Source organism: uncultured Duncaniella sp., from assembly GCF_910577345.1.
Classification (GTDB): Bacteria; Bacteroidota; Bacteroidia; order Bacteroidales; family Muribaculaceae; genus Duncaniella.
The window spans coordinates 1-57671 of record NZ_CAJTMT010000005.1 but is presented as its reverse complement, the minus strand read 5'-3'; the positions used below and the strand labels follow the sequence as shown (position 1 = coordinate 57671).

At 53.1% G+C, this 57671-nt stretch carries 56 protein-coding genes, 2 tRNA genes and 1 pseudogene (1 of these 59 running past the window's edge); 34 read left to right on the top strand and 25 right to left on the bottom strand.

The window, feature by feature from the left end; translation table 11 throughout:
• The 14 genes from QZ310_RS03770 to QZ310_RS03705 form a co-directional block, all read right to left on the bottom strand.
• Positions 1-761: the 5' portion of a cysteine desulfurase gene (locus QZ310_RS03770; protein WP_297070523.1), read on the bottom strand. It extends 457 nt beyond the left edge of the window; only the first 761 of its 1218 coding nucleotides appear in the window; it begins with the start codon at positions 759-761; its stop codon lies off the left edge, out of view.
• Between the two features lie 77 nt (positions 762-838).
• On the bottom strand, positions 839-2188 hold the full coding sequence (gene sufD / locus QZ310_RS03765) for a Fe-S cluster assembly protein SufD (protein WP_297070521.1): 1350 nt from the start codon (positions 2186-2188) through the stop codon (positions 839-841).
• Positions 2185-2949: a Fe-S cluster assembly ATPase SufC gene (gene sufC, locus QZ310_RS03760; protein ID WP_297070519.1), complete on the bottom strand. Its 765-nt coding sequence runs from the start codon at positions 2947-2949 to the stop codon at positions 2185-2187. Before sufC ends, sufD begins: the two co-directional genes overlap by 4 nt.
• A 609-nt stretch (positions 2950-3558) precedes the next feature.
• Positions 3559-3632 (bottom strand) — tRNA-Asp (locus QZ310_RS03755).
• A gap of 205 nt (positions 3633-3837) precedes the next feature.
• Positions 3838-4383 (bottom strand): 2-oxoacid:acceptor oxidoreductase family protein, encoded by a 546-nt coding sequence (locus QZ310_RS03750; RefSeq protein ID WP_297070517.1) that lies wholly within the window; start codon positions 4381-4383, stop codon positions 3838-3840.
• Between the two features lie 39 nt (positions 4384-4422).
• A complete protein-coding gene (locus QZ310_RS03745) occupies positions 4423-5199 on the bottom strand; it encodes a thiamine pyrophosphate-dependent enzyme (protein ID WP_297070515.1) in 777 nt (258 codons plus the stop codon).
• A gap of 2 nt (positions 5200-5201) precedes the next feature.
• The gene (locus tag QZ310_RS03740) at positions 5202-6284 is read right to left on the bottom strand and encodes a 3-methyl-2-oxobutanoate dehydrogenase subunit VorB (protein WP_297070513.1); all 1083 of its coding nucleotides are present in this window, start codon (positions 6282-6284) and stop codon (positions 5202-5204) included.
• A gap of 86 nt (positions 6285-6370) precedes the next feature.
• Positions 6371-6601 (bottom strand): 4Fe-4S binding protein, encoded by a 231-nt coding sequence (locus QZ310_RS03735; protein WP_297070511.1) that lies wholly within the window; start codon positions 6599-6601, stop codon positions 6371-6373.
• A 206-nt stretch (positions 6602-6807) separates the two neighbouring features.
• Positions 6808-7491, bottom strand: coding sequence for a NigD-like C-terminal domain-containing protein (locus tag QZ310_RS03730; protein WP_297070509.1), 684 nt, complete (start codon positions 7489-7491; stop codon positions 6808-6810).
• Between the two features lie 44 nt (positions 7492-7535).
• Positions 7536-8186 (bottom strand): ABC transporter ATP-binding protein, encoded by a 651-nt coding sequence (locus QZ310_RS03725; protein ID WP_297070507.1) that lies wholly within the window; start codon positions 8184-8186, stop codon positions 7536-7538.
• A 45-nt stretch (positions 8187-8231) separates the two neighbouring features.
• Positions 8232-9212 (bottom strand): 6-phosphofructokinase, encoded by a 981-nt coding sequence (pfkA, locus tag QZ310_RS03720; RefSeq protein WP_297070505.1) that lies wholly within the window; start codon positions 9210-9212, stop codon positions 8232-8234.
• Between the two features lie 264 nt (positions 9213-9476).
• Entirely contained in the window at positions 9477-10370 is an 894-nt protein-coding gene (locus QZ310_RS03715; RefSeq protein WP_297070503.1) for a peptidylprolyl isomerase, read from the bottom strand.
• 84 nt (positions 10371-10454) lie between these two features.
• Positions 10455-11546, bottom strand: coding sequence for a glycosyltransferase family 4 protein (locus tag QZ310_RS03710; RefSeq protein WP_297070501.1), 1092 nt, complete (start codon positions 11544-11546; stop codon positions 10455-10457).
• Positions 11547-11577: 31 nt separating this feature from the next.
• Positions 11578-11955 carry a hypothetical protein gene (locus QZ310_RS03705; RefSeq protein ID WP_297070499.1) on the bottom strand — a complete coding sequence of 126 codons (378 nt, stop codon included), beginning with the start codon at positions 11953-11955 and terminating at the stop codon, positions 11578-11580.
• Between the two features lie 195 nt (positions 11956-12150).
• Between QZ310_RS03705 and QZ310_RS03700 the strand changes: the two genes are divergently transcribed.
• Both QZ310_RS03700 and QZ310_RS03695 read left to right on the top strand, forming a co-directional pair.
• Positions 12151-13062, top strand: coding sequence for an AraC family transcriptional regulator (locus QZ310_RS03700; protein WP_297070497.1), 912 nt, complete (start codon positions 12151-12153; stop codon positions 13060-13062).
• A gap of 72 nt (positions 13063-13134) precedes the next feature.
• The gene (locus QZ310_RS03695; protein WP_297070494.1) at positions 13135-14748 is read left to right on the top strand and encodes a DUF4435 domain-containing protein; all 1614 of its coding nucleotides are present in this window, start codon (positions 13135-13137) and stop codon (positions 14746-14748) included.
• A gap of 227 nt (positions 14749-14975) precedes the next feature.
• Here QZ310_RS03695 and QZ310_RS03690 read toward each other — a convergent pair whose 3' ends face one another.
• Positions 14976-16430, bottom strand: a complete 1455-nt coding sequence (locus QZ310_RS03690; RefSeq protein ID WP_297070492.1) for a mechanosensitive ion channel domain-containing protein — start codon at positions 16428-16430, stop codon at positions 14976-14978.
• A gap of 269 nt (positions 16431-16699) precedes the next feature.
• Here QZ310_RS03690 and QZ310_RS03685 point away from each other — a divergent pair, with 269 nt between their 5' ends.
• The 4 genes from QZ310_RS03685 (at position 16700) to QZ310_RS03670 (ending at position 20420) form a co-directional block, all read left to right on the top strand.
• Positions 16700-17167: a hypothetical protein gene (locus tag QZ310_RS03685; RefSeq protein ID WP_297070490.1), complete on the top strand. Its 468-nt coding sequence runs from the start codon at positions 16700-16702 to the stop codon at positions 17165-17167.
• Positions 17168-17247: 80 nt separating this feature from the next.
• Positions 17248-19125 carry a hypothetical protein gene (locus QZ310_RS03680; protein ID WP_297070488.1) on the top strand — a complete coding sequence of 626 codons (1878 nt, stop codon included), beginning with the start codon at positions 17248-17250 and terminating at the stop codon, positions 19123-19125.
• A gap of 334 nt (positions 19126-19459) precedes the next feature.
• A complete protein-coding gene (locus QZ310_RS03675) occupies positions 19460-19855 on the top strand; it encodes a hypothetical protein (protein WP_297070486.1) in 396 nt (131 codons plus the stop codon).
• A 319-nt stretch (positions 19856-20174) separates the two neighbouring features.
• Positions 20175-20420: a hypothetical protein gene (locus QZ310_RS03670; RefSeq protein WP_297070484.1), complete on the top strand. Its 246-nt coding sequence runs from the start codon at positions 20175-20177 to the stop codon at positions 20418-20420.
• A 430-nt stretch (positions 20421-20850) separates the two neighbouring features.
• Here the strand turns inward: QZ310_RS03670 and QZ310_RS03665 are convergent, their stop codons facing one another.
• Positions 20851-21324: a hypothetical protein gene (locus QZ310_RS03665; protein ID WP_297070482.1), complete on the bottom strand. Its 474-nt coding sequence runs from the start codon at positions 21322-21324 to the stop codon at positions 20851-20853.
• A 122-nt stretch (positions 21325-21446) separates the two neighbouring features.
• Here QZ310_RS03665 and QZ310_RS03660 point away from each other — a divergent pair, with 122 nt between their 5' ends.
• From QZ310_RS03660 to QZ310_RS03650, 3 genes are all read left to right on the top strand, one after another.
• On the top strand, positions 21447-21692 hold the full coding sequence (locus tag QZ310_RS03660; RefSeq protein ID WP_297070480.1) for a hypothetical protein: 246 nt from the start codon (positions 21447-21449) through the stop codon (positions 21690-21692).
• A gap of 16 nt (positions 21693-21708) precedes the next feature.
• Positions 21709-21873: a hypothetical protein gene (locus QZ310_RS03655; RefSeq protein WP_297070478.1), complete on the top strand. Its 165-nt coding sequence runs from the start codon at positions 21709-21711 to the stop codon at positions 21871-21873.
• Positions 21874-21965: 92 nt separating this feature from the next.
• Positions 21966-22043 (top strand) — tRNA-OTHER (locus tag QZ310_RS03650).
• Between the two features lie 65 nt (positions 22044-22108).
• On the opposite strand, the gene QZ310_RS03645 is transcribed toward QZ310_RS03650, so the two are convergent.
• Positions 22109-22267 (bottom strand): hypothetical protein, encoded by a 159-nt coding sequence (locus tag QZ310_RS03645; protein ID WP_297070476.1) that lies wholly within the window; start codon positions 22265-22267, stop codon positions 22109-22111.
• Between the two features lie 474 nt (positions 22268-22741).
• Between QZ310_RS03645 and QZ310_RS03640 the strand changes: the two genes are divergently transcribed.
• The 10 genes from QZ310_RS03640 to QZ310_RS03595 all read left to right on the top strand — a co-directional run bounded on the left by QZ310_RS03640 (position 22742) and on the right by QZ310_RS03595 (position 30238).
• Positions 22742-23128, top strand: a complete 387-nt coding sequence (locus tag QZ310_RS03640) for a hypothetical protein (RefSeq protein ID WP_297070474.1) — start codon at positions 22742-22744, stop codon at positions 23126-23128.
• A gap of 125 nt (positions 23129-23253) precedes the next feature.
• Positions 23254-25146: a hypothetical protein gene (locus QZ310_RS03635; RefSeq protein ID WP_297070472.1), complete on the top strand. Its 1893-nt coding sequence runs from the start codon at positions 23254-23256 to the stop codon at positions 25144-25146.
• Positions 25147-25169: 23 nt separating this feature from the next.
• Positions 25170-26042: an ATP-binding protein gene (locus QZ310_RS03630; RefSeq protein ID WP_297070471.1), complete on the top strand. Its 873-nt coding sequence runs from the start codon at positions 25170-25172 to the stop codon at positions 26040-26042.
• Positions 26043-26046: 4 nt separating this feature from the next.
• The gene (locus QZ310_RS03625; RefSeq protein WP_297070469.1) at positions 26047-26673 is read left to right on the top strand and encodes an AAA family ATPase; all 627 of its coding nucleotides are present in this window, start codon (positions 26047-26049) and stop codon (positions 26671-26673) included.
• A 389-nt stretch (positions 26674-27062) separates the two neighbouring features.
• Positions 27063-27341, top strand: a complete 279-nt coding sequence (locus tag QZ310_RS03620) for a hypothetical protein (RefSeq protein WP_297070467.1) — start codon at positions 27063-27065, stop codon at positions 27339-27341.
• Positions 27322-27801, top strand: a complete 480-nt coding sequence (locus QZ310_RS03615) for a hypothetical protein (protein ID WP_297070465.1) — start codon at positions 27322-27324, stop codon at positions 27799-27801. The genes QZ310_RS03620 and QZ310_RS03615 overlap by 20 nt, the downstream gene beginning before the upstream one ends.
• 25 nt (positions 27802-27826) lie before the next feature.
• Complete coding sequence (locus QZ310_RS03610; protein ID WP_297070463.1) at positions 27827-28498, top strand: DUF3164 family protein; 672 nt, start codon at positions 27827-27829, stop codon at positions 28496-28498.
• 195 nt (positions 28499-28693) lie between these two features.
• Positions 28694-28951, top strand: coding sequence for a hypothetical protein (locus QZ310_RS03605; protein WP_297070461.1), 258 nt, complete (start codon positions 28694-28696; stop codon positions 28949-28951).
• Positions 28948-29514, top strand: coding sequence for a phage virion morphogenesis protein (locus tag QZ310_RS03600; protein WP_297070459.1), 567 nt, complete (start codon positions 28948-28950; stop codon positions 29512-29514). The genes QZ310_RS03605 and QZ310_RS03600 overlap by 4 nt, the downstream gene beginning before the upstream one ends.
• Positions 29515-29761: 247 nt before the next feature.
• Positions 29762-30238 carry a hypothetical protein gene (locus tag QZ310_RS03595; protein ID WP_297070458.1) on the top strand — a complete coding sequence of 159 codons (477 nt, stop codon included), beginning with the start codon at positions 29762-29764 and terminating at the stop codon, positions 30236-30238.
• Positions 30239-30327: 89 nt separating this feature from the next.
• Here the strand turns inward: QZ310_RS03595 and QZ310_RS03590 are convergent, their stop codons facing one another.
• From QZ310_RS03590 to QZ310_RS03555, 8 genes are all read right to left on the bottom strand, one after another.
• A complete protein-coding gene (locus QZ310_RS03590) occupies positions 30328-31188 on the bottom strand; it encodes a DNA adenine methylase (protein ID WP_297070456.1) in 861 nt (286 codons plus the stop codon).
• Positions 31185-31823: a thymidylate synthase gene (locus QZ310_RS03585; protein WP_297070454.1), complete on the bottom strand. Its 639-nt coding sequence runs from the start codon at positions 31821-31823 to the stop codon at positions 31185-31187. Before QZ310_RS03585 ends, QZ310_RS03590 begins: the two co-directional genes overlap by 4 nt.
• Positions 31824-31902: 79 nt before the next feature.
• Positions 31903-32136 carry a hypothetical protein gene (locus tag QZ310_RS03580; protein WP_297070452.1) on the bottom strand — a complete coding sequence of 78 codons (234 nt, stop codon included), beginning with the start codon at positions 32134-32136 and terminating at the stop codon, positions 31903-31905.
• 287 nt (positions 32137-32423) lie between these two features.
• Positions 32424-33722: a phage minor head protein gene (locus QZ310_RS03575; RefSeq protein ID WP_297070679.1), complete on the bottom strand. Its 1299-nt coding sequence runs from the start codon at positions 33720-33722 to the stop codon at positions 32424-32426.
• Between the two features lie 92 nt (positions 33723-33814).
• Positions 33815-35011, bottom strand: coding sequence for a DUF935 family protein (locus QZ310_RS03570; RefSeq protein ID WP_297070450.1), 1197 nt, complete (start codon positions 35009-35011; stop codon positions 33815-33817).
• 74 nt (positions 35012-35085) lie between these two features.
• Complete coding sequence (locus QZ310_RS03565; protein ID WP_297070447.1) at positions 35086-35505, bottom strand: phage protein Gp36 family protein; 420 nt, start codon at positions 35503-35505, stop codon at positions 35086-35088.
• Positions 35505-37067 carry a hypothetical protein gene (locus QZ310_RS03560; RefSeq protein ID WP_297070445.1) on the bottom strand — a complete coding sequence of 521 codons (1563 nt, stop codon included), beginning with the start codon at positions 37065-37067 and terminating at the stop codon, positions 35505-35507. The genes QZ310_RS03565 and QZ310_RS03560 overlap by 1 nt, the downstream gene beginning before the upstream one ends.
• A gap of 1 nt (position 37068) precedes the next feature.
• Entirely contained in the window at positions 37069-37542 is a 474-nt protein-coding gene (locus tag QZ310_RS03555; RefSeq protein ID WP_297070443.1) for a terminase, read from the bottom strand.
• A gap of 171 nt (positions 37543-37713) precedes the next feature.
• Here QZ310_RS03555 and QZ310_RS03550 point away from each other — a divergent pair, with 171 nt between their 5' ends.
• The 15 genes and pseudogenes from QZ310_RS03550 (at position 37714) to QZ310_RS03480 (ending at position 57457) form a co-directional block, all read left to right on the top strand.
• On the top strand, positions 37714-38589 hold the full coding sequence (locus tag QZ310_RS03550) for an HK97 family phage prohead protease (RefSeq protein WP_297070441.1): 876 nt from the start codon (positions 37714-37716) through the stop codon (positions 38587-38589).
• A 24-nt stretch (positions 38590-38613) separates the two neighbouring features.
• Positions 38614-39552: pseudogene (locus QZ310_RS03545) on the top strand (hypothetical protein); the annotation flags it as partial.
• Positions 39553-39602: 50 nt separating this feature from the next.
• Entirely contained in the window at positions 39603-40064 is a 462-nt protein-coding gene (locus QZ310_RS03540; protein WP_297070437.1) for an N-acetylmuramoyl-L-alanine amidase, read from the top strand.
• Between the two features lie 20 nt (positions 40065-40084).
• A complete protein-coding gene (locus tag QZ310_RS03535; protein WP_297070435.1) occupies positions 40085-40585 on the top strand; it encodes a hypothetical protein in 501 nt (166 codons plus the stop codon).
• Positions 40557-40883: a hypothetical protein gene (locus QZ310_RS03530; RefSeq protein WP_297070433.1), complete on the top strand. Its 327-nt coding sequence runs from the start codon at positions 40557-40559 to the stop codon at positions 40881-40883. Before QZ310_RS03535 ends, QZ310_RS03530 begins: the two co-directional genes overlap by 29 nt.
• On the top strand, positions 40880-41440 hold the full coding sequence (locus QZ310_RS03525) for a hypothetical protein (RefSeq protein ID WP_297070431.1): 561 nt from the start codon (positions 40880-40882) through the stop codon (positions 41438-41440). Before QZ310_RS03530 ends, QZ310_RS03525 begins: the two co-directional genes overlap by 4 nt.
• Before the next feature lie 3 nt (positions 41441-41443).
• Positions 41444-41953 (top strand): hypothetical protein, encoded by a 510-nt coding sequence (locus QZ310_RS03520; RefSeq protein WP_297070429.1) that lies wholly within the window; start codon positions 41444-41446, stop codon positions 41951-41953.
• A 47-nt stretch (positions 41954-42000) separates the two neighbouring features.
• Positions 42001-42189, top strand: coding sequence for a hypothetical protein (locus QZ310_RS03515; RefSeq protein WP_297070428.1), 189 nt, complete (start codon positions 42001-42003; stop codon positions 42187-42189).
• The gene (locus tag QZ310_RS03510; RefSeq protein WP_297070426.1) at positions 42186-46676 is read left to right on the top strand and encodes a tape measure protein; all 4491 of its coding nucleotides are present in this window, start codon (positions 42186-42188) and stop codon (positions 46674-46676) included. The genes QZ310_RS03515 and QZ310_RS03510 overlap by 4 nt, the downstream gene beginning before the upstream one ends.
• Position 46677: 1 nt before the next feature.
• On the top strand, positions 46678-47139 hold the full coding sequence (locus tag QZ310_RS03505; protein ID WP_297070424.1) for a hypothetical protein: 462 nt from the start codon (positions 46678-46680) through the stop codon (positions 47137-47139).
• Between the two features lie 23 nt (positions 47140-47162).
• Positions 47163-51182, top strand: coding sequence for a hypothetical protein (locus QZ310_RS03500; RefSeq protein WP_297070422.1), 4020 nt, complete (start codon positions 47163-47165; stop codon positions 51180-51182).
• Between the two features lie 34 nt (positions 51183-51216).
• On the top strand, positions 51217-51474 hold the full coding sequence (locus QZ310_RS03495) for a hypothetical protein (RefSeq protein ID WP_297070420.1): 258 nt from the start codon (positions 51217-51219) through the stop codon (positions 51472-51474).
• Between the two features lie 2 nt (positions 51475-51476).
• Positions 51477-51656, top strand: coding sequence for a hypothetical protein (locus tag QZ310_RS03490; RefSeq protein ID WP_297070418.1), 180 nt, complete (start codon positions 51477-51479; stop codon positions 51654-51656).
• Positions 51657-51689: 33 nt separating this feature from the next.
• Positions 51690-54824, top strand: a complete 3135-nt coding sequence (locus QZ310_RS03485) for a hypothetical protein (protein ID WP_297070416.1) — start codon at positions 51690-51692, stop codon at positions 54822-54824.
• A 5-nt stretch (positions 54825-54829) separates the two neighbouring features.
• Positions 54830-57457: a hypothetical protein gene (locus tag QZ310_RS03480; protein WP_297070414.1), complete on the top strand. Its 2628-nt coding sequence runs from the start codon at positions 54830-54832 to the stop codon at positions 57455-57457.
• The last annotated feature ends 214 nt before the right edge of the window (positions 57458-57671 follow it).

Genomic DNA, 57671 nt, shown 5'->3' with positions numbered 1-57671 from the left:
ATCATCTCTCCGCCGCCTTGATAAGGGGGCATCATCTCGAGATATTTGCGCTTTCCGAACAACACACCCACTCCTGCCGGACCATACATCTTGTGAGCGGAGAAGGCATAGAAGTCCGCGTCGAGATCCTGCACGTCGATTTTGAGGTGGGGAGCTGCCTGTGCGCCGTCGATAAGCACCGGGACTCCGTGGCTGTGGGCTTCGGCTATGATTTCCTTGACAGGATTGACAGTGCCGAGCACGTTGGAGGCATGGCAGACGGTGACGAAGCGCGTATGCTCGTTGAAAAGCGATCGGTAGGCATCCATGTCGAGCGATCCGTCCTCGCGGATGGGGATGACACGCAGGCGGATGTCGGCACGACGTTGGAGAAGCTGCCATGGGACAATGTTGGAGTGGTGTTCCATGACGGAAAGGATGATTTCGTCGCCGTCATGGAGGAAGGTACCCCCGTAGGACGCGGCCACGAGGTTGATGGCCTCAGTGGTTCCGCGTGTGAAGATTATTTCATCGGTCGAGGGTGCGTTGATGAACTCCTTGACCTTCCGGCGGGCTCCCTCCTGCAACTCCGTGGCTTCCATCGAGAGGGTATGGACTCCGCGATGCACGTTTGCCTTGGTGCTTGTGTAGCCCGACACGATTGAATCGACCACTTCGCGCGGGGTCTGCGAGGTGGCGGTGTTGTCAAGATAGACCAAGGGTCGGCCATAGATCTTACGGTCGAGGATGGGATAGTCTTCGCGTATTTTGGTCAAGTCCATTCTGCTTAAGTATCTTAAGTATAGAGTATAGAGTATAGAGGGCCGGGGCGTTGTGGTGCTCCGGTCCCTATGATTTGTCAGCAATCCTTGCCTTGACAGCCGGAGCAGTCGCCGAGAGTGCCTGAGAAACGGCGGTCAACGAGGTGGAGGAGGCGTTCACGCAGTCCGTTGATGTGGACACTGTCAATCACATCGACCATGAATGCCTGCATGAGCATGGTGCGTCCCTCGGCTTCGGGGATGCCGCGCGAACGCATGTAGAACAGCGCTTCGTTGTCGAGCTGACCTGTGGTTGCACCGTGTGAGCACTTCACGTCGTCATTGTAGATTTCAAGCTGAGGCTTGCAGTGCATACGCGCTTCGGTCGATGCAAGGATGTTGCGGTTGCTCTGATATGCCTCTGTGAACTGTGCTCCGTCAGCCACAAGGATGCTTCCCTCGAAAGCTCCGGTAGCTTTGTCGTCGAGCACATATTTGAAGAGTTGGTTGCTGTGGCAGCGGGGTTTGAGATGGCGGATGGCCGAATCGTTGTCGATGTGCATCGAGTCAGAGCCGATGACCATGCCTGCGAGATGGGTTTCGGCATGTTCGCCGTTGAGGTCGATTTCAAACTCGTTGCGTGTGGTGCCACAGGTGAGCGTGGTGGAGTTGAACGAGAAATGGGAATGGGCTTCCTGACTGACAAACATGCGTGAGTAGCGCGATGTGTTGGCCGAAGATTCCTCGATAGAGCAAGCCTCGAAGCGCGCTCCATCTCCCACATAGACTTCCACAATCTGTGAGGCCAGATAGTTGTTGGCGCGTTCCTGAGTGTGGTCACATACAAGCATCTGGGCTTCTGCACCATCTTCAAGCACGATAAGCACACGGCGGAAAGCCGCGATGGAAACGGGCGACGAGAAGATGTTGACGAGCTGCAGCGGACGCTGGAGCTTCACTCCACGGGGCACATAGATGAGGACACCGTCCTGCGCAAGCATTGTGTTGAGAGCTACGGATGCCTCTCCCATAGGGGCAATTTCGGCATAGTAGCGGTTGACAACTTCCGGAAGCACTTCGGCTCCGCGTTTGAGCGAACCGAAGAACACTCCTTCGGGGAGTTTTGATTCGAGAAGCGAGGTGGGGACGAAAGAATCGTTGACCACTATTCCGAGAAGTGTCGACAATGCGGGGACGTCGCACTTGAAACTTGCGGCCACATCTACCGGGATATTGACACGCGAGATATTGACACCGAAGTCGGGGGCAAACATATCCTGGATGGATGTCTTCTCGAAGCCTTCGCTGTTCTTGTCGGGGAGACGGGCATCGCGCAGCTCACCGAGTGCCTCCTCGCGGACGGCGTTGAGCTTTCCGGCCGATTTGGAGTTGATGAGTTCGCGGTTTTCCTCGAAAAGATTGATATATTGTGTCAGGGAGTTGCTCATAGGTCATTCTCCTCCTTAATCCAGTCATAGCCCTTCTCTTCGAGTTCAAGGGCGAGTTCGGGCCCTCCGGTCTTGACGATGCGTCCCTTGTAGAGAATGTGGACGAAATCAGGACGGATATAGTCGAGAAGTCGCTGATAGTGGGTGATGACGATTGTGGCGTTCTTGTCGGTCTTGAGTTTGTTGACACCGCCGGCCACTACGCGAAGCGCGTCGATGTCAAGACCGGAGTCGGTTTCATCGAGGATGGCCACACGGGGTTCGAGGACGGCCATCTGGAAGATTTCGTTGCGCTTCTTCTCGCCGCCCGAGAAGCCTTCGTTGACAGAACGTGAGGCAAGCTTGTTGTCAAGCTCCACGATCGCACGTTTCTGGCGCATCATTTTCAGGAAGTCGCTTGCGCTGAGTGGCGCTTCGTCGAAATATTTGCGCTTGGCGTTGACAGCAGCGCGCATGAAGTTGACCATCGACACTCCCGGTATCTCGACCGGATACTGGAACGAAAGGAAGAGTCCTTCGTGGCTGCGGTCCTCCGGCGAGAGGTCGAGAAGGTTGACTCCGTGAAGGAAGGCTTCGCCTTCGGTCACTGTATAGGCAGGATTTCCTGCGAGCACTCCTGAAAGGGTACTCTTTCCGGATCCGTTGGGACCCATGATGGCATGTACCTCACCTTCGTTTACGCTGAGGTTGACACCGCGTAGAATTTCCTTCCCCTCGACAGAGGCGTGGAGGTTGCGCACTTCAAGTAGTTTTTTGCTCATCCTGATATGTTATGTATGCTATATTATAATCCGTTAAATTGTTTGATGTCGCGAAATTACTCAATTTCTCGCACCTACCCAAACATTTTTGCGGAGAGTTTGGTTTATGGTGGTCAGGGCAAGCCCGCTATGCCATGAGTTAAACTTTGTGAGAAGTGTGAAAAAGTCTCGCTATCGCATGAAATATACTCAAAAAACCGCTTCTGATGTGAAATTTTGTTAAAATAGAAGCGTGTAACAGCAATGTGTTGCGATTGTAACAAGTCTGTAATAACTACGCCGTACTTTTGTGACGTGAAAGAAATCAAGCCTCTTCACAAGATGAAGAGTCGCTGACAAAGATATAGAATCAATACCTAAACACGAAAATTTACGGTTGCAAAATAGTTTTTTAGTAGACAAAACCAAAGATTTATCACATTTTTTACGAAAAGGCTGTCGAGAACGACAGCCTTTATCGTTTTATATAATCCCCGGTTGAGTCCCCGCGATTCCGGTTGCGTGGCGTCCGGTCGGTGGAGGCGTGGTTGGATGTTTGGGTATATGCAAAAAAAAGAATGAGTAACGAAACCCGAAGGTTATCAATTACTCATTCTCCTCTCTCCTCAGCGGTATGGACGGGACTCGAACCCGCGACCCCCTGCGTGACAGGCAGGTATTCTAACCAGCTGAACTACCACACCAAGGTTTTTTGAGGTGCATCGTGCAGTCTCCTTTTCGTCGCTTTTGGCGTTGCGGTTACTGCCGTTTTGCGAGTGCAAAGTTAAGACGCTTTTCCGAACTGTGCAAATATTTTGGAAGAAAATTTTGATAAATTCTCAAAATGGCCAACTTTTGCATGTTTTTGGAGTTTTTCGGAATAGAAATCCGGTGTTCCTCCGCTTTTCATCATGCCTCAGTCTTGGGCAGGCTCATGCCTTTAAGGATGGCCTCCTTGTTGACCGGCAGAAGATGGTGGTGACGTTCGGGAAGAGTCTTTTTCAATCCCTTCATCACAGCCTCGACCGGCACGAGGTTGCGCACTTTGAGCAACGCTCCGAGAAGGACCATATTGTACGCCTTGCTCGATGGCAGTTCGAATGTGGCCTCCATTGCATCGACAGGCACTACTTTGATGTCGGTGCGGGTGGGTGCGTGGTGGATGCTGTAGGGGTCATAGATGAGCGTTCCGCCGGGCTTCACCTTCGATTCGAATTTGTCGAGGCTCTGCTGATTGAGGATTACGGCGGTATCGTAGGTGTTCAGCACCGGGCTGCTGATGGGTGCATCAGACAGGATTACGGTGACATTGGCGGTGCCTCCGCGCTGTTCGGGTCCGTAGGCAGGCATCCATGTGACTTCAAGGCCGTCCATGAGTCCGGCGTAGGCGAGGATTTTGCCCATTGAAAGGACGCCCTGTCCTCCGAATCCGGCTATGATGATTTCTTCTTTCATAAAAATTTCTTCGTTGATGGTTCGACAGACCGTGCTGGCTTATGCCTTTGAAACAGTGGTGTCCTTAAGGTCGCCGATGGGATATTTCTCAAACATGTGTTCAACCATCCAGTCATTGGCCTTTGCGGGCGAAAGCTTCCAGCCCGAGCTGCATGTGGAGACTATTTCCACAATGGATGTTCCGAGACCGGCCATGCTGTTTTCGAAAGCCTTGCGGATTGCTTTCTTGGCCTTGCGGACAGCGGGCGCGGTGTGGACGCTCTGGCGGGTGACATAGCAGGTGCCGTCAAGACCGGCGAGGATGTCGGTGATGCGCAGTGGATAACCGTTGAGTTCCACGCGACGGCCGTAAGGCGTTGTGGAAGTCACCTGACCTTCGAGTGTGGTTGGGGCCATTTGTCCGCCGGTCATTCCATAGATGCCGTTGTTGATGAAGATGATTGCGATGTTCTCGCCACGGTTGGCGGCATGGATTGTCTCGGCTGTTCCGATTGCGGCGAGGTCGCCGTCGCCCTGATAGGTGAAGACAAGGCGCGAGGGATTCAAGCGCTTGGCCGCGGTGGCGATTGCGGGCGCACGTCCGTGGGCGGCCTCGATCCAGTCGATGTCTATGTAATTATATGCCATGACCGCGCAGCCCACGGGGGCTATGGCGATGGCTATATGCTCGGCTCCCATTTCCTCGATGACTTCCGCCACGAGTTTGTGGACCACTCCGTGGGAGCATCCGGGGCAGTAGTGCATGGTGTTGTCGTTGAGCAGGCGTGGCTTGCACTCGACTATATTGGCGGCTTGTTTAATTTCTTCAGGAGTCATGATTACTCTTCAATAATGTTTTTAAGTGCTCCGAGAACATCGGACGGATCCATGACGATACCGCCCATGCGTCCGTAGTGGTGGACGGGGACACGGTCTTCGAGACTCAGGCGCACATCCTCAATCATCTGTCCGGCGTTCAGCTCGACCACGAGGATGGCCTTGACTTTCTTGCTGAGACGCTTGATTTCCTCCGACGGGAAGGGCCAGAGGGTGATGGGGCGCAGGATGCCGACCTTGATTCCCTCCTCGCGGGCTTCCTCCATGGCTTTCTGGCAGATGCGGGCCACGGAACCGAAGGCAACGATGAGATATTCGCAATCCTCGGTGCAATGTTCCTCGCAGCGGGTCTCGTTGGCCTCGATGAGGCGGTAGGTTTCCTGCAGGCGGATATTGTTGCGCTCCATGGCCACAGGGTCAAGTTCGAGCGTGGTCATGATGTTTGGCTTGCGTGAGGCGGGACGGCCCGTGACAGCCCAGGGGCATTGCAGGGCAATCTCCTCGTCGGTGCGACGCGGACGCTGTGGTGGAAGCACCACCTTCTCCATCATCTGCCCGACGATACCGTCGGCGAGCATCATGACAGGAGTGCGGTATTTGAACGCAAGGTCGAATCCGAGTCCGACAAAGTCGGCCATCTCCTGAACCGATGCGGGCGCGAGTACAATGAGATGGTAGTCACCGTGACCGCCACCCTTGGTAGCCTGGAAATAGTCGGCCTGCGAGGGCTGGATGGTTCCGAGGCCGGGGCCGCCGCGCATACAGTTGATGATGAGGGCAGGGAGTTCGCCTGCGGCGATGTAGGATATGCCTTCCTGTTTGAGGCTTATGCCGGGACTCGACGATGAGGTCATGCAGGCTTTGCCTGTTGCCGCACCGCCGTAGACCATGTTGATGGCGGCGATTTCGCTTTCTGCCTGCAGGACCACCATTCCGGTTGTCTCCCAGGGCATCAGCTCTTCGAGTGTTTCAAGGATTTCGCTCTGAGGGGTGATGGGATAGCCGAAATAGCCGTCGACCCCGTAGCGTATGGCTGCGTGGGCAACTGCCTCATTGCCTTTCATCAGTCTGACTTCGTCTTCCATATTGTGTCGGGCGCCGTGTGTGGTGACGCCGTTGTTTAGTGGTTAGCGTAAATGAAAAAAATAGTAGTTGTGCAGTTGTGATGATTTTACTTCTCTACAACGCGGTAAACAGTGATACAGCCGTCGGGGCAGACAGTGGCGCAAGCGGCGCATCCGATACACTTGTCGGCGTTCTCGTCGGTCACGAAATGATACCCTCTGTCATTTACTTCCTTGGGCTGGAGCTTGAGCACATCGCAAGGGCAGGCAACAACACAAAGATCGCATCCTTTGCATCGTTCCCGGTTGATGTCGACAGCTCCTATGATTTTTGCCATATCGGTGATTGCAGTTAATTGAAAAATGAGGCCTGGGAGGGATCGACGGAAGCCTCGTTGAAAACATACTTTTTCAACACAAATTTAAATATAAATATTTTTATAATTAGGGTTTTAATAAAACTTTAACCATTTGCACAATCCATAAATAGATGTGTAAATACGCTAAAATACCCTCAATTAGTTCGTTAAGTGATGCGAAACGGTTAATTATTCTTGTAGAATGTTAACGTATCTTTATTGAGGTTGGTGTCGGCCACATGGACAATCACACCGCTTACCGTCGGGAGATTCCAGATTTCAGCGATGTCAAACGATGCGAAATACGCACGGTCGTGGTAGTCCGTCGGTTCGGCCATTATGTGGACGAGATAGAACTCCGGCATTTCAGATTCACGCGTTGCCGGGTCGAGCACAAGGGTGAATATGCGCGGGTCGGTCGAGTAGGTCAGACGCAGATGGAAGTTAATGTATGTCCCTGAGCGCCAGGCGCTGTAGAGATAGACCTTGTCGCGGTTCCAGTCATTGTATTCCTCCTTCCATTCGGTTTTGGCCTCGCCACAGTTGATTTTGGCTGCTGAGAGAAGCTTGATAGGCCCGTCGGTGTATGCCTTGCCGGATTCGGGGATGTAGCTTATCATCATGCGTGTCCCTGCATCCACGTCGGTGAGAGTGAGGGGTGATGTAAGGGTAATCAACGGAGTGTCGTCGACCTGACGGAATGTGAACACAGAGCCTTTGGAGGAGGTTCCGCTTCCTTCGTAGGTCACAATGTCCCAGAGCTGCATTTCAACCGGGCCGTCAACTCCATCCTCGTCCGAACAGGCCGTGAGAAGCACAGGAATTATGATGGCAACTAAAAAGCGGAGATGAATTGCAAGTCTGGTCATTGTAAGAAGATGGTTTGTTTGCGTTTTGATAGGGGAGTGGCCGGTCATACTATAAGGCCGTCGTTCATGCGGATGACGCGGTCGGAATTGAGCGCGAGCTTATCGTCATGGGTCACGATGATGAAGGTCTTGCCGGTCGCGGCGCGGAGGTCGAAGAAGAGTTTGTAAAGCTCGGCCCTGTTGTGGCTGTCGAGACTGCCGGTCGGCTCGTCGGCGAGGATGACTTTGGGGTCATTGATGAGAGCGCGCGCGACGGCTGCCCTTTGGCGCTCACCTCCCGACAGTTGGGCGGGACGGTGGGTGAGGCGGTCGCCGAGACCGAGGTTTCCAAGGAGTTCATCGGCGCGTTTCATCGCCTCGCTTCGCGCTGTCCCTGCGATGAGTGCGGGGAGCGCCACATTCTCCTCCAGAGAGAATTCCGGAAGGAGCTGATGGAACTGAAACACGAAGCCCATGTTGCGGTTGCGGAAACGCGCGAGCTTCGCATCCTTCATGACGGTGATTTCCTCGCCGTCGAATTTCACGCTGCCGCTGTCGGCACGCTCGAGCGTGCCGATTATCTGCAGCAATGTGGTCTTTCCCGCACCGCTCGGCCCGACGATGGTCAGCATCTCGCCGTCAGGGATTGAGAGCGAGACCCCTTTGATAACCTGGAGTTTGTCGAAACTTTTGCGGATGTCTGTGACCTCTATCATGGCCGGAAGTGATGAGTGCGGATTGGTTGTTGGGAATAATGTCGTTTAGATTGAGAGACGACGCAGTGTCTCAAGGAGTTCGCGGTTGATGGGCTTGTCGTTCTTGATGGCCTTCGAGAAGGGGACGTAGACAATCTCATCGTTGCGGATACCTATCATGACGTTGCGCTGCTCTTCGAGGAGCGCGTCGATGGCGGCTGCGCCCATGCGCGAGGCAAGGATACGGTCGTAGGCAGTCGGTGAGCCGCCTCGCTGAAGGTGGCCGAGGATTGACACGCGGACGTCATAGCCGGGATATTCGTCCTTCACGCGCTGTGCGAGACCCATAGCTCCGCCGGTGACGGGACTTTCGGCCACGAGGACGATTGAGGAGTTCTTGCTCTTGCGGAAACCGTTTTCAATAAGTTCGGCCAACTGGTCGACCTCTGTCGAGATTTCAGGGATGATGGCTGCTTCCGCACCGGATGCAATCGCACCGTTGAGGGCGAGGAAGCCGGCGTCGCGTCCCATGACTTCGATGAAGAAGAGACGTTCGTGGCTTGTGGCTGTGTCGCGTATTTTGTCGACACACTCCATGATGGTGTTGAGGGCTGTGTCGTAGCCGATGGTGGAGTCTGTGCCGTAGAGGTCATTGTCAATTGTGCCGGGCAGACCGATGATGGGGAAGTTGAACTCATTGGCGAAAATGCGCGCGCCGGTGAGCGAACCGTCACCGCCGATGACCACGAGGGCGTCGATTTCATGACGCTTGAGATTGTCGTAGGCAAGCTGACGGCCTTCGGGTGTCGTGAATTCCTTGCAGCGGGCTGTCTTAAGGATAGTACCGCCGGCCTGGATTATATTGGATACGTTCTGAGTTCTGAATTCCTGAATTTCATCAGTGATGAGGCCCTTGTAGCCTCGGTAGATGCCCTTCACTTTCAGTCCGCCGTAGATTGCGGAACGGGTGACGGCACGGATAGCGGCGTTCATGCCCGGAGCGTCACCGCCCGAGGTCAGGATACCTACACATTTGATTTCTGCCATAACGTTAATTGAGTTTATTGTGGTGAGCGAAAGTATGATTCACCTTGGAGTGACACACTTGGAAGTCGTTTGACTGAATAGTTGTCAAACTTCTTCTTAATAACCGTTAAAAACAAGTGACGGTTCAAATCTCGGGAAATTACTGTTTTGAACCTATTGGAATAGCGGGGCAGATAAAAATCTTGAATAGCTGAACCGTGGACTTGCAAATGCAAAGATAGGGCTAAATTATGAAATTCAGCCCTATCCAAACGTAAAAAAATGTCAAGGAAGCACGGTGGCGGAGATGATGCGCACATCATCGATGGGACGGTCGTTGCCGTCGGTCTCCACCTGCTGGATTTTGTCGACCACATCCATGCCTTCAAGCACACGGCCATAGACGGTGTAGGTGCCGTCGAGGTGGGGAGTGCCGCCCTCGCGCATATAGACTTCGCGCATTTCCGGAGTGAAGTAGGTCGAATCGTTGGCGGTGAGTTTCTCTGTCTCTTCGGCGAGTTTGTCGCGCAGGGCATCGAGTCCGGCCTGGTCGCGGTTGCGGCGCATGGACATGATGCTGTCGCGGTATTCAGCCGAGAGCTTGTCGAACACATCCTGCTTGTGCTGCATGATGGCTTTGCGCTCCATTGCGTCGAGCTGTCCGGCAGAGAACTTGCGGCCGGTCACGATGTAGAACTGTGAGCCTGACGATTTGCGTTCTGGGTTCACTGCGTCGCCTTGGCGTGCGGCTGCGATGGCTCCGCGGTGGTGGTAATGTTTCGGGAAGTCGATTTCGGCTTCGATCTCATAGCCCATGTCGCCGCTGCCGAGCATCTTGCCCTTGGGAGCGTCCTTTGAATCGGGGTCACCGCCCTGCACCATGAAGTCGCTGATGACACGGTGGAAGAGGAGGCCGTCATAGTGGCCGGATTTGACGAGTTTCACGAAGTTTTCCGTATGGCGGGGAGTGTCGCCGTAGAGGAGGATGGTGATGTCGCCCATGGTGGTGTGGAGGAGTACCTTCACATCGCCGGGATTGATTGTGTTGTTGTCCATTACTGAAGTGGGGTTAGTGTCTGTCTCGGGGCTTGCCTCGGTGTTTTTAGCGTTGGTCGACGCGCAGCCGCTCAGGCTGAGGAGCACACCAAGAAACAGAAGGGTGGATATGAAATATTTCATGATTTATGAAAAAAGAGGGTTAATTGCTGTCGGGAAAGCAGGACGCCGTTAAGGAGGGTGGATTTCCATAGGGATGGAGTGGGTCTATGCCATTCCGGAATAGACACTCAGGATGCGCGGGATGAATTGCTTGTATGAAAGGTTGTCGTTGAAATACTTCTTTCCTGCCTCACCCATGCGCTTCCGCAGGGCGACGTCGGTCAGGAGGAGGTCGATTGCCTCGGCAAGCTGAGCGGGATTCCGGGGGCTGACGAGCAGTCCGGTGACACGGTCGGTGACATATTCCGGCTGTCCGCCGTTGTCGGTGGTGATGATACACACCCCGTTCTGCTGAAATTCAATGTTGGAAAGCAGGAATGAATCGCGGACTATGGAGGGGGAGAGACCGATGTCGGCCTGGCTCATGAGCTGTCGGGCCTCCGCGCTGAATCCGTAGAAGTGGACACGGTCGACTATTCCGGCTTCCGTCGCAAGAGTTTTCAGGCGTTGGCTGTAGTCCTGCGGATGGCAGGAGCCGATGAATACGAGTGCGAATTTCCTGTCGGCAAGCATGGCGAGTGCCCGGATGATGTCGCCGCAGCCTTTCGATTCACGCACTCGTCCGGAAAAGATGAGCAGCGGTGTTTCGGGTGCAATCGAATACTTCTCACGCAGTGATTCAGTGTCTGCCGACGGCACGAAGGGCGGAATGCTGTTGTGGACCACGGTGCATTTCTCGTCCGGAAACCACTTGTTGGCCGAATGCCAGCATTTCCGGGACATGCCTGAAACAAACACTATCCTGTCGAGCTTTCTGAAAAGGTGACGGAAAAAAGGATTGGCAGGTGTGCGGTGGGCCTCATGGTGGGTGAGGATGACACGCGCGCTGTTTCCGGCAAGACGGTTGGCCAGAATGGCTACCGGTACCATACGGGTGGAATGGATGTTGACAACGTCGGCTCCGGAATTCCGTATGATTTCGGCAAGCTGCCTGATGCTTTTCCTGTCAAGTGACCATGAGAAGGGGAGCGGCGTGAATCTCTTTCCGGCTGCTCTCAGCCGTGAGGTGACGGTTCCGGAATCGCGGCACACATATATCACCTCGTGACCGTGGTTCTCCAGGGCGTTGCCGAGGTCAAGGATATACTGCTCGGCGCCGCCCCAGACTTTGCCCGGAAATACCTGTAGGATTTTCATTGATTTGTTTTGCACTCCGGGAGGGCTCTTTTCAGATTGCGTTTGTGGGAGTGATGCGCTTGTAGATACGGCGGAAGTTGTCGTCTTTAGCGGCAATCTCCTCGGCGTGCTCGGCATAGTCGGCGCCCCAGATTGCTGTCACGAGGTCGGGGAGGTAGCGGCGTTCGCGGTCCTTCTCGATTGCGGTCGCGATGAGGCGCGAGATGGAGTCGGCGTAGGCCTCCGGGTTGATTGCATAGAGATAGCGGGCGGCCGAGACCATGAATTGGCCTGTCGGGTCGACGAGAATCATATTGTCGACCAACTCGCTCATGATGTCATCGCACGCTCCGATGTGGTTGGCGATATATTCGTAGGTGAGGAGACCGTCGGGGTCCTGAGAGAGGCGTTTCTTGAGATCTTGTTCCATGGTGGCGGATGCTTGAAAAATAATGCTGCAAAAGTACTGATTATCGCTTAATAATCCAAATCGGCACGTTGATTGGTCGTAATTGGAAGAGATATGCTCCAAAAGGATAAAAAACTCCCGAATGAGTGGTGAAATTGTCCTAAATGTGCTAATTTTGCCATGAAAACAAGGCAAAATACAAGTCAAATTAACGAAATGGGCAAGACCATAGAACTATCGCAACTCGCCTCACTCCAGAATTTTTCCACCGAGTTCTCCACTCTTGGCGATGATTACGTTTTCACGCGCATCACCGAATCTGACCGTCGCAACGGACATTTCAACACCGGGCCGGTGAGGTTCGACGGAATGTCGTGGCTCCTCTGTTTCGGGGGAAAGATGGACATCGAGGTCAATCTGACTCCGGCAACACTGGAAGCCAATTCGATTGCCGTCACCCGTCCGGATTCATTCGTCGAGGTTAAAAACATCGATTGGGAAGGTCTGGACTGCTATGTGCTGTTCATTTCCAAGAATTTTATCCGCGACATCAATTTTGACCTCAATATCCTCGGGGCTCTCCCGGTTCCGGCGAAGAATTCTGAAATAAATTCGGTCCTTGAAATCAGCCACGAGGAGGCTAATCTGCTGAAGGAGTATTACGACATTCTTCATCATAACACCCGTAATTCCGACCGTGGATATTCGAAGTCGATAGCCCGATGCATCATCGCGGCATTGACCTATCAGTTGATACAGTTCATCACACGGCGCATTCCCGCAGAGAACCAGGAACGCCCGCGTTCGCGCCGTTCGGCCTACGTCCACGACTTCGTTGATCTCGTCCATGAACATCACCGCAAGGAGCGCTCGGTGGCATTCTATGCCGACAAGCTCTTCATCTCGCCCAAATACCTCTCGCTCATCATCAAGGAATCGCTCGGACGCTCGGCTGCGGAGATTATCGACGAGTATGTCATACTCGAAGCCAAGAACCTCCTGCGTTTTTCCGGCAAGAATATCCAGCAGGTGAGCTATGAGCTGAATTTCCCCAACCAGTCGTCGTTCGGCAAGTATTTCAAGCATCTTGTCGGGATGTCGCCCTCGGAGTATCAACGCTCGAATTAGGCCGGGCGCACAGTTTACGACTACAACCTCTAAATCATAGACAGCATCCTTCTCAATATATCTGACAGAATCATGAAAATCATACTCCCTCCGCGAAAAGGTGCGGAACCCCTCTCAATCGACACTGCTGAGAGCCGCCAGATAATCATTATCGGAGCCAACGGTTCGGGCAAGACCCGTTTTGCAAACCGCATGATGGCCGAACTCGGCGACAAGGCGTTTAAAATGTCGGCAATCAAGGCTCTCTACGGGCGCGATGAGGAGAGCGCTATGGACGGTTCGATTGACCGCCTGTATCATGAAGTCACAGATGTCGGGGCCGGACTGATAAGGAGCGACATCCGTGGCGAGTTTGACCGTCTGCTCGCGCTGATGCTCCATGAGGAGATGGAGAATCTTATCCGCTTCAAGTACGACACTGTCGCGGAGCCGGATGTCACCTCTCCACCGCGCAAGGTGCGCCACCCGAAGCGCGATGTCCTCCCGACCACGCGTCTTGACCGACTGATAGGTCTGTGGCAGAAAGTGTTTCCCGACAACCGTATCCTCGTCGAGAGCGGACGCATGATTTTCGGAAGCGAACGCTCCGACGATACCTACTCCTCCTCCAAATTGTCGGCAGGCGAGAGGGCCGTGCTCTACTATATCGGTGCCTCGATGTTCGCGCCTGAGAACGGAGTGATTTTCGTTGAGTCACCCGACCTTTTCCTCCATCCATCGTCCACGCGTTCGCTTTGGGACAGCATCGAGCGTCTGCGTGAGGATTGCACTTTCATCTATATCACCCACGATCTTTCCTTTGCCTCCACCCGTGGCGACAGCACGACAGTGTGGGTGAAATCGTGTGACCCCGGGCGCGGTGAGTGGGATTATGATTTCATGACATCGGCCGATGGTCTCAACGATGAGGTCTTCCTCGCCATCGTCGGTGCGCGCAAGCCTGTGCTATTCATCGAGGGTGACGGCGTGAATTCCATAGATGCCAAGCTCTATCCGCTGATTTTCCCGGAATATACGGTGAAGTCGCTCGGCGGTTGCGACAGGGTGATTGAATCGACCCGCACGTTCAACAGTCTCCGTGCCTTCCACAATCTGGATGCGTTCGGCATTGTTGACCGCGACCGTCGCGATGAGGGCGAAGTGGGCTATCTGCGCAAGAAGCAGGTATTCGTCCCGAACGTCGCCGAGATTGAGAATATCTTCATGATAGAGGGTGTCATCCGTGCCGTAGCGCGCTACTATCGTCGCGACGAGGATGAGGTCTTTGCCAAGGTCAAGAAATCAATCATGCGTCTTTTCGAGGCCGACCTGCGGCAACAGGCTCTCATGCACACACGCCACATCGTGAAGAAGACCGTGGAGCATCGTATAGACGGACGTTTCGCCAACATCAATAAACTCGAGGAGCATATCAACGACCTCTGTCAGTCGATCAATCCGCGTGGCATCTACGAGCAGTATTGCCGCGATTTCCGCCGCTATGTGAGCGAGGGTGACTATGACTCGGTGTTGAGGGTCTACAACCGTAAGACCATGCTATCGGAGAGCCATGTGGCCCGAGCCTGCGGACTGAAGCGTGACGATAAGGATACCTATATCCGCGCCATCCTGACGATTCTGAAAGATGACCGCGCTCCCGCCTCGACCATCCGCACCGCCATCCGCGCAACCTTCGGCCTGGAATAAAATAGCCGGAAAGGTAGATGGAATGGCTGATGGAAGTGCTGATAGAAAGGCACAGAAGGACATAGGGTCAGAAGAGACAAAAGTTATTTAACTGAAATAAAGCTATTTGGTTGAAAACAGAGTTATTTGGCTGAAAAGCAAGAAATTAATCTAAATAAAAAGACTGGGATTCATCAAAGGCTATGAATCCCAGTCTTTTTATTTTTATTCTTTATTTCCTACAAAAATTAATCTTTTGTCTCTTCTGACCCTATGTCCTTCTGTGCCTTTCCATCAGCCTTTCCATCAGCGCTTCCATCAGCCTTTCCATCCGCCTTTTCCTGAGGAGGATTGGAGGTAGTCATGTCGGCGGGTTTGGGGCGGGTGACTGTGACGGGAGGATCGGCAGGCTGCATCGGGATAGCCTGAGTGAGCTTGACGGTAGTCACATCTGTGCCCGACGGATCATTGAAGAGACGCAGTCCAAAGTCCACGGCTGTCACTGCAAGATGCTCGAAGAGTGCGCTCTGGATTGCCTCGTAGGCCGTCCACGCCGTTGTGGCGGTGAAACACCATATCTGCAGCGGGATACCTTCGCCGGTCGGGGCCATTACGCGCACGAGTATCTGCTGGTCGTGACGGATGGCAGGATTGTCGAGCAGCCACTGACACATATAGGCTCTGAACAGGCCGAGGTTGGTCTGCGTGGTGCCGTTGACCGTCGCGAGTCCCGGATCATAGTCTGGATGGCCGAGACCTTCGAGTTTCTGTATGTAACCTTTGATGGACGGATACTTCTCGGCGATGGTTTTTATCATGTCGGGTGTCGTGTTGACAATTGTGTCGGAGTCGATGATGACCGCGCGGGCTATCTGTCGGCAACCGCTGTCTTTCATCCCTCGCCAGTTCTGGAAGGAGGTCGAGACGAGAGTGTAGGGCGGAAGGGTCACGATTGTATTGTCCCAGTTCTGAACCTTGACGGCGGTGAGGGTCACGTCGGTCACAATACCGTTGGCAATCGTCGAGGGAACCACAATCCAGTCGCCTACGCGGAGCATGTCGTTCTGCGAGAGCTGCAGACCGGCAACGAGACCGAGTATGCTGTCCTTGAAGACCAACATCAATACTGCCGCAAATGCGCCGAGACCAGTGAGAAGGTTGACAGGCGACTTGTTGACGAGTATCGATACGCAGATGATTATTGCGATGAACCATATAATTCCGAGCGTCGTGTCGAGGATGCCACGCAGCGGGAGGTTCTTGCTGTTGCGGGTCTCGTCGAAGCGAAGCCAGATGAAGCTCGTCACGGTGCAGACCGCACGGCAGATGACAATGACAGTATAGATGAGCAATGCGCGGAACACCACTGTCCGCAGCAGATTGTCCTCCGTGAAAGCAAATGGCAGGAGGGCGAGCAATACAAGTGGCGGGATGATGTGGCTGCAATGGCTGAGCACATGGTGGCTGATCAGCTCGGAGCCGACCTCGCTGTGGCGCACAAGCATGAATTTGCGCAATCCGTAGAGCACCACCATCTTGATTGCCCATCCAAGGAAGAGGGCCATCCCGACGATGATGGCTACATAGATGATTTCCTCAATCGTCTGATCTTTTTCAAGCCCTATCGCATCGAGGAGATGATGGATGTGGACCAATAGCCATTGGGCCACCTTGTTTGAAGGTATTAAGGCGTTTATCAGCATGATGAATATATGTTTGAATAGTTGAACGTTGACGTGGCCGGGCGAATGGTGGCTTTTTGCTTCGAATCAACCTTTCCGTAGTGAAATAGCCGGAATTGGTAGATTCCTTCCAACATTCGCTTCTATCTGTCTAACGCTTAATTCTCACCTCTTGTTTGTCCGTTTGCCGAAAGCTTGCTAAATTTGTCATTATATACACCCGCGCATCGAAGATGTCCGCTATCCCGGCACTCTCTCCAGTTTCCATAACCTCAATCCAATTGATAAATATGATACTTCTTGCCATCTTCAATACTGTTGAATTCTACGTCATTGCCGCCGTTATCGCCGCGGCCATCGTCGCCTTCACCGCCAAGGGTGGCGACCGTGGCCCCGTCAGACAATTCCTCCTCCCCGGCGTGCTAACCCGTTCCGACATTCCACAGGCTCCGGCCATCGAACTGATATGTTGCGACGATGGCGCTGTGGTGCTCCGCCGCCACGGACTCCCCGACATGGCCCTCTCCGGAGCCGTCAGCCTCGCCATCAACGTCAAAGGCTTCGATGTCGAAATAAAGGAACGCATTGTGGCCGGACAGCCCGGTGATACCGACACCGTCGACACCGCAAGCTTCATCCTCGAATTCATGGGGGCCGAACGCTACTTCATCAGCTACACCTCCGAGGACACCGGCCTCTTCGCCGCCCTCACCCTCCACAACCGCCCCGGCATCCGCGCCTCCAAGGCTATGCAATGAAAAATGACAGGTTCATAAAATCTGTCATTTATGTTATTTCTGAATTTCTGTACCCACTTATTTCATCATATTGGCGCAAAATGCTTAAATTTGCGGAGGTACTTAATCAATCTATCAGCACGCCCCGTCGTAATCTCTCTATGAACCGCCTCCCGATTCTCACATTCATTGCAGCCATTGTCGCCACTCTCTCCATCTTCCTCGCTTCGTGTGGAGGGCGGAACGCCACGCTCGACCGACAACTTGCCGATGCGGAGGAAATAATGGAAGCGCGTCCCGATTCCGCCTATTCAATCCTCACCGACAGCATCGACTCCATCGCCCTCCGGTCAGCCACCCGACGCCAGCAGGCCCTCTACGCCCTGCTCATAACCCAGGCAAACGACAAATGCAGAATACAGCAACGTGATGATTCGTTGGTCTCTACTGCCGTAAAATATTTTGAAAGCAAAGGTGATGCCGGGCATCTGATGAAATCACTCTTTTATCAGGCTGTCCTGCAAAATGAATCCGGCGACGGTGATATGGCTATTCTTGCCTTGATACAGGCTAAGGAATTGGCAGAGGAACTCGGGGATAACTATTGGCAGGCGCGTGTGCTTGAATTGACGGGCCATATATTGAATGAATCTTACTCGAGGGAGGAAGCCTTGTCATGCTATGAAAAAGCGGCTGAGCTATACCGGCTGAGCGGACGTGAGGATTTTTATATGTTTTCCATCTTGGACAAGATTAACATATTGAATGCGTTGATGAGGTATTCCGACGGCCATGAAATTATAGAAAAAATAAAGGATGAGCGCCCCGGAGATGCATTTTTCAAATCTTATTTGGGAAATATTGCCATGGCAATCTATTCAAAACGCGGAGATAAGGAGCTGGCTGAAATGTGGGCGGACAGCTTGATGAACTACCGCGAAGTCTGGGAGTATCCATCCGAAACTTTTGCAGGTATTGCCGGGGTTAAGATTTCTGTCGGGAACATCGAGACCGGAAAACAATTGATAGATTCTGCAAAGGCTTTGTCGCATACGCTTAAGGATACCATCTTTTTTAAGTTATCGCAATTGAAGCTGTATAAGAGGACAGGTGCGGTAGCCGACGCATTGTCTGCTGTTGAGGATATATTGGGTATTCAGAATGAAATTTTGTATGATAAGATAGAGCAGTCGGTCGTAAAGGCACAGAGGGATCATTATGCCTACGAATCTGAAATCAATGGAGAGAGGGCGGAGCGACAGCGATTGTTGCTCATTTGCGCACTCATTATAGCAGGAATGTTCGCTCTCATCATGATACTTATCTACCGGAATCGCATCTACTCCAAAAACTCGGAAATAAATAGAAAGATTGCGGAACTTCTGATGGTTTCGTCAGAATTGAAGCATTTTATTTCGGAAAATCAGGCATTATCCAATCAGTTGTCAAAGCAAAAGTCTGATGTCGCTTTGTTGGAGACAACTCTTGAAAAGCAGCGCTCCGATATTATCGAACTTTCCCAAAGTGTCACTGCGACACAGTCGGAAAACCGGGAATTGCAGGCATCGATAGGCAAACTTCTCAACGGACGGTTCGCTTATCTTGATATGCTTGTAAGTGAGTATACCGAAAAAGAGAACAATGATTCTCCCCAAGCCCTTAGGGCTCTTTATAAAAATCTTAAGAAGGAGATTGATCGGTTCAACACTCCAAAGAATCTCTCTGAGATTGTCGCTATCGTCAACAGGTGTAAGAATAATATTCTGGACAGGATGAAGGAGCAGATACCGTCGCTTAGTGAATCCGACATCATATTCCTTGCCTTGACATTAGCAGGATTTGGCGCGAAAGCCATCGGCCTTGTCGCAGGAATGAAACCGAACTCGACCTACAACAAAAAACGCAACCTTGTTAAATTAATTAAAGAATCAGATGCTTATGATAAGGATTGGTTTTTGGAAGAATTAGCTAAAGTATAGTAAATCAATAATTTAGACGATTAAAAGTGTAAATGGTTGATTCTCAGCGGTTTACTTCATGTGTGAAAATTAACAAATAGATATAATTGTAATGTATTGATAATTAATGAATTGTAAGATTGGCGGTGTGAAGTTTTGACCTGTAAAAATAAGGTCGGAGTCATTCATTGAATGTAATTTTGCATACATAATAATTCACAATGAAATACGAATGAAATCATACGTTTTAAAATTTCTTTTGCTTTGTGTGGCTATCTTATTACCTTGCCACATTTATGCTTTGTCCGGTGATGGCGCGGATGGTGGGAGGGTTGTTCGGGGAACAGCCGATGAAATGGTTCTGCCACGCTTTATCCTGAAGTATGCGCCGGTCGATGGTGGCTATCGGTTCACGGCGGAGTGCATTGATGCGGAAGCGCTGGAGGATTTTATGGGTTCGGGCCGTTCGTTGGACTATCTCTGGGGTGTGAAGCGTCAGGGGGGAAACATCGAGTGGCGGAAGTCTGAGTCTCCCGGTCTATTTGTCGCTGACGAATCTCCGGCTTCACGGATATGGGTCTATTTCAAGACTGTCGACGATGAGGGCACGGAAAGCCCCGTCCAGACCCTTGCAACGGATGAAAGGGTGGTCTACAATTCGCTCCATAATTCCATAATTGTAACGGACAGTGATAAATTGTATATTTATAGGGCACAGAACGAAATGGTTGATGGGTTGATTGTGGGTTGATGGCTGAACGCTTTTGAAGTCAACGAGTTACGGCGATATTGGATGTGCGGGCAAAATAAAACGAAGCGTGCGAAAGTTTACGTGGGCTTACGTTTGGTTTACGTTTGAGGGGCTGGATTGAGTCCGACGCTTTACACCGGGCTTACATGGAGTTCGCATAGCGTTTACACGGCATTGTATAGTCAACCATCAGCGACAAATGGAGGATACAACAGTCGGCTTCGCGCCGATTTTTTTGTGTGTTGTCTCGATTTTTATTTTGCTTATTTATTCTATATAGCGATTATTTGGTATATTTGCGGTGTAAAATCAAAGGAATATGGCAAAGGTTATACATGTACATCTGACGCGGCCAGTGGCGCGAACGAAGCAAAGAGACTGGTATTTTGGCTCGATTTCGGCTGTTTACTCCGTTTTTACCCCGGAAGAAGTTGGTGCGACCAAGGGATATCTGCTTCATGCCGGCTTGTCGGGCAACGGCACGGTCATCACTAAATGCGCTATAATCAAGCAATCTACGCTTATAAGGTGCGCTCGTGGAGCAGATGGTAGTAATGGTGATTAATCGGCGTTAGAACGCAAATATAACGGCTTTCGAGGGGCGTTGTCGGCTTTGGTTTGATGATGCCCCTTTACTATGCTCAAAAATGGGCGAAAATGTTTTTTTTGACTTAGGGGTTACGGTTGGGGTTACAGTTTGGGGTTACAATTAGGGGTTACATTCTCCGAAGTTTGGGGTTACAAATTTGGGATTTTGAAAGGCGAGAAGCTGGGGGGGTGGAAAAATACCATAAAAACGGAATAAGACCGAAAAAACGGCTGATAAGTGTGAGGCAAATGACCCTGTTTTTTGCCGTTGTATTACCCAATAGCCCGCAAATCAACGCCTTTCGGTTAAATACGTGCCTTTTAGAGGAGGGGTATGGCAGGGAGGGGTACCGTTGGGTGGCTACCGAGAGGTCAATTTGGACAGACGCCGAGATGCTCCCACTCCACTATAAGTCGAGGGTTGATTCTGAAAGTTCCCTTGGGGCAGTATTTGAGGATTCCGCGGAAACGTTTTTTTCACGTTCAAGTTGCGCGATGCGCTCCTTGAGTTTTCCTATCTCTTCAGCCTGTTGTATTATTTTAGCGTCTTTTCGCTGTAGGAAAGGGTCGAATTGCTCAAAGAAATCCTTAATCGTAGCATCACTTGTTAGAACTTTCGGAGGTTCTTCCGGTTGCGTATTCGACTGTAAAGGAAAACCGGCTCCAGTTAATAGCCATAGCGCATTAATATCGTATGTTGTTACGATATTGGACAAGAAATCAGCTTTTGGTTGCACACCTCTTACATAACTTCTCACATTTGCCTCATTTACACCTAATTTATCGGCAAAAATTGTATTCTTACCGTCAGCAAAATAATCTACTAACCACTTGATTCTTTCGTGGATTGTTGCGATTCTTTCGGGGAAATGATGCTCCATATCGAAAATAATTACGAATAAATTTGATATTATCGTATGTTCTTACTAACTTTGCGGCGTGTTCCAGATGGAACGAGTGGCCAAAGATACAAAAAATTGGCGATTTTAACAAATTTAAGAATATGAGCAACAACGAATACATCGAAAACAAAAAGCGCCAGATGCGCAGAGTAATCTCAATAGCCACAACGCTTCATTATGCCGTGGAGGACTTGATGAGCATGATGATTGCCGAAGATAAGGAAGAGGATTTCAACCTTATTGACCCAGATGATGAAGCATTGTACCTTGAACTTGGATTTAAGGCTGACGAGATAGATGCATTTGCGAATATGGTGTCAGACGCATACAAATCAATAAAAAAGTAAGAGAACTATGTATGAGATGACGCACTGGCGAGTGACAATCAAGGAGTGGAACACGCCGCACGAGATAGAGAGCGACAACATCAGCCACATGACCCTGGAACAAATAATCGACTTCTACGGACTCCGAGAACCGGATGTGGAATACTACCGGATTGAGGAGGTAACGGATAAAGAGGGTTAGACCCAAGAGAGGGCGATCCTGCGGTAAACACCGCGAAAGCCGAAAGGCACAACATTTGAACCCTCGGCGTTGCCAAATGCGCCGAGGAATTCGGGAGGTCAGTTCAGCAGGATGGAACGTTGCAGAGGTGCACCGAAGCAAAGAGGCGGGTTCGACTCCCGTATCTCCCACTAAACAAAAGAAAACGATGAAGCAACAATCAGAACTAAGAACCGAACAGGCGGTAACGCTTCTACTACAGACGCTGACGCACAACATCAACGACACCGGGATTATACTCGATGAGTTTGAAGTGACCCATGATGACGCCGAGTTGTGCTACTCCAAGCCTTACAATGCGCTTGTGGCCGGTCACTTCGCAATGAAAGAAGCCATCGAAAGAATCAACAACCAATTAAACAAGTGAGACTATGGACAAAATACGTAGCCAAGAAAAATTAGCCGAGTATTACAACGGCCTTAGCAAATCCAAACCGGTCATGAGGGTTTCCATATATCCGACTCACCCTCTACAAGGCAGTCACGTAATTCAAGCGTTAGAAGCCGCAGGATTGCTTGATAAAGCCGATGTAGAAATATACCCCTCTCTCGGCCAATTGATATCCCCACTGAGACCGATAATGACCAGGCGTCACGTCCATCAACTTGGACGAGTAGAGGACGGCAGAGGATATTGTCGCCTCTGCGGTCAAAGCTGCCCTTTAGATCAGACAGGCAAGATAGATGAGGTTCAACTCTTGCAAGAAACGCTTCTTGAGACTCATCTATAAGAGAAGTGATTGATATTTTTAGAATGTGAAGTGGTACCATAGTAGTTCAAATTGGAATGAGCTACAAAGATACTAATAAATAACAAGATAAGAGAGACATGAAAACAAAAACGAGAGTAAAGACCCGGTTGATTGCGGCAGACTCGGTGCTTCGCGGCAAGCTGATGAAGATCTTCAACGTCGGCGACCGGGCTGTGCGCAATGCCCTCGACTGGACCAGCGACAGCAAACTCGCCAAAAAGATACGCTATACCGCCCTTAAGAATGGCGGCGTGCTGTTGGAACCATCGAAAGATGACGGCGTATTTTATGATGCTGACGGCACGATGCGGTGCTACGAGGTGAACGGTGCTGTGTGTGAGTTTCACCGCACGGACGGAAGCTGTCACATTTTTTTCAAGGGAGAAGAAGTGGCGAACTACGCAAGACCTATATCGTTAGAGAGAATTTTTGAGATACGCGCTGAGGCGGCTGCCTTAAAATAAGAAGGGCGAGAGTTATGTTGGAATACTACAAAGGGAAAAAGTGCATCTCCAGGAATGACCTTATAGGGCACGGCATCATGACCGAGGCGAACTATAAGCAGATGTCCTGGCGGGGAGACTTTACCGTGGCCCGTACTGGTGGCGGCAAAGGCAACTATGCCCTTGTGGTAGTTGACACGCTCCCCGACAAATACCGCGACCAGGTCGCTCTTATATTCCCCGACAGCGAGGCTGTAATGGTTGCCGGGTGGGTGCGCGAGAACTATCAGCGCGACCAGGCTGCAGTGGTATTCTTCAATGACCGCACCCAGACCGGACTTGATCTAAAGCCGGAAAAGAAAGAGGAGCTGATTGTCAACGCCTCGGTGCTCAATACCTGTATCAGGCTCTATGAAAGGGCAAAGACAGTGCAACGGCTGATGGGCTATGACTACCACTGGGAGAAGATGGCTGACGCGATCAAGAGCCTGCAACAACAGTACGGCCACACGCTGCCGACCTCGCCTCACCGCTTCCGCAAGAAAGTGGCCGAATACCGCAAAAACGGGTATGCCTCGCTGCTCAGCGGCAAATTCGGCAATCAGTGTGCCCGGCGCATGAGTTCGCTTGAGGAGCGCGTGGTGGTGAGCATAGCCTGTCTTGAGAACCAGCCCTACAACACGACCGTCCGGGAAATGTACGAGATGTTTGTGTACGGCGAGCTGGAGGTCTGGGACTACGAGACCGGTGAGGTGCTGGATCCGTCGCGCTTTGCCCGAAAAGGAGAGGCGCCATGGATACCAAGCGAGGCCACGATTGCCAATTACCTAAACAAACAGAAAAACAAGATAATCATAGAATCACGCCACCGCAGCCGTATGACTTTCCTGCACGAACAGATGCCTCACATGCACCGCCACAACGGTAACTTCTCTCTGTCGCAGATAACGATGGACGACGTGGATCTAAGCCGTAAACTCAAGGATACCAAGCAGCGCGTACACGCTTACTACGCATACGATGTGGTCAGCCAGTGTGTCCTCGGTGCTGCCTACGGCCGCAAAAAAGATCAGGGGCTTGTCGTTGGCTGCTTCCGCGACATGTTCAGGCTAATAGCCGGACAAGGATGGGGCATTCCTGCCGGCATAGAGGTCGAGAACCACCTTATGAGCGAGTACCGCGAAGGCTTCCTCAAAGCCGGTGAGGTGTTCAGGAGCGTTCATTTCTGTGCCGCTCAAAACTCCCAGGAAAAATATGCCGAACCGCTCAACGGTGCGAAAAAACGCAGCGTGATACATAAGAACCACGCCAACATAGGCCGCTTCTACGGCAAGGGCAAATGGCGTACCGAGGGCAAGAAGGTCAGCGATGAATTCAACGACACCTACGAGGACCAGGAATACTTCTCATGGGAGCAGCTCGTAGCCGAGGACAGGGCCGACAACCAGGAATGGAACAACGCGCTGCACCCTGATCAGAAACGCTTTCCCGGCATGACCCGATGGCAGGTTCTTGTCGCCAACATCAACCCGACCCTACGGCCCTTCGATAAACTCACCTTGAGCAAATATATCGGGGAACGGGTAGAGACAAGCATCAGACGCAACTCCACCGTGAGAGTCGCCTACACCGACTGGTGGCTCAGCAGTCCGGCCGTGCTTGAAAGGCTTGAGCCAAACAACCTCAAAGTGACCGCCTACTATATCCCAGGCGAGGACGGAACAGCGACGGAGGTATACATCTTCCAAGGCGAGAATTATATCGATACCCTGCAGTACATACCCACCTACAACCGCGTGTATGCCGAGCAGACTGAAGAAGAAGATGCAGCCTTTGCCGCTCAACAGAAAAAAGTGGCCGAATTCCGCAAATATGTGGCCGACAACGCGCCCATCAGAGTAGGGACAGCCAAACGGTCAACTAAACCGACAATCGCAGCAGAGGCCGCCGAAATAGCCCCTGTGCCGATTGAGGAAATTGAATCACCCCTGGCATTCTCAAATATAGATTACTCCAAAGCCGGGGAAAACGCATTATAACGACATTATAATACCGTAAGAATATGGTTACAACGGACATCAAAAACAAAATCACAGCGGCAATCACCGAGGCGCGCCGGAACTTTCCGAGTGACGCCAAGCACGCTGCCTCACTGGGCATCACGACCTCGGTTTACAGCGCTGTCAAAAACGGTCAGACCGAGCGAGTGCTCAGCGACTCCAATTGGATAAGCATCGCCCGGAAGTTAGGTGTGAGCCTCCGCGGAGAGATAGAATGGAAGGCAGCCAAGACTCCCACCTACCAGTATATCACCGCTCAGCTTGAACTCTGCCAGCAGTCGAGTCTCAGCGGCATCCTCTGCGATCTCCCGAATATCGGAAAGACCTTCACTGCCCGGTGCTACGTTCAGAGCCACCGCAACGCCGTCTATATCGATTGTTCGCAGGTGAAGACAAAACTGAAACTCGTCCGTAAGATCGCCGCCGAGTTTGGTGTTGATGCCAAAGGCAAGTACTCCGATGTTTACGATGATCTGGTGTTCTATCTCCGCAGCATTGAGAACCCACTGATTATCCTTGATGAAGCCGGCGATCTACAGTATGAGGCATTCCTTGAGTTGAAAGCATTGTGGAACGCCACCGAGCGTTGCTGTGCCTGGTACATGATGGGGGCCGACGGACTCAAGGAGAAGATCAACCGCTCCATCGAGTGCAAGAAGGTAGGCTATACCGAAATGTTGAGCCGCTACGGTGACCGGTACTCAAAGGTCACTCCCGATGAGGCCGGCGACCGCCGGGCATTCCTGAATGAACAGGCGCGAATTGTCGCTACTGTCAATGCCCCTGAGGGAACTGACATCGCACAGATGGTACGCAAGACCGGCGGTGGTCTGCGTCGAGTATATACCGAAATTGAAAAACTGAAAAGACAGTAAGATTATGCCTAAAAGAGCGTTCAGCCCCCGTGAAATCCTCGCCAAGACCTACGACACACTACCGTGGGGTGGCGAGTGGGCCCGTGCCTTCGGACAGCCCGAGGTGAACGCCACATGGCTTATCCACGGACCCAGCGCCGCCGGCAAGAGCAGTTTCGTGATGCGACTCGCCAAGGAGTTGTGCAAGTATGGCACTACGCTCTACATGAGCTATGAGGAAGGCGTGAGCCAGTCGTTTCAGAAGAGACTGGCCGAATTCCGCATGAAGGACGTGCAAGGCCACTTTCGCATCGCCACTACCGACACTATCGAGGAACTTGCCGAGAGACTCACACGCAAGAAAAGTCCGAAGTTCGTAATCATCGACAGTTTTCAGAAAGCCGGATGGGGATATGATGAGACTGTAGCCCTGATAGAGCGGTTTCGCCGGAAATGCTTCATCTTCATCAGCCAGGAAGATAAAGGACAGCCTATGGGCAAACCGGCCAAGCGTCTCAAGTACTACGCCGGAGTGAAAGTCAGAGTGGCCGGATACAAGGCATATTGCCAGGGCCGATTTATTCCCGAGGCCGGAGTCTATTATCCGGTGTGGGAAGAAGGAATATTAAAAACAACAAACAATCCAGTGTGACATGATCCAGAGAAAAGAAATATTGATCCTGGAGCCCAGCGGCAGAATCCACAAGGAGGCTTTCTGCACCCGCCCGATGGTATGCCCTTATTGCAACGGGCGCGGGTGGTTCCATACCAACCAACAGGAGCCGGAAACGGAGCCTTGCCCTGATTGTCGGGGAACAGGCGAAGTAATCGCACTGGTGACAGTAGATTGGCAACCCAATAAAGAATAATACAAAATGAGTGAGACAAAGAAAACGAAATGCTGCATCTGCGGCAAAGAAATTACTGGCTACGGCAATGACCCGTACCTGGTCAAAGAGGAAGGCCTCTGTTGCGACTTGTGTAATTGGACGGTGGTACTCAAAGAACGTAAACGATTAAGTGACTAAAATAGACAGGACAATGGATAAAAAGAAAAACAAATTGGTGACAGCGACTGGGGTAATACGGATTACAACCACAGTTCGTGAAGGGAATACCAAAAGCGTCTACACAACTCGGTTTGGCATAGCAGCGACTTTCTATCCTGAAGACCTTAAAGAGGCCGTAGCTGAATTGAAAAGCATCTGCTATAAGGATATTGCTCCAAACCACCCCAATGCCGACCGTATAACAAGCAGAGGAACCATCCACTACAACGAATGCGAATATATCTTGAACAATGGCACAACAGGTAACTAACTTCGGGCGGTTCTATACCGCCATCCGTGCGATGAGCATCATAGGTGACCGTGACGAGGTCAAGCGTCAGCTTGTATGGCAATACACCAATGGACGCACCGACAGTCTGAAAGAGATGACTCGCCAGGAGTATGATCGGTGCTGCGATGATCTCGAGCGTAAGAATGGCTACCGTGATCTCCTCCGCAAAGAACGCAGCGCCACACTCAAGCTGATGCAGAAGGCCGGTATCGATACCACCGATTGGAACAGGGTGAACGCTTTCTGCAGCGACCCTCGCATAGCCGGAAAGGAATTCGCCCGGCTATCTATCGATGACCTCGCCCAGCTCCGGCGTAAAATACGGGCCATTGACAGCAAAGGCGGTTTCACCATCAAGGCAGAACGCGAGGCTGCCAGGAAGCCGGAACAGCCCAAACAACAAGTAATCATAATGCCTTACACCACCAGGCAAGCATAATATCAACCCCAATAAACAACCCATTATGGAACAAGTACAGATGACCGCTGAAGAGCGGCAGCGTTACGAGGCTTGGAAAGCCGAGGACGAAAAGAAACAGGCTGCAGCCGAGCGCAAGCGTCAGCGCGAGGAATATGCAACAATGGTCGATGACGAAATCAACACTGCCATTCCTCAGCTCCGAGAACTGAGCGAGTCTATCAAGACTGTCAAGGATACCGTATTCGGTAACTTCGACGCTATCCTCAAGATGAAAGCCGAGATACTCGGACTCACAAAGGATGACCAGCGCAGCCACACGTTCACCAACAGCGACAGCTCACTCCGCATCACCCTCGGGGTGAACTGTATCGATGGCTACCGCGACACCGTGGAAGATGGTATCGCAATGGTGAAGGCCTACATCGAGAGCCTGGCAACCGATGACAAGAGCAAGGTTCTGGTGTCGGCAGTGCTCCGCTTGCTGAGCCGAGACGGCCAGGGTAACCTGAAGGCAAGCCGAGTGCTCCAGTTGCGCAAGATGGCCGAGGAGAGCGGTGACGAACGTTTCATCGAGGGCGTGCGCATCATAGAGGAAAGCTATCAGCCCACTGTCACCAAGCGTTATATCCGCGCCGAATACAAAGACAGCAAGGGTGCATGGCGATACATTCCCCTCGACATGACCGCAGTTGACCAGTTAACTCCAGAGCCATGAAACGCGAGATTACACGACCGCCAAAAGTGGCGCTCTGCCGGGTCTGCAAAGGCACCGGCAGGGTTGCCGGGGATGATCCCGGCGAAAGCCATACCTGCCTACAATGTGAAGGGAGCGGCAGAGTAACCGTGAGCTGCGAGATGACCCTCGATATACGCCCATATAAACCAAGAACCACGAAACTATGAGATAGCAATGGCAAAAGGACGCGGCATTTCCTACCAGATGCGTGTCGCCGACATCAACCGGATATATGACCTTCATGCCAAAAGCGGACTGAGCAACCGCGAGATATGGCGGAGGTTTATATATCCGGTATACGGCATCAGCGAGCGCAGCTTCTACAACATAATGAACGCCACGGCAGGGCCTGACAACCCAGTCGTGGCGTCGGACATGCCAAGCCTTTTTGATTTGCTATATGATGAAAACCAAAAAAACGATCCGAAATGAGCGACATCAACGCACAGATCAGGGCAGTGTTCCGGAATATACTCAACGACATCAGAGTGGAACTTGGCGGAGAGTTTGACGAGAACTTCGAGCGACAGGCATTCTTCTCCCGGGCATGGGAGCGCAGGAAAAGCCCGACACGCCCGGGCGGTCACATACTTGTTGACAGCGGACGGCTCCGGCAAAGCATAACCAGTCGCTCCACCGACAACAGCATAACATTCTACACCAACGAGCCATACGCAGCCATACATAACGAGGGTGGCGAGATTGTGGTGACCCAACGCATGAAGCGCTTCTTCTGGTATAAATACTATTCAGCCACCGGCTCTTTCGGACGGAAGAAGAAGAATGGCGACTTGCGAAACGATAAGCGCAACCGGCGACTGGGTGACGAGGCTGACTTCTGGAAAGCCATGGCGCTAATGAAAGTCGGCTCGACAATCAAGATTCCCAAACGTCAGTTCCTCGGCCGGTCGCCGGAGGTGGAGGCTGCAGTCAGGGAGATCATTGAGGAAAACCTGACAGAGTATATCAACAATATAGACTTTAACGCAAAATGAAAACAATCACATTGAATATACCCACCTCATGGAGAGAATGGCGGCAATATCTTATGGATAAAGCATCCAAACGGCAGAGGCATAATGTGAATGTCCTTTGGAATTTTGTCCTGGAACTTGAAAAGGAGGTGAACAATGACTACTGGGCAAATGACATATCCGCACACATGAAAAAGCATGTATTTGCATCCTATTTTCACCATGCCAAGATAGTCATGTTGTATAATAAAGCACGAAAGGAGTTGAAATGACAGTAAGAGAAGAATTGTATCGCCAGATCAAAGCTCACCTTGATCTTATCGGCATAAACGGTGCGGACGAGTTGTTTATCTTCGACAGCGAGGCAGATGCCGAAGTTTTCAACCAGGCAATAAAACACTTTGACCTGTGGAATCACAATGTGGAGTTTCTTGAGCAAGAGACCCCATGGGAGCGCCCGGCAGTGTTTATCGAATTCCAGCCTATAAAATGGAAGGAGATCGTTACCGGCGTCGAATACCGTGCAGATGTCTTTGTCAACCTCCATGTAGTCACTGACTGGAATGAGGGCGAAGGTATCGGGGAATTCCGTCTGCTGGAGAAGATCCATGAGGTGCTTGCCGGATTAAATGGAAGCAACTTCATGGAGTTTGATATCGACACATCAAAGACCAACCACAATCACGAGGAGATTGTCGAGAATATCGAGACATACCACTGCATCGGATTCCGACATTTGAAATAGTCCATAAACGCGCTGTGCCGCGTCAAAAAGAGAGCCGTTACCATTATCGGGTAGCGGCTCTCTTGCGTGACAGAGGGCACGTGTGCGCCTCACACGGCGTTATGTTGGACAGTGGAAGAGGACGGGTCGGTGTAAAGCATTACATCGGTATATGCCGCGGCGTAATTCATGGTGGCGTTGAACTCGCGCCGGATACACTTCTCGAAAGGATTGCCGAGAGCCGGATTGCGCCCCATCCATTCGCAGAGTTCCGTGATGGATGATTTTTCCGAGGTGAAATAAATGAAATTGTGTCCTGGCAGTACAGACAGCACATCAAGGTAATCGGCGAGTCGCCAGTACATGCGGTATGTGCCGACATCGGTTGAGAGGTATGGCGGATCAACCAGGAACACCACGCCGGGGAGATCCTTGAACCGCTCGAACAGCTCGCGGTAGTCGCAGGATTCAATCTCCAGTCCCTCGAGGTAGTCGGAGAAGTCCGGGTAAGGGGCTTTGCGCACGTTGTTGTAGAGAGCCTCCTTGCGCATGCCGTCGATAGATAGTTTGTATTTCATCGAGAACAGCAGGGATGATGACAATGTGATGAAGTCGAGGTAGCCATGCTCACGTTCCTCCTGCTCAAGCAGGGCCAACACTTCCTCTCGCGCCTCCCCGGTGATGGCCTTGTGGCGGCCGAAACGCGAGGCTATGGGACGGATCCGGTCGAGCAGCGCATTGGTGCGGCGTATATTCAGGAGCCGGAACCGGTAATTGTCGAAATCATTGTATATAACCCTCGATTCTGGGTGAACATGTTTGGCTATATGTGACAGCAGACCGCTGCCACCGAAAAGATCAACGAACACAGTACCCTCAGGGTATTGACGTGCCACCTCGGCAAAGTGGCGGGCGAACATGCGTTTCTGCCCTACGAATGGGAGCGGTGCCGAGAGATACATGCGGCTCATACGTTCAGTTCAAATTTAACGCCGTCGTCGCCAGCAAGCAGAGCCCGGGTGCGGTCGATGTTGTTGGAATATATGTGGACATTTCCGAGGAAGAGCGTGATGGAGCCCAGGGGAAGTTCGATCTGCCGGGCAATCAGATAGAGATGGTAGATGTCGGCAGGCAAGCCGAGGTTGGCATCGGAGCTGCGCTGGTAGGCTGTCAGCACCAGTTCCCCATTGTCGATCTGAAACTGGATGAGCGAGAGGCATGGCTGCTGATTGGACTCGGCTCCTGTCGCGCCCAGGAACAGGACGTAATTCTTTGATGAGCGTTTCTCCCGGTTTATGCGCTCGATGAGCGGCGGCAGTTTCTCAAAGTAGGTGGGATAGGAGTTTACCAGTACCGGGCCACAGTAGTCCCACCAGTTTATGCCCGCCTCGCGGTACTTCTCCGTTTGTCTCTCGCCGCTCATGAAGAGCGACAGCTCACAGCGGAGCTTCTTGCGGGCGATGCCGTGGCTCTCGAAAATGTCGAGCAGGTCGGAAGGAGTGAGGGATAGCTGCTCGTTTATAAGATAGATTATGTCGCCCTTTCGGTTCGACTGGTGTCTGCCCTCGTCAAGCACCTTTGAGAGTATTTGATGATACTTGTTCATAACGATGCCGTGTTAGTGTACGGCAAAGTTATTGAGTTAAGGCACGGGCTAATGTTAACGGCCGGCTTATTAACGTGAGTTAAGGTTGCAGTGGATTTCTGAAACGGCTGATGATGGAATAGATGGAGCGTTGAGATACCCGATATTTCAGAGCGAGGGTGGAGATTGCATAGGAGACCTTCTCGCCGTCAGCAACCATCCGGTTGAAGTCAGAGAAAAGGTCGAGATAGTCGATGTCATCGAGTCGTCCTCCGGCATTGCGAAGGCGGCCAAGGAATTCACGGTTAAGATTTAAGATGTCAAACAGTGTCATTTGAAAAATAATTTGTAATTTTGTATTGTCTCACTTACATACACACCCGCAGGTTCGCTTGCAAGGGCATTATGCCCCCGGCTAAGCGGACCTGTGGGTGCGTTGTGTTAAAGAGTAAGTGAGACGACTGTTTGACATGCCGGGGGCTTTTTTATATCCTATTCCCCGGAAAGTTCAATATTTTATTGTATTGACTGAACGATAATTGAAAATAAAGTGTTAACTTTGTGGAGAGGATTCCGTAGCTAATGACTACCGATTCCTCGTCTGCGGGGGCTGGCCATAGGTCAGCCGTCCGTTTTTTTATATAGCAGGGTTAATGATCCGTCTGTTTCCCTAAGCCATACTTCAAGAATGTCCTGCCCTTTTTCGATACGACCAATAATACTTCGGCGCATCCAACGTTCTGTCAAGTCTGGACGGTCTATAATAAGGCGATTAGCTTGTTTAAGGCCGTCATTCATCATGTTGCCAAAGGCTCGTTTTGGATTGGTGGTAACAAAACCTTCATGCTCATACCAATTCTCATTTATCTTCAAATCCGGGCATTTGCCCTCAAATTTGGTTCCTCGGAGTTCTCCGTACACACAGTCATAGTTAAACTTAGATGGGCGAGTCATCTTTGGAGTCATAACTACCTCCGCACCATCTTTTGCGAAATGTTCAGCTGCTTGCATTAGTTTTGAGAAATCACTGTCGTTGCGATCGACAAGGTGGCTTATTTCAATAGTCCCCTTGCCGTGTTTGATAACCTCGCCTCTTAATTGCTCGCACTGATGAAGCAGTTGACACGCTTGGCACACCTCATTGTCCGGAATAAACCTCGCGAGTTTGGCTTTGCCTTTGGCGATGTCGCAGTTCCGGCACTTGGATATGGTATAGGGATTGTAGTCCGGGACGGACTTGCCTTCCTTGCCGGCATTGAAGCGGAAGATGCCTTTGGAATCGCGCTGCATAGCCTCGTCGCCCAGACGCATCGCTTCATCATGATTGGTGGCGGGCCCTTTTGACTTACGGACCTGCACCACCGTACAGCGACAGTTCCAGCCGTTAGGCGGGTAGAACTCCTCCCAAAAAGAATCATCGATGGGAAGCGTCACGCGATCGAGAGCGGCGTGTTCCGGACGCACCTTGTCATCGCGCTGCGTGCGGTACTGGAGATAGTATCGGTCGCCGTCCTGCATGAACGACTCCCACCGCGCAGCCATTTCCGCAGATCCGGCGACAAAATTGTACTCGGCACGGAGATAGTTGGAGTTATAGGTCTTGTCTATCGTTTGAACATCATTCAAAAACCGTTCAAACGGCTTTCGATTTCCGTTCTCATCGAGCAGAGAAGGGAACGCCTCGTTAAGCTCATGGAATGCCTTCATGCCGGAGAAAATATAATTGGAGCGTGTGAGCCTCCGGCGCATAGCCTCCGACATCTCGACCTTTTCAAATGCCGAGTCAAGAGCCGACGCATGTGTGCCGACAAATTCCTGCACAGCCGGATCCGCCACCAGTTCGACGCGGAACTCCGCCCCATCTTCCTTGAACAGCGAGCGCATCATACCCTCAAAGAGCGATGAAAGTCTGCGGCGCATATCATAACCCGGTTTGGCAAGCGTCTCCAGTTCCGGATAGTCTGCCATGAGTGAGGCATAGCGGCGGTGCAGCCCCTCGTAGTCAGAGGGGCCTAATCGAAAAAAGAGTGCTGTCGTTTATCGTCATCCTCCGGCTTTTCCTTCTTTTCATCATCTTTGTCAGGTTCGGGCAGCGCGACAATATTTATACGGTTACCGACAGGCATACCGTATTTGTCAGCGAAATAAGAAGGATCCACTTCGTAGCGGTCGGCAATCATAGTCTCGTATGCCACCTGCTGCTGGGGTGTGTAATCTATAGCGTCATCCCATTCAAAGCGTAATCCTTTGACCGGGAACCCGTGCAATACCATAAGAGGGAGCAGCTTGTTATTAACCATATCTCGCAGTTTATCTCGATCAGACTCAACCAGGTTCTCGAATACCTTAAGGTGGGTCTGTGACTGGGAGAGCGAGGAGCCGTCCTCGATTGTCATGGTCTGTCCGATGACAAGTTTAGATATTTCAGAGTTGGCGCGGTCGATGCGCTTATCATAGACATTGAAAGCATCCCCCTTGCCGGACTCTATAAATTGTATATCCGTTTCCATGCCAACAACGGCACCCATTGCGCGACCGCCGTTGAATACCATATCCTGAAGGTTCTTATATTCCTTTGGGTCGCGGGTAGATGTCTTGGCGATACGCCAGGGCATACCGAATATCTCGGCGAAGTTATCCCAGAACACCATCGCGTGCTTCTTCGGTATGGTGTGCATGGCAGCTTTCAGCAATAAGCCGAGGTCGTCGGGTTGTCCTACCTCGATAAGCCAGTCGGCCCACGGACGCTCCCGGTAATCAATACCGTTCTGCCAGGTATAACCTACATGGGTGACTACGCGGTGGTATTCGGGAATGACGTGACGGCGAGGGATAAGCCTGACACCGCTGAAAGTCGGGCAGCCGTCTCCGTCCTTAATGACATCGCCAAGCTCTATGAGGGAATGTCCATACCAGTTCGCCTCAAGACAGTAGCGGCACAGATCCTTGAACCATGCCTGGTCGAGGAGGTGCAGCGCATTGTCATTGGCATCACCCTTCTCGTTGACAAGTTTGAATGAGCGCGACATGACAAATCCCACACGCTGCTGAATACAACCAGAGAGGTGGGAGTCAATCATAGCGTCACGGTAAATGTCAAGCAGCCGGAGGCGATTCGGGTTGCGCACATCGATAGCCGACTGCCAGGCAGAGCGCCATTTCTCGATGTCGCTCTGTGCAAGGCGCTCCGATGTACGGTACAGTTCCATTATCAGTGCAGAGCGCTTTTCCGCCACCGCCTTTCGCTGTCTGGATAATGTGCGGTTATTTCTTTTTCCCATAGTCACCAGTCATGATTTAGTTTCGGCACCGAATGAAAGGATATGCCGATGGTGGTGCCGTTGCCATCGGTATCCTCGATCAAGGGGAGATCCGGGACAATGCGTCCGGCTTGTACTCCCTCGAGCCATTTTATGGCCCTGTCGTACCGCTCCTTTCGTATCTCCGTGCCCATTTTCTGAGGCAGGGCAGCGGACAGATGGTACAATGCAATATCGGCCGTGTACATCACCACGAGCCGGTTGCGGTCATTGCCGGTCGCAGAGAAAATGGCCTCGGTGTCATATACAGGGCGCAGATAGCCCGACATCTCCTCCACAGCCTCGAATTCGGCATTGTCTACAGTGTCCGGGTCGGCCTGCGATATTACCTTGAAGGCGGCATCACCGATGACCACCTTGTAATCTTCCTTGTCGATAAACATCACCACATATTTTTAGGGCGTGGTCGCGGGACCAGCACCGGTTTGAAAGTCGATTGTCGAGTATTGCGCTGCAGATACCAGATTGCACCCTCGTCGGCATCGGGAGCGTCGTCATGCACTCGGGAACCGCGCTCGAGGGCGAGGGTCTGCTCGATGCCCACCTGCATGTCCGGCGAATCCTTCAACGCCTCGTTGTAGAACACGAAGCCCCGCTCCCATAGCGGAGAGACAGCCTCGATGCGTTGGATCTTCTCCGGCTTCTTGCGCTTGTCGGGCAGCAGCGGCAACTGGTACCCGCGCAGGTTTCCTTCGGCAGCGAATTCATCAAGAATGATGTCCTGCATAAAGTTTGCTTCCATAAAGAAAGAGATGGCTACCCGGTCGCGTGTACGCTCATATAAGTCATAGAGCCACCGCACCATGCCTGACACGGTATCCTGCCGGACATAGCAGTCTATCAGATGCAGCTCCGTCCCGATCTTGCCCCACAGGCGCGATGCCTTGTAGTCATTGGCGGAGGTGGATTTGAATGAGGGGTCGGTGTAGCATACGAGCATCTCGTATTTCTCCAATTTGGGGAGCCGCTTGAACCGGATCCAGTCGTGCCTGAAGATGGAACCGTCGTTGATGGGGTTGTGCATCATCTCCTTGTTCCATGCGCGGAAGCCGACAAAATCGGCGTACTCCTGCGCTTCTTCCTTCGTCCACTTTTCAGCCCACACCGGGTTGCCGTTGCGGTTGATAGCCTTGATTTCGGAAACATGCACCCCTTTTGTGTTGCATAGGTTGGCAAGCACCGAGCATTTGGATATCAGGTTGCCGACCATGATGAAACGGCCGCGGCCGACATCAAGCGCGCCGAAGAGCGCCTCCTTGACCCAGTCGGTCAGATCCTTCACACGCTTTTCATTCCGGCACAGTTCATCATCATCAAGGTCATCTATGACAATATAATCGGGGCGCGACTCGCGGTCACGCAGACCGCGCGGAGACTGACCGCGACCAACGGCCAGGAACTTGTTGCCGCTTTGTGTCTTGAACTCGCCCTCGGTCCAGGTGCCGGCGCTTTTCTGCTCGCCAAAATCAGAGATGATGCGCTGGTTATGTTCAAGCTCGGCCTGAATGTCGGCAAGCAGACGGTTGGCGCTGTCCTCGCTCTTGCCTACAACGACCATGAAATTAATGAGCCGTTTTGGCTGGAACATCAGCCAGAGCGGCAGGAAAATATCGAAATGTGTTGATTTGGCGTGACCGCGCGGCCACTTGAACACCGCCTTAAGATTGGGAGTGTTCTTTACCTTGAGAGCGGCGGCATTGTGGAACGGAGCATTGTGGATAACGCGCAGGGGTTCGCCCGTCACCTTGTCGCGGAGCGTCAGGTAATGGGGGAAGTAATATTCGCAGAAAGCGGCATAGTTTGATTGCAGACGGCGTATGCGCCGATCACGTTCAGATGGCGACTCCTTGGCCACCGACATAGTGATCGGGGTGAGTGATCGGACACGCTTGCAATGGTCGTTCCAGTCCGCAATCGCCTTTTTGATGTCAGCAGCGGTCGCCATGTCAGATTACCCCGCCTTTGCCGATGGACTCGATGATGAACATATCCTGGAGCTGATTGATCTGCTGTATCAATTCCAGAGTAATAGCAGGATTGGTCTGCGCCCTGTACTCCATCCATCCGGAGAAAGCCTTGAACACATCGATGGCATCGATGATGTTGGCCTTCTTATCGAGTTTTTCGATGACGGCAGAGAACTTGGCGAGTTTGTCGGCGAGTCCGGCAACAAGTGCCGGGTCTTTGCTGTTGTTGGCCTCCTCAAGCAGCTTGTCGATGGAGAGCAGTATTTTGTTGGTAAGTTCCTGTCTCGTGATATTCTTAGCGGCACGCGCCTCCTTCCAACCGTCAGCCTTGCACCATTTCGAGATGGTGACACGCGACACATCTACTTTATCAGCGATCTCGGTCATCTCCATGCCGGACATGAACAGCGACCTCGCCAATGATTTTTTCTTTTCGTTATCCTTTGTTGCCATATCTGGGTACGTGATAATGAGGTTAAATATGGTGCAAAGGTGGCTGTAAAAGCGTTGGGGTCAAAAAAAGTGTGCAACCATTGCATAGAAGTGTGCAACCATTGCACACTTTTTTGGAGCATAGGTGATTATCGGCGTAAACTTGCACCGAAAAATCATTATCGCACAGACATGGGCAAAAGAGTAAGACTGACAAACGACACCCTCAACAGCTATGGCTACCGCGTGCTGACATCGGGTGTGGACGTATCGCAATATGAGCGCAATCCCGTGCTTCTATATATGCACGAACGTGGCAATGTAATCGGCTATATGAAGGATATTCGCGTCGAGGACGGAGAGATAACCGGTGAGCCATGTTTTGATGAGGCAACCGAATTGTCCCGGCAATGCAAGAAGCAATGGGAATTCGGGTCTGTCCGCATGGTGAGCATCGGATTTGATGTGCTGGCCACAAGCACAGATGCTGAACACCTTGTCGAAGGGCAGACACGACCGACGGTTACGAAAAGCCGAATATATGAGGTGTCGGTGGTTGACATCGGCGCCAACGATGATGCCATAGTGCTGCGCAAGGACGGAATACAGATAACTCTCGGCGACGGGAGCGACTGCCCCCTTCCCCTGCTAAACAATAACCCAAATAACAACCAACCGCAAATGGAACTCAAGCAAATCGCCCTTACACTGGGCTTGCCGGAAACGGCGGACGAGGCTACAGTGAACGCCAAGCTCGCGGAGCTCAAGTCATCGAAAGATGAGGCAGAGAAGATGCGCAAGGAGAACGACGATCTCAAGCTCGCACAGATCACCGCCGCTGTCGATGCAGCCATCGAAGCCAAGAAGATCACCGCTGACCAGAAAGATCATTTTGTCAACCTCGGCAAAAAGGTCGGCATCGAGGATCTCAACACCACACTCGCCGCCATGACTCCGGCAGTCAAACTCAGCGGCACTCTTTCCACCGATCCCGCACCGGCATCAACTCCGGCCAAGAGCCCGTGGGAGGAACGCATGGCCGAGATCCGCACTAAACTCAAGAAATAGTAATCATCAAACCCATTATCAGCAATGGCAATCCAAGTAGACAATACCAATTACAACGGTGAGGTACTCGAGCGAATCCTCACCGTGGCCGCCACAAGCAACGAGTTAGTGGAAAAGGGGCTTATTATGGTCATCCCCGGTGTCAATAAAAAGCTCAGCATCCCGCGTCTCAAGACGGGCAAGATGCTCCAGAAGCGCAAAGAAAATCCAACCGTAGAGGACTCCAAGGGGGATTTCAACTGGTCGGAGCAGACACTCATACCGCACGACTTTATGGCTTTCACAGTGTTCAATCCTCGCCAGTTCGAACACATTTGGAAAAAATGGCAGCCCGAGGGCAACCTTGTGTTCCGCGAGCTTCCCCCCGAAGGACAGAACGCCCTTCTCGACGCCCTTTCCAAGCAGGTGCAGTTCGAACTCGGCCATCACTATGTCAACGGCGAGTATGCCGAGGGCAACGATGACGACAAGCTCATGAACGGCATCCTCACCCAGGCCGCCAAGTCTGCGGACTATATCCTTGTGGACGGCTCCAAAGCCACTACGATGATCGACAAACTCAAGGCTGTGCGCGCGTCTATCCCCAAGGCAATGCGCGAGAATCCCAACCTCCGCATCATCATGAGCGTCGAGGACTTCGACAAGTACGATGACGAGCTTACCGAGCGCGAGGCAAAGAACGCCAGTGAGACCGAGATCAACCGCAAGCGCTACAAGGGCATCACCATCGAGACTGTAGCAGCGTGGCCCGAAGGCGTGATCATCGCCACTCTCTGCTCACCTGATGCAGACGGCAACTTCTTCGCCGCCGTCAACCTGCAGAACGACGAGAACGTGATTCAGATCGACAAGTATGCCAACGCCTCAGAGCTCTACTTCTTCAAGCTGCTCATGATGGCCGACACCAATATCGCCTTCGGAGAAGAACTCGTTGTGCTCGATTTCCGCGCCACACCCAAATTCTCGGCCGCCCTCAAGGCTGCCAATGCCAAGAAACCTGAAACAACTGAGTAATGGCAAAGCTCAAGTATCTGGTACTTCACTGCACCGCGACACCTGAAGGGCGCGAGGTGACATCCGCCGATATCCGGCGCATGCACCTAAGCCCGGTGTCGGGCGGCGGCCGCGGGTGGAAACAGGTGGGTTACACTGACCTTATCCACCTCGACGGCAAGGTAGAGCGCATGGTTGACAACAACGAGGATGCCAACGTGGATCCATGGGAAATCACCAATGGCGCCAAGGGGTACAACTCGGTCAGCCGACATGTGGTATATGCCGGCGGCTGCGACAAGTCGATGAAGCCGAAGGATACCCGCACGGCAGCGCAACTCAAGGCAATGGAGGCCTATGTGAAGGACTTCCACAGGCGCTTCCCGGATGTGCGCATCATAGGCCACAACGAGGTGGCGGCCAAGGCGTGTCCGAGCTTCGATGTGCAGAAGTGGCTCAAATCAATCGGCATCAATCAGTAATGACATAAATACGAGTGGCAATGACATTCAGCGAAATACTCAACATACTCCTCGGCGGCGGTTTCCTCGCGATGGTAGTGGGCGTGATCACGCTCAAGGCCACTGTGCGCAAGGCCAATGCCGATGCTGAAAAAGCAAGGGCAGACGCTGAGACGGTGCATATAACAAACACCGAGAATGCCACCCGTATCCTTGTCGAGAACATAGTAAAACCCTTAAAAGATGAACTCAATGCAACCAGAGAAGAATTGCAGGCAACGAAGAAAGAGATGGCCTCTACCAAGAGGACTATGTCCCGGCTTGCAAAGGCTGTCGAAGCTGTCAATGATTGCCGCCATGTTGATGAGTGTCCTGTCCGTTACAAGCTGCTCCTCAACCCAGAAAACAGTATCGGAGGCCTCCGCGACAGTGCGGACGGCAGAAACCCGCGACACGACGGCGGCAGCCATAAGACAGATCCGGTGGGAGACAGTGCCGGAGAGCCGGGTGGAGATGGCCGTATCCGTGGACAGCCTCCTTAAACTACCGGAAGGTGCCTCCTACAGCAAGCGCAACGGGCAGGCCAATATCAAGGTCGCGGCTCATGGCGACACGGTATATATCACCGGCACATGCGACAGTCTGCAGCGCCAGGTGGAATATTACGAGGCGCTTTACCACACCGCGCGGGACGCGTTGGAGCAACAGCATGAACAGTACCAACAAGAGCGTAAGCAACGCACAAGTCTGGCCAAAATAGCATTGGCCTTCTTCATAGCCGGCATTATTTCCGGTGCCATCACAACAATCATCATAATCACAAAACGACAAAAGCAATGAACCAGGATTTCATGTACGGCATAGGAGCCGTAAAATATAAGGGTGTAGCTGTGGGTTACATCGGAAAGGATTCCTTTGATATGGGGGGTACGAAACCGGAAGCTACAAAAATCGAGGCCGAGCAGGTGCCGGGCGTTTCGGTTCTGGTGATACCTCAGAGCAACGGCAAGATAGCGCCGAAATTCGATATGATCCAGTTGAATTTCGACAGTCTGAAACAATTTCTCGGTGGTGCCATCCATAAAAAAGGAGAGAAGACTATCGGCTGGACAGCACCGTCGAAAGCGATGGTGCTTGAAGGCCCGTGGGAGCTGAAACTTGTGTCGGGCCAGTCAATACTGATTCCCAACGCTACACTGTTATCCGACCTTGGCGGCAAGCTTACGCTCAAGGAGACGGCCAAGATTGAGGTGGAGCTGGAGTTGAGTGCGCCTAAGGTGAAGGATGTGCCCCCATACGGAGTGTTCGAGACCACGGAAATCCCGGCAGAATGGAGCGAGGCTAACGGCTGGCTTCTTCCTCCGGAGACCAATGAATCCGAACAGGCAGAAGGCTAAGGCATGGATCCCCGCTACACAAGGGAAATAGAGAGGGAGAGCGCGGATGTCCTGCTTGACGCGGGTGTCAGCGTTCCCCTTTTCTCTTTCAAATTCCCATTCTCCAAACGACGGATGACAGTGAGAGCCACCATGCGTCGTCCAACACTCGCCGGACAGATCCGCATATCACGACTGTACAACCGCATGGGTGTTACCAGCGAGCAGATGTGGGACTTCGACAAGGAGCAGCAGATGAAGTTCCTGGATGAGCATGGCTATGAGATCTCGCGCATGATAGCGGTGACCCTCAGCCGGGGCCGGTGGGCTCAGCGGGTGTGGGAGCGACCGCTGGCGTGGATCGTGCGGCACTGGATGCCGCAAGACTATATGCTCGGCGCCATGATGCGCTTTGTGACCCTCATGGGTACGGACCCTTTTTTGCCTATTATCAGATCGGCCGAGCGGACGAATCCGATGAAGCCGAGACTGAGCCAGAGGAGAGAGGAGAGACAGAACGCGGGAGGGAGTTAAAGAGCCGTTATGAAGGCTCCCATAGCCCTTTCGGATTTGTATGGCAGTTGGCCGATGCGACAGGATGGTCGGTAAGATACATACTATATGGTGTGAGCTATCAGATGCTGATAATGATGCTGAGTGACGCACCCCGGTATGTAGGGGGCAAGAAAGCCAAAGCCAAGCCAGAGGCGACAGCCAAAGATGAAGCCGCGGAAGTGGCGAACTTTTTCAGAAGCAATCTTAAAGCATGAAACCGGTACAGATAGAAATACTGCTTGGAGGCAACCTGCCGCAGCGACTCAGCGAAGCCGAAAGGAATACCGATCAGCTCCGCCGGGGGGCTAAGCGTGTTACCAAAGAGATGAATGAGACTGACAAGGCCGCACAGAAGCTGGACACCACAGTCAAGAAGCTCGTGTCCGCGTTTGCGATCAAGCAGCTTGTTTCGGAGATAGCCCGCACACGCGGCGAATTCCAGCAGCTGGAGGTGGCCTTCACCACCATGCTCGGGAGTGCTGAGAAAGCAAATGCCCTTATGTCGCAGCTCACGAAGACTGCTGCAACAACACCGTTCGGTCTTGAGGAAGTGTCAAAGGGGGCCAAGCAGCTGCTTGCTTATGGGCTCGAAGCCGAGAAGGTTAACGAGACGCTCATAAGACTCGGGGACATTGCAGCCGGTCTGTCAGTACCGCTGAATGACCTTGTTTACCTTTACGGTACCACAATGGCCCAGGGCCGTCTTTATACCCAGGATCTAAACCAGTTCACCGGGCGAGGCATACCTATGATAGCCGAACTTGCCAAACAGTTCGGTGTGGCAGAAAGCAAAGTCAAGGAACTTGTCGAGGCCGGCAAGGTCGGATTCCCCGAGGTTCAGAAAGTCATCGAGAGCCTCACGGATGAAGGCGGCAAATTTGGCGGTCTCATGGAAGAACAGTCGAAGACCATCAGCGGCCAGATCTCCAACATCGAGGACGCAATCTCGATGATGTTCAATGAAATTGGGCAGCAGTCAGAGGGCATTATCAACGAGACGCTCTCCGGCGTGTCATATATGATTGAGAACTACGAGCGCTTCGGGCGGATCCTGCTCGGACTTGTAGCCACATACGGCGTATACCGTACTGCAATAATGGCGGTGATCGCCATGAAAGGGTGGGCCACGGCGGCCGAGGCTTTGCATTACAACCGGCTGCTTCTTGTCGAGAAGGCGCAGAAGATGCTCAACGCGACAATGCTCAACAACCCATACGTCCTTGTCGCCACCCTCATAGCCGGAGTGGTGACCGCCATGATCTCCATGAAAACCGAGGCAGAACGGCTCAAGGAAGCAGAGGAGGAATATCAGTCGCAGCTACAATCGACCATTGATGCCGAAGAAGAGCATCGCAGGAAGCTCGAACAGTTGTTTGAGATATCCGGCAATGAGGCTCTGTCCACTGATACGCGCCGGGAGGCGCTATATGAGCTTGTCGGCATGTATCCTCAGATATTTGCCAAATACAAGACTGAGTACGAATGGCTGCAAAATTTGAAGCAGATCAAGCAGGAGATAGCTATTCTTGATGGTAAAAATTCGGTTACCAATCCCAAGAACCAACTTGCGGACGTAAACAGTCAGATTCTGCAACATCAAAGGAATATAGCCAAATGGGAGAAGGACAAAGAAAATACTAAATCTCCCTATGCCCGTGCACAGTATGAGAAATATATCAAGGAGGCGCAGACACAGATTCAGATGCTTTCCGGGAAAAAGGCGACCTTGACAAAGCAGGTAGAGAAGGACAATGTCAACGCGTGGCTTGCCACCGCTACCGGTTTTGGCAATGCTACCCTTGACGCCGAATTGAAAGTCAGGGAAGATTTGATTGCCCGACTTGAAATGAACGGCGGGAAGAATGGGCGTGTAATTGGCGGTGGCGCCGCTGGCACGTACTCACTTGACGAGTTGAAACGTCAGAGAGATATTCTTAAGGCCGAGAAGAACCGCCGGGATCTTACAAAGAATACGCCGGCGGAATGGTCAGAACAAGCATATAAAAAATATCAGGATGCTCTAAACAAATATAACAGTTTCAGGGCGAGGGGAACAGGCGAGCTGACGCAAGAAGAGTATGATAAGACGTTGGATGATCTTCGAAAGAAGATGGAATCCGCTAAAAAGGAATGGGATAAAGTAAAGCCTGAGACTGATAAGGATGCTCAGTCTGCCCAAAAAGCCCGTGAGAAGGCACAGCGAGAGGCAGAAAGCCTCGCCCGAGAGGAGCAGCGCCGTCTGGAGATTCGTCAGAAACTCGGTCACGAGATGGCCGAGATGGAGCGCGAGAACGAAGCTGCCGAGATTGAAATCATGGAGGAAGGTCTCGTCAAGAAGCTCCGTCAGATCGAGAACGAATACACCCAGCGCAAGAACGCCATAGCCAAGCAGCGTACCGACTGGCAGAACGAGAACCAGAAAGCCGGATCCGGCAGCGAACTTAGCGACGAGCAGGAGAAACTCCTTCGAGATGCCGAGGAAATGAACACGGAGCTGCGCAAACGTCAGGAGCAGCTTCTGTATAAGGAGCTGACCGACGAATATCAGAGCTATACCGACAAGCGTCTTGAGATAGAGAAGAAGCATAATGAAGATATTGCCGGACTTGAGAAGGCCCGAGGGCAGGCCGTGAAGGATGGAGACAGCGCAGCGGTGGCCAGGATAGACCGGTCGATAGCCGAGGCGGTGAAGAGCAAGGGGCGGGCCTTGATGGGGCATGACCTTGAGGTGCTGCGCCAGTCGCCGGAGTATGTCCGCGCCTTCGAGGACCTGGGGGAGACGTCGAACGAGACATTGCGCGGGCTCCTGGGTCAGCTTGAACGCCTGAAGGGGACAGCGGCGAGCGTGCTGAATCCACAGGACCTGAGGGAATACACCACAACCATACAGGAGATAATGGCCGAACTGGACAGCCGTGATCCATTCGGGGCACTGACGCGCAGAGCAGAGGAACTGGGCGAGGCTCAGCGTGAGCTCGCCGCAGCCAAGAGGCAACTCGACGCGGTGACGAACGGAGGGCGGGTCTTCACCGGCCTTAAAGCGGAGGGTGTGGACGCCAACGGCAAGCCGATAATCGTTGCCACCTACCTGAGCATGAGCGAGGCACTGGCAAAATATACCGAGGCGAAGGACAAGCACGCAAGGGCAAGCAACCGGTATGTGAAGGCGGAGCAGGAGGCCAGGGAGAATGTGGGAAGGCTCACGGATGCCATAAAGGATCTCGGCAACGCCATAGGTGGCGAGGCGGGAGAGGTGATAGGGCTGATCATGGATGTGGGACTGTTCATCACCGATACCATAGACGGGATCAAGACGGTGCAGAAAGTGGGAGTAGAGGCAGTGTCGGCCGTAGAGAAAGCGTCGATAATACTGTCGGTCATCTCGACGGCAGTGCAGCTGCTGCAGAAGATCAGCGAGCTGGGTAGCAACAAGGCCTTCAAGGAATATGAGGCATACGCGGAAAAGATCGGCGAAATCAACGCGCTGACCGACTCGGTGAACGAATACCGGCTGGCGGTGATGGATGCGCGCCATGAAGAGGAAGGATGGTTTGCCGAGGATGGCCTGAAAAACCTGAGGCAGTGGCGCGAGTACCATGACGAGGTGTACAAGGCATACGTCGAGAAGGCAGCCGAGGCGCAGGCCATATACCAGAACCAGAAGGGCGGAGGCTGGCTTACGGGCGCTGTCAACTGGGTGATGGGGAACCTGTCGGCGCTGTCATGGTGGGGCGAATGGCGCGACCTGTGGGGCCAGGGGGGCTACAAGGAGGGAACGACCGCAGCGATCAACAATCTGAGGATCGAGACGCGGAAAAAGAGCAGCGGCTTCCTCGGCACGGGCATAGGCGGCCACTCCCAGAAGACCGAGGACCTTGTGACATGGGCAAGAAGGAACGGACTGGGAGAGCTGTTCGATGAGCGGGGCCTGATAGACAAGGAACTTGCGCAGTCGATACTCGACAACTACGGCAACAAGCTTGTAGGGCAGACGCGCGAGACGCTTGAGGCGCTGATTGAGCTCAGGGAGAAATATGATGAGTACATCGAGCGCCTGCACGAGTATGTCAGCTCGATGTATGAACCGCTTGTCGGGAACTTTGTGGACAGTCTCTGGGACTGGTTCGACAACGGGAAGGATGCGCTGGACTCGTTCAAGGAATATGCCTCGGACACCTTCCGGGATATAGTGTCGGATATGCTCAGGACAATAGTGCTCGACAAGGTTGTCGGCACATTCAGCGACGACATAACGGCGCTGTATGAGAAATATGCCGAGGGAAAGATAAACGAGAACGAGCTGATGGAGCAGGTGGCCGAATTTACGGAGGATCTGATCGGCAGGTACGGGAGCAGCCTTCCGACCCTCGAGGGGATGCTCTCGCAAGTGGCCGGAATGCTTGACAAAGCCGGAATAGACCTGCGGCAGCCCGAGGATGGCGGAACGACCCAATCGGGGCGGGCCGGAGCCTATACGGCCATGAGCCAGGATCAGGGCACGAAACTCGAGGGACTGATGGTGAGCGTGCAGGGGCATGTGGCGAACATCGACAGCACATTCGAGAACGTGGCCGAGCGGATGAACGCAGCCGAGGGGCATCTTGCGAGAATATCCGAAAACACCGGCACGACCGCCTCTCATCTGTCGGAAATAAAGACAACATTGGAAAAAATTGTGCGCGACGGCGTAAGAATGCGATGATATGATGAATCTTGAAGGACTACTGATAATCAACGGCACTGATGTGTGGACAGAATTCGGCGCCTTTCTGACCGAGGAGAAGAGAGGCGGCCGGGAGAATCTCACAGCCATAATGGCACCGGCTAAGGCCAAGAGCCATGTCGGTGTCAACATCAGGGAGCATGACGGGGTGAAATATTCCGCGGACCTCAATCCAAGGAGCGAGGAGCGGGACGTGACGCTGCATTTCGCCCTGTTCGCGCGGACGAAGGAGGAGTGGCTGGCTCGCTACCGGGCATTCATCGCCTTTCTGAAGCAGGGGGAAAAGGGGTGGCTGCGTGTCAGGCTTCCGGAACTTGATCTGACCATGAGGATGTTCTATGTGGACAGCAGCAATTACAAGACTCTGACCTGCCTGTGGAAAGAGGGAGTGCAGGCGAGCCGGTTCAAGGTGAAATTCAGGGAGCCGGAGCCATCGTTTTAACGAAATTCAAACACCGTTCAAATATGCTTATAACGATATATGACAGGTCAGGGAACCTGAAGGCGGAGGTATCGCCCTCAGACAGCTCAACCCAGGTGAAGGAGATACAGGGGGACAATGTGCTCACACTCTCCTTCACCCATCACGAGCATATCGCCCTTGATGTTGATGACTACTGCGACTACGAGGGGGAGCGCTACTGGCTGACGGAGGCCTACAGGCCGGAGCAGAAATCTACTCTGGAATGGGTATATGACATCAAGCTCTACGGCATCGAGAGCATGATCAAGAATATACTGGTGCTGAAACGCGTGGACGGGGAGAATGATCCGGTGTTCACGCTGACGGCTCCGCCGAGGGAGCATGTGGCCATGATAGTAAACTGCATGAACGATGGCGCGGGGCACATCACAGACTGGAAGGTAGGTCAGGTTGACGGCACGGAGAACATTGTAATAGATTACCATGGTAAATATTGCGACGAGGCACTCCGCGAAATTGCCGAGAAAGTCGGTGCTGAATGGTGGGTCGAGGGTCAAACTGTCAATGTGTGCCGGTGTCAGCACGGAGAGCAAATCATACTCGGCTATGACAAAGGGCTCACCGGTATAACACCAGATAAAGCCGATAATGTAAAATTCTACACCCGCCTGTTCCCGGTGGGCAGTTCCCGCAACATAGACCCCGAAAAATACGGTTATACCAGGCTGCAGCTTCCGGGCGGCGAGAAGTATGTCGAGGTCAACGCTGACAAATATGGTCGAGTGGATCATTATGAGGATACCGCTTTTTCAGATATATATCCCCGTCGTACCGGCGAGGTCAGCAGTGTGCGTAGCGAGGTCAAGACCAGTGAGGATGGCAAGCCGTTCACGATATACTATTTCCGCGACAATAATCTGCCATTTGATCCGAATGATTACGAGATTGGCGGCCTTGTCAAGAGAGTGTCGTTTCAAGAAGGGAGCGAGCTTGGTGGCCTTGGTAACGAGGATAACGGTACATATTACTTCGAGGTTAATTTCAATAGTGACACCAAGGAATTTGAGATCATCACCATCTGGCCTTATGAGGACGATACTCAACTGCCGGGAGGTAGCCTTGTGCCAAAAGCCGGGGATAAGTATATCCTTTGGAACATACGGATGCCGGACAAATATTATGCGCTGGCGGAGGAGGAATTGCTGTCAGCGGTCAACAAATATAACGAGGAGCATGCAATCGACGTGACCGTGTTCAAATGTCCTACAGACCATGTATGGATTGAGGATAACGACGCGGATCTTTTTGTCGGCCGTCGTGTACGCCTCGAGAGCGAACAGTACTTCCCGGAAACAGGCTACCGAGACAGCCGAATCACCAAGATAACGCGAAAGGTCAACCTACCGTCATCGATGGATATTGAGATTGGAGATGCACTCAGCCGTACCTCCATGCAGAAGATGAGCGACAGCATAAGTGATGCCAGGAGCTATGCGAAAGCCATCGGCGAGAGCGTAGGATTGCCGGACATAATCAGGACCGGTGACAAGACTCTTCCGACTGATAATAACCTGTTCTCGGCCCGACGGAGCCAAAAGGAATTCATCAGCAAAAACTCGCCGGACAGGGCGAGGCGGAAGATAATATTTGACGAGGGGATAGATGCTGGCGACTTCATAGCCGGGGTCCAGGGGGGCACTATAGACGGCAAGGGCAATGCGGAGCTGCTGTCCATTGTCGTGCGCCTGTTGCTGAGCAGCCCAAAATTCGTAGACGGGCTTAACGGCGAGGGGTGGCGCATCTGGCTTGAGAATGAACTGTCGCACCTCACGGTGGACAGGCTGACCGTGAGACAGGTGATGACCGTGTTTGAGCTGCTGATCGAGAAGATCCGCAGCGTAGGCGGTCAGATATGCGTGTCGGCGGCCAACGGCAAGATCAAGGAGGTGAAGACTGACGGGGACAGCTATGTCATCACGTTCGAGCAGGGAAACAGCTTTATGGCCGGGGACCTCATGAGGTGTGCCACCTTCAAGGGCGGCACCACGGAGGGGTACTGGGTGGAGATCGCGGGTGCGGACCCGGACTCGGTGAGGGTGAGAGCGGATGAGTTTGCCGGAGCCGAGCCGAAGCCCGGGGATGAGTGCGTGCTGATGGGGAGCGCCACAGATGCCGGCCGACAGAGCTTCATACTCATATCGGCCACGGAAGACGGCCAGCCCCGCATGGATGTGATGGACGGAGTGGCGGGCAAGAGTCTCGTCGGTTGTCTACGTGCCCGTGTGGGCAATCTGGACGGGATCACCGACAACGGGTTTCCGGCGGACAATCAGCCCCACGGGCACGGACTGTACAGCGACAACGCGTATCTGCGCGGCACATTCCTACTATCGACCGGGGAGGACATAAAGACGAAGTTCGAGATCGTGGAGGGGAAGATCACGAGCGCCGTGGATGGGGTGAGGCGCGACATATTTATGGAGAAGGGCTATCTGGGGAACTCAAACTTTGCCGTGGGCATGGAGAAGTGGGAGACCTCGGGCGGGATACTGCATTATACGTTCGGGTCCACGTGGCTATGGGTGGGGACCGGAATCCTGGCCACGAGGAAGCCAGGGGTGGAGGTGGCGCGCGACGGCGACAGGACGGCGCTCAGGATCGAGAACGACTACATACTCCAGCGCAACGCGGACATGCGGAACCGGCCGGAGCCAATGGTGAATGCCGGAGGCGAGAAGCTGGCCGTGCCGGTGTACCTGAGCGTGTTTTACCGCTGCGTGAAAGCGGGGCGCCTCACGGTGAGGTTCGAGAACGTTGACAAGACGGGGTTCGAGAACTTCAACAGCATGGAGACGGAATGCGACCTGGACGCTTCGGAGGAATATAACCAGCTGACCATGGAAGGTCTATGGAACGGTAGCGGTGACTTCCTGCTTAAATTCAGCGGGGAGATCTATATATGCATGATCGTGCTCTCGACCGACAAGGCCGAGGCGCTGACGTACAGACACCGGACGCTGTTCGAGCAGAGCGAAAAAATAGTGAAGATCGCGGCCCAGAACTTCGACCGGGACGGGAACGTGCTGGAGGAGTCAGGCATACTGACGACGGCGAGGATGGCCGGGCTTTATGCCATAGACGGCGACGGGAGGCTGAAATCGTTTGTAGGCGCCGGGCAGGATGGTGTGAAGATAAAGTCGGACAGCATAGAGTTAGAGGGTCTCGTTACGGCCAACTCCAACTTCAGGATACTTGAGGACGGGAGCGTGGAGGCAAACAAGGGCACATTCAAGAACGTGGTGATCAACGGGTCGATACGTTCGCCGTTCGCCAGGGAGACTGATTGCCTGGACTTTTCCGATCAGGAATGGGATACAGTGACGCAGAGCGAGGGGGATACGGAAACAAGGACCAAAGCCACGCATGACAATGTAGTCCCGATAGGTGTCGCAAGCGGATGGACGACTGCCGGGCATCTGGAATGGGATACGGGACAGTCGGGACGCCGGATGGTGATAGCCAACTACCGCTGGGAAAATGAGATTTCAAGCGGATGGGTTGAATATGCCGCACCGGAAGGGATGTATTTCTTTGAGGACGGCGTGGGCAAAGAATCATTGAGAGTGAGCCGGGAATGCGTGGAACTGATAGGTTATGGCACGGAAACGACATTTTACGGCTGGATTGTACTGAAACGGACCGACCTGATGACCGCGAGCTGTTATGGCCGGGGGCTCAAGTCGCTCGCCACAGGACGTGTCAGCGGCAGCCAGAGCGGAGCTGCAATCACCTACCGGACCTTTGACGGGGCTAAGATGGAAGTGGCCCGGACAGGGGAAGGAAGATACAGGGTGACGGTTCCGAAGGAATGGAAGCTGAGAAAGGACGAGTATATGGTCATTCTCACCGGCTTCGGGACAATAGCCGGAGGCACCAATCCCATCAAGGCAACCCTGATGGCGGCCGAACCGGAGAGTTTCGAGGTCTTGACAAGCGATGACGAGACGGCGAACGACGGCAGCTTCATGTTTGCCGTCACGAACCTTAACGACTGGATATAGACATGAATCAGACAACAAATAATCATATAAGGATATGGCACTTACGGAAGAAGACAAACGGGAACTGCTCGAGGAGATAAAGAAAGTCTCGATAGTGGTTGAGGACCAGCCCCGGGCGAATGATATGGCCTCGGTAGACAATCTGATCGGCACAAAGGACGGAAAGGTACTGAACGTGCCAGCCGCTCTATTAAGGCCGGAGAAAGTGGCCTCGGATGAGGAGCTTGATCGGATGCTCGAGGCCGGGGAATGCGAAGCCAGCAGAATCTATTACACCGAGGAGGAGTCATAATCATGGCGCTTGTAATCGGAGGTAAGAAGATAGGCCGACTTGCCATCGGCGGGAAGGCTGTGAGCCGTCTGGTGTATGCCGGGCGTGTGATATACTCGGCTGTCCGGGGCTGCATTGCCGGCGGATGGTGGCAGCACGGCCACGGCTGGCAGCATGGTACAGGATGGGGAGAGCGCCGATGATAGTCAAAGAATCAAATCCAAAAACAAACATACATGGCAAAGAAACTTGATGTCATAAAAAGAGCAATTTCGAGCCTCGATGAGGCATGGAGCCACGATAGCGAAGGCTGGTGCCACGACATTGAGGACATTGAGAACTTTCTCAAGTCTGTCATAAAGCAGCTTCGCACCGATATAGAGGTGCAACGCGGCACCAAGGTCGGGAGCGTCGCACAAGCCTCCGGCGAGGACGGCTTGGTCTACATCCGTTTTTTCGCGGATGATGACTCGCAGGAAAAGTGGGAGACTGACCCAAACGCCAATGCCAAGCTCCTGCTCGGGCAGTTCAGCTTCAAGGTAAGCGATGCCGGAGGCGACGAGTACACGCTGGCCACCCGCATAACCAAGCTGCCGACGAGTCCCGCTGTCAAGGGAAGCGCCAATACGCTGGCATTCTCGTACAACAGCTATTACGGAGGCGACCCGACCAACCTCGACACCGAGGACGGCACCGCCACCGTGAGCGTCAACGGCACGGAGATCGGCGCGCTTGAGCAGACGCTTCGCCCGGGCAACAGCTACACTATGGATCTCGGTCCATACCTTACGGCCGAGCGGAACACGGTTACGCTTACGGTGATGAACGCCCACGGAAAGCGCCGGACCTTCAGCGTGGCGGTGCAGATTGTGGAAATCAGCATCGCATTCGGCGCGAATTTCGACGAGTCGGCGGCACGCGGCTCCGACTGGGAGCTGCCCGTGCAGTGCAACGGCGTTGAGGCGCAGGTGAATGTGCTCATTGACGGAACCGAGGCGTACTCTTCAAGCGCGCACAACTCGTCAGTGACATTCCGCATCGATTCTGACAACAAGCTCAATGCCGGCGCCCACAAGTTGGAGGTGTATGCCGAGAACTCGCAGTACGGACTCAGGAGCGAGACGCTGACGGCCTCCTTCATCAAGCGCGGCCTCTCCACGCCAACCATCTGCATAGGAAAGGATGCCGACAGGGAGGCCACACTCTATGCCAATGCAGCGATACCCTATTACATCTACTGGCCTAATGCCAAGGCTGGAGACACGGCAACCGTGACAGCCCGAGTGCTCGGCGCTGACGGCGCGGTGCTGAAGAGCGGAATAAGCCAGACGGCTACCCTTGGGATCAACGGCGAGAGCGGGATGCAGATGCTGCGCCTGGCTCTCACGGAGCAGGCCTACCTTCAGGCCGGAACGATCAGCGTGGTGCTTGCGTGCGGAAGCGCTTCCGTCACGCACAAGATAAAAGTGACGAATCCGGGCGTGAACCTCTCGGCGGCGAGCGAATGCAAGATCCACCTCGCGGCGGCAGGGCGAAGCAACACCGACTCTGACGCGGAGGATTGGAAGAGCGAGTACAACGGACAGGTCACTGCCCGCGTGGTGCGCTCGGCAGGATTCAGGCTTGACGGCGACAACGGATTTGACGGCGACGCTTTCCACATCCCTACCGGCAGGCGGATCACGCTCGCCGGCTCCCAGCCATTCGGCAAGGATTTCGGCGCCAACTCAGCAACAATGGGTGACCGCACGGGCAAGACGCTTGAATTTGAATTCGCCACGCGCAACTGTACCAACAGCCATGCCAAGGTGATCGAATGCCTGAACGGCTCCACCGGCTTTGTCGTCTACGCTGACGGCATGGAGCTGCGCACAACAGCCGGAAGCGTCAAGACCATCTGGAGCGACGAGACGCGACTGCGAATAGGCATTGTTGTGGAAGGAACCACGCGCCATTGCGTAAACAAGCTTATTGACAAGACGGAGGAGCTTGACGCGAACATAGCCTACCTGTATGTGAACGGGGTTGTTGTAAGAATCATGGACTATCTGCGGGCTTCCATGAAGCAGGCAGCCCCGCAGGATATAGTTATCGGCTCTGACGAGTGCGACGTGGACCTTTACTCGGTGCGCATATACGACAAGGCGCTTACCGTGACACAGATGATCGGCAACTACGCTTTTGACACGCCAGACGCAAGCGACAAGGTGGCCATAGCCCGGCGCAACGACATATTGAACTCGTATGGCGATGTCGACTTCGCCAAGGTGCGCGAGGCGCTCCCCTCCACCCCCTACAAGATATGGGAGATCGCCAAGATGCCGACAGGCAAGAAGGACTGGCAGAAGGCCACAACGGAATTTGTCAACCCGAACTGGGAGCCGAGCGAGGACAATCTCGTCAATGCCTCGTTCGTGTGCACGGACCACAACATCGCCCTTGACGGCACTTCCTCGCTTTCCTATCCGGATCCTTATAAAAATTGGGCGAACGACTACGGCAAGGGCAAATGGACGGTGGAAGTCGGCGGAGCAAAAATCACGATAACGGAATACTCCATCACCGATGGAGTGGCTGAGGGCGAGACCGAGGACGTCGACAAGGTTAACTTTGCTTCCTCGGAGGGCGTTTTCAACATCCTCGCGGCAAATGCCCACTACCACATACTTACGGGGGTTGCCCGCTCCTATCCGAGCATACTCACGCCCATGCAGGCTACACAGCAGGCAATAGGCGACGTGCATTACCGCCAGAGCCTCGCCGGGTATCCGATAATCGGGTGGCTGCGCGAGTACAACAACGGCATTCCGAGCGTGCGCTTCCTGTCGATATACAACCGCGTCAACAACAAGTACAGCGGAAGCCCATACGGAATAACGCGCGAGAACAAGGGGGAGATGTGGGAGGTCGAGGATAACGTGAACTTCTTCATGGACAAGTGCGCTGACGGGAAATGGACAGACGGCAAGTGGGATGATCTGCTGACAACCCTCTATTATGCCCGCTTCCCCAAGACCGATGCGAACGGCAACGACACAGGCAAGGCGCCCAATGCCGAAGGCGCGGCTGAGGCTAATCTCCAGAGCCGTCATCTGAGGGCTTTCCACAACTGGATACAGAGCTGCAATCCCTCCGTGGCAGACCGCTACAAGGCGCGCCACGGCGAATACGAACCACTTTCAGCCCCGGTGACCTACGGATCCATCCGCTACACGGCAGACTCTCCGGAATACAGGCTGGCCAAATTCCGTGCAGAGAGCGCCGATTGGATGAATAAAGAAAACGCGATGTTCTATTTCCTGTTCTTCGATGCCTTGATAGGCAAAGACTCTTTCGATAAGAATATGACAATAACGTTAACAAAAGGATAAACTGTATGGCAAACAAAAACGATGGCTTCGTAGCCCGATTTTTCCAGCGCGACTCAGACACCCTGGCAGGATGGAACAACGTAGGCGTGCTCATGTACGAGATTTTTCACGAGTGGGGCGACTCCTACGACCCCGCCACCGGCAAGACCGGAACAATCGTTGGCGAGAGGTACGATGCAGTCACTGATTCCTTTGTCCCTGACTGCACCGTGGGCGAGCCTGTCTACAACGGCCGATTGTCGGGCCTGTGGGACTGCGTGGCCAAGGCATGGAGCAGCGATCTTGGCCAAATGTACCGCGATATGCGTGCCGCCGGCCTCAACTTCGATTACCTGTGGGGGCTGTACCAGCAGTACCGCACTCAGTGGTGCGAGGCAATGTACAATGCCGACGCTATGGGATATGCAAACACTGGGCGCTTCGACATGGCCTACGGCGACAAGAGCGAGGCGATGCGCTACATACTCAAGGCGCGCCTGCGCTATCTCGACTCGAAGTACATGGCCGACACTTCAACGCCTTTCGTACTCTCTCTGAGCGGCACGGGCAACGGCGTAGCCGTGCGCTATTACTGTCCGATCTACGGCACGCTGAACTGGGGCGCTGGCACTACCGAGCCGCAGCGAGCCATCACTCCGGGCGAACCCGTGTATTTCCCGAGCCCCGGAGTAACGTTCAATGACACAACGTCCACGTTTTACAACGCCGACTGCATCACTGAGATAACCACCTACACGCAGGCTCCGGACGGAAGCAAGACGGAAGGCGGCCTTCAGGACATCGCCTCAGGCCTTTACATCCGTACCGGCGAGGACAATCTGCGACGCCTAAAATCTCTTGTCCTGGACTACTCGGGCCGTGCGGCCAACACCGCACTTGGCGGCAATGTGCTGAACATCGCTCAGGCGAGTGTCGCGCTCCGCCGGTTCGTGGTGCGCAACTACCCAAACGTCAGCGGAGAGGCGATTTTCAAGAGTCAGGTAATCGAGGAGATAGACCTGCGTGACACGAACGTGGCGAAAATCACCGTCCCGTCCACCGACACGCTCAAATCTGTGCATCTCGGCAACCCTACGGAAGTGAGATTCGAGGGCATGGGAGAGCTCAGCGACTTCTCGGTGGACGAGGCAATGGGCATCACAGCATTCACCCTGCGCGACTGCCCCAAGGCGCCGTACCGGCCAATACTGAAGGTGGCCATCAACAGCGGGGCATTGGCGAGCGCCGACATCAATGGGATCGACTGGAGCGACTTCACGGCAAAGCAGATCGAGAGGCTTGCAGACATCGGCGCGAAGCTTGAAGGCATAATCAGCTTGCCGCGCAATGAGAAGATGACGTTCGACCTCAAGCAGAAATGCCTGCTGGCTTGGGGTGCGATCGATTCTGAGGACAATCCCCTCCGCATAATCTACGAGAAGGGAGCGATGGACTATGTGCGCATAGCCGGTGCGGGCTACTTCTCGGACATGTCTAAGACCTACCGTATGACGCTTGTGAGCGAAAGCGGCAACGCCAACGATTTCACGCGCATTGAGTGGAGTATGACATCTACAGCCTACGCGAGCATAGACGCAGCCACTGGTGTGATCGCGCTGAAAAAGGTCGGAACAGAAAAGGAGGCTCCCACTGCTGTCGTCACCGCAAAGATATATTGCTCTGACGGCACAGTAGTCACGAAGACTGCAACCGTGGGATTTTATGCGCGCACTCCGAAGATTGGCGACTATGTGTATGCCGACGGCAGCATCAGCGACATCCGCGACGAGAGCAAAACCGTAGTGTGCATATTCTGGCGCGAACAGACGTACAGCGGTCGCAAGTACCGCTTCGGCTTCGCTCCCAAAGCCATCAGCGGCAATATCGCCTGGGGCGCTGAGAGCCAGTTGAGCGACATACCGACATCCGATGTGAGCATGGCGGACATCGTGGGCATCCCTAATTGCTCGTTTGACGCATCGGCTCCGGCTGCTGACAAGCTGGTGGATGAGGGACAGCCGGACGGATGGATGGTGTATGCCGAAACAGCGCTGTTGCGCAACGGCATGTGCGTGGCCGACACCGATTCCCAAGCCTATAACAAGGGTGACATCATCCCGTTGGGTATGCGTGAGACATGGGCGATAATCCGCACCCGCAATGCTGTAATTGGCCATAGTGCAGTGCAATCGACCACACCGCAAATACGCATCCCGGCAGCTCAAGGCGGAGCCAGCGAACTTGACGATCTCAAGTCGCTTATCACATCAGCCAATGCAAGCCCTGGCAACGCGTACAGATACTACTATCCCGCCGCCTCCTACGCTTTTGCATACCAGCCGGAAGTGAAAGAGGGCGAGGTGCTTGCCGACTGCTTCAAAGTCCACCGCTGGTTCCTGCCTACGCCGGGCGACATGCAGATGATGCTATATTCCTTCCTCACGAGGGATGCTGAGGCGTATGCGTCAGCAGTGGCAAATGCGGATATTGTTTTGTCAGGATATGCCCATACTACCGGAGAGAATGGTGGACGATGCTACAAGGTCAGTTTGGCAGATCGAGCTGTTGTTTCAAACGCATTTGAGGCAAACACAAAGGCTCTCTATAGCCGATTTGAAACTATTATCAGCACCTTGCCATTAGTCGTATTCTAACCTATCCGGAGAGTATACACCAGTATCTAACGCTTGTAAAATTGTTCTTAGCACAAGAAGTTACGCTACGGTTTACGATGCTGTCGAAGCGGCGAAGCACAAAAGCAATGGTGCGATAATAGCTCTTGTAGTATTCTAACCTGTCCGGAGAGAATGGTGATACCTGTTGCAAGGTCAATGTTCTGAATCGTTCGGCGATTGCAGTGAACTCTGG

Coding starts and splice junctions, on each gene's coding strand:
- QZ310_RS03710 (WP_297070501.1), bottom strand. CDS start 11,546: ATGAAAATCCTACAGGTATTTCCGGGCAAAGTCTGGGGCGGCGCCGAG.
- QZ310_RS03520 (WP_297070429.1), top strand. CDS start 41,444: ATGGATCCCCGCTACACAAGGGAAATAGAGAGGGAGAGCGCGGATGTC.
- QZ310_RS03610 (WP_297070463.1), top strand. CDS start 27,827: ATGGAACAAGTACAGATGACCGCTGAAGAGCGGCAGCGTTACGAGGCT.
- QZ310_RS03565 (WP_297070447.1), bottom strand. CDS start 35,505: ATGTTTATCGACAAGGAAGATTACAAGGTGGTCATCGGTGATGCCGCC.
- QZ310_RS03625 (WP_297070469.1), top strand. CDS start 26,047: ATGCCTAAAAGAGCGTTCAGCCCCCGTGAAATCCTCGCCAAGACCTAC.
- QZ310_RS03600 (WP_297070459.1), top strand. CDS start 28,948: ATGAGCGACATCAACGCACAGATCAGGGCAGTGTTCCGGAATATACTC.
- QZ310_RS03670 (WP_297070484.1), top strand. CDS start 20,175: ATGGCAAAGGTTATACATGTACATCTGACGCGGCCAGTGGCGCGAACG.
- QZ310_RS03735 (WP_297070511.1), bottom strand. CDS start 6,601: ATGGCAAAAATCATAGGAGCTGTCGACATCAACCGGGAACGATGCAAA.
- QZ310_RS03675 (WP_297070486.1), top strand. CDS start 19,460: ATGGTTCTGCCACGCTTTATCCTGAAGTATGCGCCGGTCGATGGTGGC.
- QZ310_RS03535 (WP_297070435.1), top strand. CDS start 40,085: ATGACATTCAGCGAAATACTCAACATACTCCTCGGCGGCGGTTTCCTC.
- QZ310_RS03530 (WP_297070433.1), top strand. CDS start 40,557: ATGGCCGTATCCGTGGACAGCCTCCTTAAACTACCGGAAGGTGCCTCC.
- QZ310_RS03680 (WP_297070488.1), top strand. CDS start 17,248: ATGCTTAAATTTGCGGAGGTACTTAATCAATCTATCAGCACGCCCCGT.
- QZ310_RS03500 (WP_297070422.1), top strand. CDS start 47,163: ATGCTTATAACGATATATGACAGGTCAGGGAACCTGAAGGCGGAGGTA.
- QZ310_RS03660 (WP_297070480.1), top strand. CDS start 21,447: ATGAGCAACAACGAATACATCGAAAACAAAAAGCGCCAGATGCGCAGA.
- QZ310_RS03745 (WP_297070515.1), bottom strand. CDS start 5,199: ATGACTCCTGAAGAAATTAAACAAGCCGCCAATATAGTCGAGTGCAAG.
- QZ310_RS03590 (WP_297070456.1), bottom strand. CDS start 31,188: ATGAGCCGCATGTATCTCTCGGCACCGCTCCCATTCGTAGGGCAGAAA.
- QZ310_RS03685 (WP_297070490.1), top strand. CDS start 16,700: ATGATACTTCTTGCCATCTTCAATACTGTTGAATTCTACGTCATTGCC.
- QZ310_RS03575 (WP_297070679.1), bottom strand. CDS start 33,722: ATGCGCCGCAGACTTTCATCGCTCTTTGAGGGTATGATGCGCTCGCTG.
- QZ310_RS03615 (WP_297070465.1), top strand. CDS start 27,322: ATGGCACAACAGGTAACTAACTTCGGGCGGTTCTATACCGCCATCCGT.
- QZ310_RS03730 (WP_297070509.1), bottom strand. CDS start 7,491: ATGACCAGACTTGCAATTCATCTCCGCTTTTTAGTTGCCATCATAATT.
- QZ310_RS03560 (WP_297070445.1), bottom strand. CDS start 37,067: ATGGCGACCGCTGCTGACATCAAAAAGGCGATTGCGGACTGGAACGAC.
- QZ310_RS03495 (WP_297070420.1), top strand. CDS start 51,217: ATGGCACTTACGGAAGAAGACAAACGGGAACTGCTCGAGGAGATAAAG.
- QZ310_RS03490 (WP_297070418.1), top strand. CDS start 51,477: ATGGCGCTTGTAATCGGAGGTAAGAAGATAGGCCGACTTGCCATCGGC.
- QZ310_RS03580 (WP_297070452.1), bottom strand. CDS start 32,136: ATGACACTGTTTGACATCTTAAATCTTAACCGTGAATTCCTTGGCCGC.
- QZ310_RS03725 (WP_297070507.1), bottom strand. CDS start 8,186: ATGATAGAGGTCACAGACATCCGCAAAAGTTTCGACAAACTCCAGGTT.
- QZ310_RS03640 (WP_297070474.1), top strand. CDS start 22,742: ATGAAAACAAAAACGAGAGTAAAGACCCGGTTGATTGCGGCAGACTCG.
- pfkA (WP_297070505.1), bottom strand. CDS start 9,212: ATGGCAGAAATCAAATGTGTAGGTATCCTGACCTCGGGCGGTGACGCT.
- QZ310_RS03485 (WP_297070416.1), top strand. CDS start 51,690: ATGGCAAAGAAACTTGATGTCATAAAAAGAGCAATTTCGAGCCTCGAT.
- QZ310_RS03695 (WP_297070494.1), top strand. CDS start 13,135: ATGAAAATCATACTCCCTCCGCGAAAAGGTGCGGAACCCCTCTCAATC.
- QZ310_RS03505 (WP_297070424.1), top strand. CDS start 46,678: ATGATGAATCTTGAAGGACTACTGATAATCAACGGCACTGATGTGTGG.
- QZ310_RS03480 (WP_297070414.1), top strand. CDS start 54,830: ATGGCAAACAAAAACGATGGCTTCGTAGCCCGATTTTTCCAGCGCGAC.
- QZ310_RS03690 (WP_297070492.1), bottom strand. CDS start 16,430: ATGCTGATAAACGCCTTAATACCTTCAAACAAGGTGGCCCAATGGCTA.
- QZ310_RS03570 (WP_297070450.1), bottom strand. CDS start 35,011: ATGGAACTGTACCGTACATCGGAGCGCCTTGCACAGAGCGACATCGAG.
- QZ310_RS03740 (WP_297070513.1), bottom strand. CDS start 6,284: ATGGAAGACGAAGTCAGACTGATGAAAGGCAATGAGGCAGTTGCCCAC.
- QZ310_RS03700 (WP_297070497.1), top strand. CDS start 12,151: ATGGGCAAGACCATAGAACTATCGCAACTCGCCTCACTCCAGAATTTT.
- QZ310_RS03595 (WP_297070458.1), top strand. CDS start 29,762: ATGACAGTAAGAGAAGAATTGTATCGCCAGATCAAAGCTCACCTTGAT.
- QZ310_RS03510 (WP_297070426.1), top strand. CDS start 42,186: ATGAAACCGGTACAGATAGAAATACTGCTTGGAGGCAACCTGCCGCAG.
- QZ310_RS03705 (WP_297070499.1), bottom strand. CDS start 11,955: ATGGAACAAGATCTCAAGAAACGCCTCTCTCAGGACCCCGACGGTCTC.
- QZ310_RS03525 (WP_297070431.1), top strand. CDS start 40,880: ATGAACCAGGATTTCATGTACGGCATAGGAGCCGTAAAATATAAGGGT.
- QZ310_RS03665 (WP_297070482.1), bottom strand. CDS start 21,324: ATGGAGCATCATTTCCCCGAAAGAATCGCAACAATCCACGAAAGAATC.
- QZ310_RS03630 (WP_297070471.1), top strand. CDS start 25,170: ATGGTTACAACGGACATCAAAAACAAAATCACAGCGGCAATCACCGAG.
- QZ310_RS03555 (WP_297070443.1), bottom strand. CDS start 37,542: ATGGCAACAAAGGATAACGAAAAGAAAAAATCATTGGCGAGGTCGCTG.
- QZ310_RS03750 (WP_297070517.1), bottom strand. CDS start 4,383: ATGAAAGAAGAAATCATCATAGCCGGATTCGGAGGACAGGGCGTCCTT.
- sufD (WP_297070521.1), bottom strand. CDS start 2,188: ATGAGCAACTCCCTGACACAATATATCAATCTTTTCGAGGAAAACCGC.
- QZ310_RS03620 (WP_297070467.1), top strand. CDS start 27,063: ATGGATAAAAAGAAAAACAAATTGGTGACAGCGACTGGGGTAATACGG.
- QZ310_RS03715 (WP_297070503.1), bottom strand. CDS start 10,370: ATGAAATATTTCATATCCACCCTTCTGTTTCTTGGTGTGCTCCTCAGC.
- sufC (WP_297070519.1), bottom strand. CDS start 2,949: ATGAGCAAAAAACTACTTGAAGTGCGCAACCTCCACGCCTCTGTCGAG.
- QZ310_RS03605 (WP_297070461.1), top strand. CDS start 28,694: ATGGCAAAAGGACGCGGCATTTCCTACCAGATGCGTGTCGCCGACATC.
- QZ310_RS03585 (WP_297070454.1), bottom strand. CDS start 31,823: ATGAACAAGTATCATCAAATACTCTCAAAGGTGCTTGACGAGGGCAGA.
- QZ310_RS03655 (WP_297070478.1), top strand. CDS start 21,709: ATGACGCACTGGCGAGTGACAATCAAGGAGTGGAACACGCCGCACGAG.
- QZ310_RS03550 (WP_297070441.1), top strand. CDS start 37,714: ATGGGCAAAAGAGTAAGACTGACAAACGACACCCTCAACAGCTATGGC.
- QZ310_RS03540 (WP_297070437.1), top strand. CDS start 39,603: ATGGCAAAGCTCAAGTATCTGGTACTTCACTGCACCGCGACACCTGAA.